Consider the following 53829-nt stretch of genomic DNA (forward strand, 5'->3'; position numbering starts at 1 on the left):
GCGGGAACACAGAACATATCCGGGTAACTGGATGGGAGGCACTGTGAGTGCAAATCATGACAGGGCGAACCTGCTGGAGGTTCGTGGCCTTACGAAGATTTTCGGCACGCTGACGGCGTGCAACCATATCGACCTCAACATCGCGAAGGGCGAGATCCACGCCCTGCTCGGCGAGAACGGCGCCGGCAAGTCGACGCTGGTGAAGATGCTGTTCGGCTCGCTGGAACCGAATTCGGGTGAAATTTTCTGGAACGGCCAAGCCGTCAGGATCACCAGCCCCGGCCTCGCCAAGAAGCTTGGCATCGGCATGGTGTTCCAGCATTTCTCGCTTTTCGAGGCGCTGACGGCGGCCGAGAACATCGCGCTTTCGCTGAACGACGGCTCGCCGATCAGCGCGATTGCCGCGAAGGCGCGGGCGCTCTCCTACAGCTACGGCCTGCCGCTCGATCCGGAATCGCTGGTCGGCGATCTTTCCGTCGGCGAGCGCCAGCGCATCGAGATCATCCGTTGCCTCTTACAGACGCCCCAACTCATCATCCTCGACGAGCCGACTTCGGTGCTGACGCCTCAGGAAGCCGACAAGCTGTTCGAAACGCTGGAGCGGCTTCGCGCTGAAGGCAAGTCGATCCTTTACATCTCGCACCGGCTGGAAGAGGTCAAACGCATCTGCGATCGCGCCACGGTGCTGCGCCACGGCAAGGTCGTCGGCCACTGCAACCCGCGCCAGGAGACGGCCGCGTCGCTAGCCCGCATGATGGTCGGCAATGAGGTCAAGGCAGTGGTGCGCGCGCCGGCCAAGGGCATCGAGACCGCGCCGGCATTGCTGGAGATCCGCGGGCTTACCCGCAAGCCGGCGACGCCGTTCGCCATTCCGCTCAAGAACATCAATCTTTCGGTACGTGCCGGCGAGGTGATCGGCATCGCCGGTGTCGCCGGCAACGGCCAGGGCGAGTTTTTCGAATCCGTCTCCGGTGAGGTGCTACAGCAGGTTCCCAGTTCCGTGCGGATCCGCGGCAAGGATGCGGGCGGCGTGTCGATCACCGGCCGGCGGCTGATGGGCGCCGCCTTCGTGCCGGAGGAACGGCTCGGTCACGGCGCGGCGCCGCGGATGAAGCTTTCGGAGAACCTTTTGCTGTCGCGCCATGCCACCGACGGCAAGTCCTTCGTCGGCTCCGGCGGCATGGTCAGGAACGCTTCCGTCTACAGCGCCGCCCAGCGCATCATTGCCGCGATGGACGTGCGCAAGAGCGCTCCCGATCCGGAGGCCGCGGCGCTGTCCGGCGGCAATCTGCAGAAGTTCATCGTCGGCCGCGAGCTCGACCGCAAGCCGAGCGTGATGGTCGTCAACCAGCCGACCTGGGGCGTCGACGCCGGTGCCGCCGCCCATATCCGCCAGGCGCTGATCGAGCTTGCCCGCAGCGGCTCGGCGGTTCTGGTCATCAGCCAGGACCTCGACGAATTGTTCGAGCTGTCGGACGCGATCGCGGTCATGCACAACGGCGAATTGTCCGCGCCGCTGCCGATCGCCGAAGCCACCTTCGAGAGGATTGGCCTGTTGATGGGCGGCGCCGAGCCCGGCCACGCCGAACACAGCATGGAGACGGCATGATGCGCCTCGAACTGGTCAAACGCCCGCAGCGCTCGGCGCTGTTTTCGGTGCTCTCGCCCTTCATCGCCTTCGCGCTGACGATGATTGCCGGCGCCATCATGTTCGCGTTGCTCGGCGTCAATCCGCTCAATGCGTTCAATGTCTACTTTGTTCAGCCGATCAGCGAGGTCTGGCAACTGCATGAACTGGCCATCAAGGCGGCGCCGCTGATCCTGATCGCCGTCGGCCTGTCGGTTTGCTACAAGGCCAACATCTGGAACATCGGCGCCGAAGGTCAGTTCATTCTGGGCGGCATCTTCGGCTCGATCATCCCGGTGCTGTTCCCCGAATTCGAAGGTCCGCTGGTGCTGCCGCTGATGCTCTTGCTCGGCATGGTCGGCGGCGCCCTTTATGCGGCCATCCCGGCGCTGCTGAAAACCCGCTTCAGCACCAACGAGATCCTGACCAGCCTGATGCTGGTCTATGTGGCGCAGCTTTTCCTCGACTGGCTGGTGCGCGGACCGTGGCGCGACCCGCAGGGCCACGGCTTCCCGCAGACCATCCAGTTCGGCGACTCGGCCGTCCTGCCGGAATTGATGCCGGATGCCGGCCGCGCCAATTGGGGCTTCGTCTTCGCGCTGGTCGCCGCTGTCACGGTCTGGCTGATGATGAGCCGCATGCTGAAAGGTTTCGAGGTCCGCGTGCTGGGCTCGAGCCCGAGGGCAGGGCGCTTCGCCGGCTTCGGCTTCAGCAAGATGGTCTTCTTTACTTTCCTGCTGTCCGGCGCATTGGCTGGCCTTGCCGGTATCTCGGAAGTCTCGGGCGCCATCGGCCAGCTACAGCCGGTGATCTCGCCCGGCTATGGCTTCACCGCCATCATCGTCGCCTTCCTCGGGCGGCTCAATCCGCTCGGCATCGTCGCGGCAGGCCTGGTGCTGGCGCTGACCTATCTCGGCGGAGAGGCGGTGCAGAGCGCGCTCGGCATCTCCGACAAGGTGGCGCGCGTGTTCCAGGGCATGCTTTTGTTCTTCGTGCTCGGCTGCGACACGCTCATTCATTATCGCATTCGTCTGATCGGCTTTGCCGCGCCACAACTCGAGGCCGCGCCCAAGCTGGAGGAGGCACGCTGATGGACATCACCGTCAACATCCTTTTGACCATCGCGACCGCGGCGACGCCGCTCTTGATTGCGGCGATCGGCGAGCTGGTGGTGGAACGCTCCGGCGTGCTCAATCTCGGCGTCGAGGGCATGATGATCATGGGCGCCGTCGGCGGCTTCGGCGCGGGCTATCTTACCGGATCTCCCTGGATCGGGCTGCTTGCCGCAATCGTCGTCGGCGCGCTGTTTTCGCTGCTCTTCGCCGTTATGACGCTTTCCCTGGCGACCAACCAGGTGGCGACCGGCCTGTCGCTTACGCTGCTCGGGCTTGGCCTCTCCGGCATGATTGGCACCAGCTTCGTCGGCCAGCCTGGCGTCAGGCTGCCGAACCTCGACATCCCCGGCCTGAGCTCGATACCGGTCGTCGGCAAGCTGATCTTCGGCCAGGACCCGTTGTTCTACGTCTCGATCGGGCTCACCGCCGCCGTGATGTGGTTTCTGTTCAGGACGCGCACTGGCCTCACGCTGCGCTCGATCGGCGACAGCCATACGTCGGCGCATGCGCTCGGCATCAAGGTCATCCGCTACCGTTACCTCGCCGTGATCTTCGGCGGCGCTTGCGCCGGGCTTGCCGGCGGCCACCTGTCGCTCGTCTACACGCCGCAATGGGTCGAGAACATGAGCGCGGGACGCGGCTGGATCGCGCTGGCGCTGGTGGTCTTTGCGTCCTGGCGTCCGTGGCGGGTGCTGGCCGGCGCTTACATCTTCGGCGCGGTGTGGATCGGCCAGCTTCATGCACAGGCTTTCGGCATTCCTGTACCGTCCCAGTTTCTTTCTTCGCTGCCCTATCTGGCAACCATCGTGGTTCTCGTTCTAATCTCGCGGAACAAGCGGCTGACGATGATGAACACGCCGGCTTCGTTGGGGCAGCCATTTGTTCCGGATCGTTGACGACAACAAAAAGACGGGAAGCTCCAAGGCTTAACTCAGAGAGGTAACACGATGAAGAAACTGCTTATTGCGCTGATGACCACGGCCGCGGCCCTGTCGCTGGCGGCAACCGCCGAGGCGGCCGACAAGCTGAAGGCATGCTGGGTTTACACGGGGCCGATCGGCGACTTCGGCTATTCCTATCAGCACGACCAGGGTCGCCTCGAGGTGGAGAAAGCGCTCGGCGACAAGGTCGAGACCGCCTATCTCGAGAACGTCTCGGAAGGCCCGGACGCCGACCGCGCCTTTGAGCGCCTGGCGCGCGAGAAATGCAAGATCATCTTCGGCACATCGTTCGGCTTCATGGACGCCGAGGTTAAGGTCGCCAAGAAGTTCCCGAAGGTGATGTTCGAGCACGCCACCGGCTACAAGACGGGCGACAATCTCGGCATTTACAACGCGCGCTTCTATGAAGGCCGCTATGTGCTCGGCCAGATCGCGGCCAAGGAATCGAAGAAGGGTCTTGCCGGCTACATCGTCTCCTTCCCGATCCCGGAAGTGGTGATGGGCATCAACTCCTTCATGCTCGGCGCGCAGTCGATCAATCCGGACTTCAAGGTGAAGATCGTGTGGGTCAATACCTGGTTCGATCCGGGCAAGGAAGCCGACGCCGCCAAGGCGCTGTTCGACCAAGGCGCCGACATCATCGTCCAGCACACCGACTCGACCGCCCCCCTGCAGGTCGCCGAGGAGCGGAAGCTGCATGGGTTCGGCCAGTCGTCGGACATGATCAAATTCGCGCCGAACGCGCAGCTGACCTCGCTCACCGACGAGTGGGGCCCGTATTACATCAGCCGCGTGCAGGCTGCCCTCGACGGCACCTGGAAGCCGGACAATGTGTGGCTTGGCATCAAGGATGGCGCCGTCAAGCTCGCGCCCTTCACCAACATGCCTGACGACGTGAAGGCAATGGCGGAGGCGACCACCAAGAAGATCGCCGATGGCTGGAACCCCTTCACCGGCCCGGTGGCGAAGCAGGACGGCTCGCCTTGGCTGAAGGACGGCGAGGTCGCCGACGACGCCACGCTGCTCGGCATGAATTTCTACGTCAAGGGCATCGACGACAAGCTGCCGCAGTAAACAGCAGCCTGGCATCAAAACAAAAAGGGCGCCCCACCGGCGCCCTTTCATTTTCAGCCAATCCCGCTTGTCAAACGGCCGAGCCGTAGAGATCGTAGGCGTCGGCGCGCTCGACCTTGACCGTGACGATCTCACCGGCGCGCAGCGGCCGACGCGACTGGATATGCACGGAGCCGTCGATCTCGGGGGCGTCATATTTGGTGCGGCCCTTGGCCGAGGTGCCATGCGCCTCGTCGATCAGCACCGGCAGCCGCTTGCCGACCTTCCTGGCCAGCTGCGTCGCCGAGATCTTCTGCTGGCGCTGCATGAAGCGGTGCCAGCGGGCTTCCTTGATCTCCTGCGGCACTTGTTCCAGGCCGAGGTCGTTGGAGCGCGCGCCCTTGACCGGCTCATATTTGAAGCAGCCGGCACGATCGATCTTCGCCTCGTCCAACCAGTCGAGCAGCATCTGGAAGTCGTCTTCCGTCTCGCCGGGGAAACCGACGATGAAGGTTGAGCGGATGGCGAGATCCGGGCAGACCTCGCGCCAACCGCGGATCCGCTCCAGCGTCTTTTCGCCATGAGCGGGACGGCGCATGTTCTTCAGCACCTGCGGCGAGGCGTGCTGGAAGGGGATGTCCAGATAGGGAAGGATCTTTCCCTCGGCCATCAGCGGAATGACGTCGGCAACATGCGGGTAGGGGTACACATAGTGCATGCGAACCCAGATGCCGAGCTTGCCGAGCTCCTCTGCAAGGTCGAGGAACTTCGCTCGCACCTCGCGGTCGCCGAACATGCTCGTCTGGTATTTGATGTCGATGCCATAGGCGCTGGTGTCCTGCGAGATGACGAGGATCTCCTTGACGCCGGCCTTGGCGAGCTTTTCGGCCTCGCGCAACACGTCGGCCGCCGGCCGCGAGACGAGATCGCCGCGCAGCGCCGGGATGATGCAGAAGGTGCAGCGATTGTTGCAGCCTTCGGAAATCTTCAGATAGGCGTAATGCCGCGGCGTCAGCTTCACGCCCTGGGGCGGCAGAAGATCGATGTAGGGATCATGGCTGGGGGGAGCCGCCTCATGCACCGCCGCCATCACGCTCTCATAGGCCTGCGGGCCGGTGATCGCCAGCACATTGGGATGCTTCTCGCGAATGACTTCCGGCTCGGCGCCGAGGCAGCCGGTGACGATGACGCGACCGTTTTCGGAAAGGGCGGAGCCGATCGCGTCGAGCGACTCGTCGCGCGCGGAGTCGAGAAAGCCGCATGTGTTGACGACAACGAGGTCGGCGCCATTATGCTTGCGGGCGATCTCGTAGCCTTCAGCGCGGAGCCGCGTGATGATGCGCTCGGAATCGACGAGCGCCTTCGGGCATCCAAGGCTGACGAAACTGACACGAGGGGCAGACATAAGCTTTTCCAGGTTTTTCGGGATCGGCGGCGCCATACCACACTAATTGCGGCATTGGTATGGGCTGGTCCTTGTTGCGGCAAAACGCAATGCGAGGCCAGATCAGTGGCCGGCCAAAGCCCGCGTCAGGTGGCGGCAGTCAGCTCACCGCGTTGTTGACATGCGGCCAGATTTCCATCGTGCCCCTGTAGACCATGTCTAGCGCGACATAGAGGATGATCAGCAGGCCGATATAGGCAATCCAACGGTAACGGTGCAGCAGCCGCGCAATGAAGCTGGCGGCAAGGCCCATCAAGCCGATCGACAGCACGAGGCCGACGATCAGCACCCAGAAATGATCACGCGCGGCGCCGGCGACGGCCAGCACGTTGTCCAGCGACATCGACACGTCTGCGACGACGATCTGCAGCGCCGCCTGGCCAAGCGTCTTGCGCGGCGCCTTGCCGGCAACCGCCTTGTCGCTGTCGAGATCGGAATTGGCGAGCGCCTCCGTCGCCTCGTGCTCGTCGGCATGGGAGGTGCGCAGCTCGCGATACATCTTCCAGCATACCCATAACAGCAGGATGCCACCGGCGAGCAACAGTCCGACGATTGCAAGCAGCTTGACGGTAACCGCCGCGAACAGGATGCGCAGCACCGTCGCTGCCACCACGCCGATCAGAATGGCCTTTTTGCGCTGCTCCGTCGGCAGGCCGGCGGCCGCCAGTCCAATGACGATGGCATTGTCGCCCGCAAGCACTAGGTCGATCGCGATGACCTGGACAAGGGCAGTCAGGCTTGCGGCGCTGAAAATATCCATCGTCTGGAGCCTTCCTGTTTTGCGAAATGTCGATCTTCGAGTGTTCTAACGCCGGAGCGATTCACCGATTGATGCGATCGCGTTCTAAGTCTTTGTTTTCACGCAATTCCGGCGGGAAAAACGGCTGCGCGCCTTTCCTGGAATTGCTCTACGTGCATGGTTCCTGCACGTCAAGAGAACTCACGAAACAAGCGGTTGCCGCTCGTCTGGTTCCATTGGGTTCAAATGAGTTTGCACTCGAAAGGCCGATTTGCGCGCAACCGACCGCGGCAGTCAATCAATCGTAAAGATTGTATTTTGCCCAGTCGGTTTCCGGGATCTCGTCACCGATCTTGTAGAGCAACTGCAGCACCTGCATGTGGTCGGGCGCAGTCTGGCACTTGAACTTCAGCCGGAACCATTGACCCTTGCTGCGAAAGGCGGCGCCGGGGCTCCTGATCGCGTCGGCGCTCATCTGGGGCGTGGCGAAGGCATAGGCCACCACACGGTCGGCCTTGAATTTGCGATCGTCGTGGCTGATCCGGTCGAGCACCTCGGCGTCGCAACGCTGTTCGAGACGAGTCTGCGGATCGAGTTTCAGCAGGCCGGCACGAAGTGCGTTGTCCATCGCCTTGGCCGGCCAGGCCAGCGCCAGAGGCGCCAGAACCATCAGGCAGAGCTTTTTCATGGGCGCGACAAGCAGCATATTCTGTCTGAGAAATCAACCAAGCGCACCCGCTTGTGACATGGGTGCCGGCTCGGCCAGGCCAGCCATGCGGCACAAGCCAATCTCGGGCTTCGGCGACTGGGCTATTGCCATTGTTCCGGGGTCCGCGATGAAACGATCTCCGCTGCCGAAGAACTGTCAAGAACCTGTCAGACTTGGGTCGTATAGAGCAGGGACTGTAGAGCCTCTTTTTCTCCTCGTCGGGCGGCAGTATTGTGCTTTCAAAGTGCTGGAGCACAATCCTGCCCGGTTTCGCAGGCTCAGCCGCCGAACAGATTTGCGTGGAATACTAAAACGAAGAACCGTCAGTGATGAGGTTTACCTGCTTATCGGATCCGTGTGACCAATGGATGGTCTATGATGTATTTTTCGACCTTCCGGCGGAATTGTCGGGCCGACTGCTGCTTGGATTAACGCAAAGGGGCGCAGAGCATTTAACTGAGCAAGCGAACATAAAAACTGTGTCGACGTGCCTGACGATGGAAACCGGCCCCGGTGGGAAGGCCGTTAGCCCGAAAGCACTTTACCAAAAATGTTTCGCTGCAGGGTAGCGCTATAGGTTCCGTGGTTTGCAAGATGATCCCATACGGAGAAACAGGCCGTGAGCGCGGCCAGAGCAAGAATCATGCGCATTGGAACTCCCCACGGCGCCCGAAAACGTCCAATGGTAAGTTCGTGTCAGATTGGAGGCCATTGCCAATATAGTGGGTGACCCTACACCGATCGCGGTATGCTACAGCAAGCGGATAGCAGGGCGAGCCACGCGGACTTTGCGCAGCCGCCGGTACTTTCCTGGTGACTTAGCGAGCGATAGCTAGCCCGATACCGATGCCAACCCCCACGGCGACCCCTAAAAAGAGCTTGCTGGCGAAGTCCAGGGCGAACGCGCGCACAGCCGTATAAATATCTGTTCGGGGCTGCCTGACAGCAGCCGCAAGGTCATCGAACATCGCTTCCATAGGTTGCCACCCGCGATTTCTTCGACCTGCAAGACTAGATCAGTTCTGGTGAGATGGGAATCCTCCGATCCATCAAAATTTAACGATCACGAAAGCTCGTTGGTAGGCACGTGTGGTAACGGTTGATTCAACCATGGCTGGTATAAAGCAAAGTCAGGTGGCGGCCCCGACAGAGGGCGGGGGTGCTGGGCCTGCCGGAGCCGCCGGCGCGGGAGTGGGCGCTACCCGCGCTGTCCCAGAATAGGACAGCGCGGGTCTACAATTAGTTAAAGCTAATAGAATTTTGCCGGCGTGCCGCCGCTTTGTGTCGGCTGTCCTCCAGCGGTGTGTCCGCCGCACGCCCGGCAACGTGCGGCTGAGGGGCGCAAGCCGCCGACCGTGAGGTCATGAGTCTGGTGCGCTCCTGAGACCGGTGTTCTCCACTGGACAAGAAACCTTGACGCCATGTGCCTGACGCCGGGCGGCCCGGCAGGCTGGCGGGGTAGGCCAGCAAACGCCGGGCCTGACCGGTGGGCTCGGGGGCGAGACACAGCACCGGCTGCCGATAAACATACGCTTGTGCTGATGTGGCCGGTACATATCAAGAAGTTGATGGCGTAGTAGCCTAAAGGGGCCTCAGCGCACGAAAGGACGCGGCAGAGCCGCCAACCTGCCGGAGCCAGCTAGTGAAGCTTGCCCCTCGGAGGCTTGGCGGTCAGCCACTTCAATTTGACGCTGTTAAGCTCTTGTTCGAGCTCCAGCGCGAGCCGGACGATGGGGTCCGGAATGGAAATCGCGTCTCTCCCGCCCTCTGCCACCTGCGTCTTCGCCGAAAGCTCCGAGACTACTTTGGATCCGGCCGATTTCGACAGCAGTCGGGACAGGTGCTCCCGCTGCAAAGCGTGAACCTCTTCCAACAGGCTCAGGAACCTCAACGCATCCACTGTCGGCAGCCTGTTGGTTCTCAAGCGGGCAATCCGCTCGTGCTGACGCGCAATGTGCCGCTCGCCATGTCGAACATGACGCTGCGCCATGCTGATGTGGTCTTCGAGAGACATGGCGCACAACGCGAAAACAGGCATCTCGTTCCTTCGGCAGGATCTTGCAGGACAATCGGATGGGCACGGGACGCACCAAGGCTCGCCGGAACCAATAAAGCACGATGGGACAGATAGCCGTCTACAGCGAAACGGTGGCCATGCAGGAGATGATATGCGGATTCGGTTGGGAATTGTGGCGGAGGGAGTGTCCGCCTAAACTCAGTTTGCTGATGTTTGTTGGCATACCCACAAGACGTTGAAACACTTGGTAACCTTCGCTTTTCCGTTTGGCGATGTCCGCTGCAATCCGCTAGAATCACCGCATTGAATTATGAACGGGATTATGAACGGATGGCGCGAGCCCTTAACAAACTTTCCGATACGGCGATCCGTGTGAAGGAGCTTTCCCCTGGTCGGTATGGCGACGGGGGCGGGCTATATCTCCACGTCTCGCCAACCGGCAATAAGTCGTGGGTGTTCCTCGGCATCAAGGACGGTAAGAGAATGGAGCGCGGGTTGGGCTCCTACCCTAAGCCGGTCTCGCTGGCGGCAGCTCGGGAGAAGGCAACAGAATGCCGGCGTCTTCTGAAGGCTGGTCTGGACCCGGCGCATGTTGAAGCGGACGATGCGGTCGAGACCTCGGGACCAACGTTTGCTGAATGCGCGACGGACCTGATTGCAGAAGTCGGGAAGGGATGGGCGAACGCTAAGCACAAGGCCCAATGGGAAATGACCCTGGGCGATACCTACTGCAAGGACATCCGCCCGAAGCGGGTGTCGGAAGTCAGCACGGCCGATATCCTCGCTATCCTCAAGCCGATCTGGCTAAACAAGCCGGAAACTGCGCAGCGGCTTCGGGGGAGGATAGAGCGTGTGCTCGACGCCGCTAAGGCGGCCGGCCATCGAACCGGCGAAAACCCGGCTATGTGGCGAGGGCACCTTCAGCACCTCCTGGCGAAGCCTGGTAAGCTGACGCGCGGCCATCACGCCGCAATGCCCTATGAGCAAGTGCCTGCCTTCGTGACATCGCTGCGCGAGACGGACGGCTTATCCGCGCTGGCCTTGGAGTATCTGATTTTGACGGCCGCTCGCTCCGGGGAAGTCCTGGGCATGGTCTGGCCGGAACTGGACCTGGACGCGAAGGTCTGGACAGTGCCGGCGGCTCGCATGAAGGCCAAGGAAGTCCACCGTGTTCCGCTGCCAGATAGGGCTATGGCGATAGTCCGGTCTCTCTATGACTCGCGCACGTCTGACACGGGGTATGTCTTCCCGGGCGAAACCGTTGCCGGCATCGAACGTGGGCTTTCTTCAATGGCGATGGCTATGACCATGCGGCGCCTCGAAGTTGGGCAGTATACAGTGCACGGCTTCCGCTCAGCCTTCAGGGATTGGGCCGGTGACCAAACGTCATTCCCCCGTGAAGTGGCCGAAGCCGCGCTCGCCCACAAAGTCGGCAATGCGGTGGAGCATGCCTATCGCCGATCCGACGCCCTGGAAAAGCGTCGCAAGCTGATGACTGCGTGGGCAAACTATCTGGCCGCTGCCAACACCGCCAAGCATCTGCGCGTCGTTTCCTCGCGTTAGGTCAAACGACTCTACGCATTATCCCCAGGAAATTGGGCTTTCCCACAAGATCTAGAGGACTGTGCATCCGGTCAGGATATGGCCGGATTGGCCCCAAATCATTGAATCGGTTTGCGAAAAAACGATTCGAAACTTGGACAAAACGCGAACGAGGCCTTGGTTGCTAACTCGAAGAACGCTATATTGTGTGCGCTGATCCGTAGTGATTTGCGCCGAACGAAAGGAGACCTATCGAGAGATGACTTTTGCGCCCAATGCGTACACGGTTGACAGCTTCTGTGAAGCGTACGGCATCCGGAGGAACCTCGCTTACGAGGAGATGAAGGCAGGCCGATTGGAGTACCGAAAGGCGGGCCGGAAAACACTTATCCGGAAAGTCGATGCCGATACCTGGCTAGACAATTTGCCCAAAGGAAAATCCGGTTCGGAAGAGGCTTGAGCGGCGGTCGCCAAACCAAAGCCGCTCAAGCCAATTCGATCCGAATATTTAACAGAACCCTCCCTCGGGAATCTGACAACGGAGCGAACATGAATCGCATACCAGACGCGACGTCTCGCGTTAATTCACAATCTCAAACACCTCCCAATAAATTCAGCATCACAGTCCGCATAGAGCCCGATGGACGAGAGAAGCGTCTGCACGGGCGCGCCGCCTGGATGCTGAAGCAACTGATCAACGCAGGAAAGCGCGGTGTCACCACGCTCGATCTGCCGACCGGTGTCAGGGTTTCACACTACATCTTTCTGCTGCGCCGATCGGGGTTCATCATTTCCTCGCCGCGTGAACACCATGGAGGGGCATTTCCCTCGACGCACTCCAGATACACGCTGGCAACCCCGGTGACCATCATCGAAGACATGGCGACCGCTGCATGAACGCTGCCGCCGACTTCCCGAAACCACCAGTTTCGCCGGACGTCCGTGGGGCGGGTTCTCGCTACGCCGAGACCATCGCCCGCCTTCACGGCGCCGGCTACAAGCTCCTGCCGCTCGGCGATGGGCCGGACGGCAAGAAGCCCTTGGTTGCCAACTGGCCCGGCGCGCGCGGCTGCTCCGTGGCCACGTGCCTTGGTCTGATGGCTAAAGCCGGGTCGCAGATGTACGGCATTCGGCTTGATGGGCTGGTCGTCGTGGATTGCGACACGGACAACGCTGCGACCCGCGACTATGTCGAACAGCACTTCGGTTTGTCGCCGGTGATGACCCGGACGTCGCGCGGCGTCCACTACTGGTTCCGAGCGGGGTTCTACGTCCCGCCGCCCGTGCGCCTGCCGGACATTTCGATCGACTTCAAGACTGGCGCCCGCTCGTTCGTGGTCGGCCCGGATTCGGTTCGGCCCGACAATGGTCAGTCGTATGAGACAGCGGGCGCGCCGCTCGGCTTCGCCGCGCGCCTGCCGATTTTCCGGGCGACGCCGCCACAATGGCAGCCTGGGTCGAAAAGGGCAGAGGTGGGCAAGCGCGACCGCCATCTTTTCCGGCGAGGGATCGAGCTGGCTTTGGTTGCTGACAGCGAGGCCGAGGTTTTTGAAGAGCTTTGCCTGCTGCGGGATCTGGAGTGCGACAACCCAGAAAGCGTCTCGAATGCCGAAATCCGGGCAAAAGCCCGGTGGGCATGGCGCAATCGGGATCGGCTCTACGTTTGGGGCGGCCGAAATTCCACCTTTGCCACCAACCGTACCGCTACCGCTGCCTTGGGGGTCCACAAAAATGGGGATAGTGCCGCGCTTTTGTACATGGTCCTCAATGGCATGCACGGCCACAGGCCAGGCAAGCTCTTCACGGTCGTTGCGCAAGGGCTGATCGATAAAGGCCACCTTCCGTTGCAGAGCAAGAGTCGGATCTACCGCGACGTTCTAGTCCTGGTAGCTGTCGGACTGTTGCAGGTGGTTCGACGTGGCCGCCGCAGCCAGAAGGAGCCCAACGTCTATCGGCTGTGTCTTCCTGATCGGAGCGAGAAGGGGGGGTGTAATGCTTACTTCATTCCCAAATATGGGACTGACAAATGCGATACGGGAGACCGTGCCCGGACTGTGGAACCGAAACCGGGCGGAGTGCCGCCCGCTCGGTCAGATTATGGCCAAAGCCCGTAACGGCAAACTGGCTGGCACTCGCCTTCTACCCAATGGTTCTGTCCTTGTTGATGACGTCGGCGTCGCGCTCGCAGCGATGAAGCGAAAGGGGGCATAGATGGGTCCGAGCATCGTTCCGTTCCCGATGGCGAAATCAGACGGCGCGGTCAAAGTGGCAGTCGCGGCCTTGGCTGTGCTCAATGGTCCGTCGGCCGACGCGTTTTGGCGGAAGCTAATCACAGGCAAGCGCCACGCGATGACCGCTCAAGGCATCTCCGAGGTCGAGGTGGACGAGACCCTTCTGGCCTTCGGCCAAGAGGTGTTCTTGGCTTTGGCGCGCCGATACCAGCCAGATGAAGGTGACGCAGCATGATGACGGTGACCGAGAAGGAAGGCGGCTTTGTCGTGATCGATGATAATTCGCCGAACGGTAGTCGAAAGCTCGCGGGTCCGTTCCCGACCCACGGCGAAGCGTGGCGCGCACTCGATCGGATGGAGGGCGAGCCGATATCGCCGGCAGAGAAGCGGGCAGACTGGATCTCGAACAAGATTCTGTCGAGCGGCCCGAAGCCGAAGATGCCGAAGTCGGTTCGCAACGAAAAGAAGCAAACCACGAAAATGAGGCGGGCTGCGGCCAAGGCTCCGAAATGGGTCCGCGATATAGCCGCGGCGAAGTTCGACCCGCAGGGCCAGCGCCAGCATCGTGAATGGCAACTCGGAACATTCGGCGCAGCGTCGCCGGTGCGCAAAATCAACCCAGCCGACTATCTGGCTTCAAAAAGGTTTCAGGATGACCACAAGAATTCAACAGAACGGCCTCGTCGCCGTAGATGACGGTTGGGTTATTCTTATCGGGGAAGGTCGCCGCTGGGACGACCGTGTCTATCCGACAGAGATAGCTGCCGAATCCGTCGCCAAGTTGTGCGCGCCTGCCGGACACGAAATACGAGCGGCGCGACGCGTCTGCCGCCTCGGTTGGTCGAAACGACCGAAATGGACAATTCTCCCGAAGGCAGACAACAAGGTGAATTCATGACCATTGCAGAACGTCAGGCGCGGGACGCCCATGACCGCGAAAATCCATGGCGGCCTATGAATACAGCTGTTCGCGGAGACGGTCTCATCTGCGAATTGCTCTTCAACGATATGGTGGGCGACTACGGGACGCCTGGTCTCCAGTTCTTTCTCGACAACGATGGCCATTGGTACCGCATCGATCCGCCGGGCGATGTGTTTTATTTCCCGTCAATTCCGATCAATTGGCGGCCTGCTTATGTTCGTCTCTCGCCTGAGCGCCGGGCCTACCTGAAACGCAAGGCGAAGGGCGATCAATGATCCATGCGAAGCCTAAGTCAGGGCAGGGCAGGTCGCTCCCATTCCATGCTTATTCTTCGTTCAACAAGCGCGGAGGCAAGACACACCCGCGCGTAGCTCGGACGCGAAACCGCATTCTCGACCTGTGGGAGGGGATGGCCAGCTATTCGACCATTGCCGAGGAGTTGGACATCTCCATCAGCACTGTGGTCGAGTGCATCGCCCGGGCGAAGCGGCTCAAGGATCCTCGTGCCGATCGGCCATACCGACACCGGAAGATCCAGATCGCAGAAAAGCGCCGCCGTGAGATCAAGCGGCTGCTCGATGACGGCTACCGACCGCGGGAGATTGCCAAGCGTCTAGGAGTTTCCAAGCGCCTCGTTCTAATCAGGATGAAGGAGGGCGAAAATGGCTAGACCAACCTCATTCACGCAAGAGATTGCCGATAGAATCTGCGAGCGACTTGCCGACGGCAAAAGCCTGCGGTCGATCTGCCTTGCCGATGACATGCCGGATAGGGTGACTGTGCATCGCTGGCTGCTCGATCCGGCTCGCGAGGGGTTCTGCAACCAGTACACGCGTGCGCGCGAGATGCAGGCCGACACCCATGTCGACGAGATGCAGGATATCGCCGATGACGGCAGCAACGACTACCTCACGAAAACCAATGCGGACGGCTCGACCACCGAACAGGTCAACAGTGAGCACATCCAGCGGTCCAGGCTTCGCATCGATACGCGCAAATGGGTGGCGGAGCGCATGAGGCCCAGGAAGTACGGGAGCAAGGTCGCGCTCACCGATGGCGACGGCGGTCCGTTGGTCGTGCAGGTGCTGAAGCTTTCGGAAGCCAATGCCGACAATCCAGCTTCCGAATAACGGCTGGCGGCCTCGCTGGTACCAGAAGAAGGCCTGGGACACATGGGAGCGCGGCTGCAAGCGCCAGCTCCTGTTCTGGCACCGCCGCGCGGGTAAGGACGAGATCAACCTGAACATGCACGCGGTCTCTGCCCATGAGCGGCCCGGAACCTACTGGCACATGCTGCCAGAGGCCGCACAGGCGCGCAAAGCGATCTGGAATGCCGTCAACCCGCACACCGGCAAGCGCCGGCTGTTCGAGGCCTTTCCTGAAGCGCTGATCGAAAACATGAACGACCATGAGATGTTCGTTCGGTTCAAGGTCGGCTCGACTTTCCAAGTGGTTGGGTCGGACAATTTTAACAGCCTGGTCGGAGCGCCGCCGGTCGGCATCACGTTTTCGGAATGGGCGCTGGCCAACCCGGCAGCGTGGGCCTACCTCTCGCCGATCCTGGCCGAAAATGGTGGATGGGCATCGTTCATCACCACGCCCCGCGGCAACAATCACGCCAAGGGCATGCTCGACGCGGTGAAGGCCAACGTCTTCGACCGGGTGACGAATCCGCGCGGCTGGTTCAGCGAAGTGCTGCCGGCGTCAGCCACTGGCGCAATCGATGAAGTGACGATCGAGGAACAGCGGACGATCTATGTGGGCCTGTTCGGTAAAGAGACAGCGGACATGCTTATCGATCAGGAATATTACTGTTCCTTCGCGGGCGCGCTGATCGGCTCCTATTGGGGGGCGGAGATAGCGCGCGCCGAGAGGCAGGGGCGTATCGGCACCGCATTCGACGTCGACCCTCGGTATCCGGTGCATACCGCATGGGATCTTGGCAAGGCCGTAAACAATCCGGTTTGGGCGTTTCAGATCATCGACGGCGTGCCGCTGATCGTGGATTTCTACGTTCCCGACAGCGAAGACCTGTCGGACTGGTGCAAGTGGCTCGACGAGCAGGGTTACCACGGCAACGACTACGTGCCGCACGATATCCTGCATCCGCAGTGGGGAACGAAGCGCACGCGCCTCGACACGTTGAAGGAGCATGGCCGCAAGCCGAAGATGGTCGGCATGGTGAGCCTGGCCGAGGGCAATAACGCCGGCCTGCAGACGATCAAGGTGGCGCGCTTCCGGAACACCGAACGCGTGGCCGACGGCGTGGAGGGCCTGAAGGCCTACCGCCGCGAGTACGACGACGAGAAGAAGACGTTCCGCGACATCCCGGTCAAGAACTGGGCTGAGCATTACGCATCGGCATTCCGCTATCTCGGCCTCGCTTGGCGACAGGCAGTGGCGGAAGTGCAGAAGCCCCAGGGCGACAAGGGCGCCTATGTCGGCCAGAAGGACGGCACAATACGTAGCCAGCAGACCGTCAAGGAGGCGGTCGACGCAATGGTAAGGCGGAGGCGAGCTCGTGCGGGTATGTAGGCAGGGACTTTGGCCGAGCAAGCATGGGTAGCTCCGGGCATGAAAAAAGCCGCCAGTGGCGGCTTTTTGCGTCGGGTATTCCGCAACGTGGCGCGGGCAATCGGAACTAGAAATGATAGTTGATGCCGATGCGAACGGTGTCGAAGTCGATGCGGTCAGTCGACGGATCCGGCGGATTGCTGGTCGCGAAGGACGGCCGGCCAAGGTCGACATGCAGATATTCGGCTTTGAACGATATCTGCTGGTTCATGGCCCATTCGACGCCGGCGCCGGCGGACCAGCCCCAGCGCGTATCGCTATAACTGCAAGTCCCAACAAAGCCGCAGGCGCCGAGATCGGCTGATCCCTTCACATGACCGACGGCAAAGCCACCGGTGGCGTAAGGAAGAAAGTTCTCGAAGGCATAGCCGACGCGGGCACGGCCGGTGCCGAACCAGTCGACCTTGGCGGTACAGCCCTCAATAAAGCACGGCGCCGAGAGAAAGCTGCTCACCACGCTTCCGTTCATGTCAGCGTAAGAGATGTCACCCTCGACGCCGAAAACGATCTGACCGCGCTGCCAGTTATAGCCTGCGGTCACACCGCCAACAAAACCGTTGGAATCGAAGTCGACCGAGTTTCCGGCGTAATGATAGGTGTCGGACTTCCAGCCGTAGCCGGCCACGCCGCCGATATAGGCACCCGACCAGTTGATGCCTTCAGCCGGAGCGACCGCCACCGCATCGGCGGCCATCGCGGACCCGGTCAACAAGGCCAGAAGGCCGGCAATTAAGATGGCAATCGAGCGCATTGAAAAACCCCAACTGAAACCCGACTCCCAACGTATCAGCGACTGCCGATCGGTGATGTATCATTTGCGCAACATAAGCGGCTTTTCAGAGCTGCCAAATCTGGGACTGCGCAAGCGACGTCGGATGCTGAATGCGCAGCCAGAAGACGGCGCCGGACCAAGCGGCTTAGAGTTTCCCAGCACGACCACAATCATCTTTCCAATCGATAGATTGGAGCAGCTATGCCGCGCGCTGGTGGTGTCTACTCAGCCCCTCCGGGTACCAAGGGCAGCCCAAACACGACGATCGAGAGCGCCAAGTACAACGCGCTAGTCGATGACCTGGTGGCGGATGCGAACGCTGCTCGGCCGGTGACGGCTGGCGGCTCCGGGTCCAGTACGGCGGTCGGTGGCGCAGATAATCTCAGCGCAGCCGGCGCGGACATGGCTTCGGCTGCCACTGTCAACCTGGCAAACAGCACAGGTACGCTCGTTAACATCACAGGGACGGTCACGATCACGGCGCTTGGAACGGTGTCGGCTGGTGCTGAGCGCGACCTGGTGTTTGCTGGTGCGCTGACACTCACGCACAACGCTACCAGCCTCATTCTGCCGGGCGGAGCCAACATCACCACGGCGGCCGGCGATGTGGCGCGCATGCGGTCGCTTGGCGGCGGCAACTGGCGCTGCATGTCATATCAACGAGCGAACGGTGCGGCCATCGCTGTCGCGCCAAACACGACCATCGTTACCCCGACGCTGACGCTCAAGCAAAGTGCAGCGCCCACGCCGACGGCAGAGGGTGATATCCAGTGGGACACTGACGAAAACGTGCTTGTCATCGGTGACGGCGCTGCGCAGCAAATATTCGTTCCGCTGCCTGCCTCTGTCGCTGCCGGCGATGTGTTCTATGCTACTGGGGCGAAGGCGCTCGCCCGACTTGCGAAAGGCACCGCTGGCCAGGTTCTGCAAATGAATGCCGGGGCCACAGCGCCGCAGTGGGTAACGCCTCCCATCACCAAGTCCTACGAAAGTGCGCCGCAGGCTGTTTCGGCGCTCGGGCTGATCACCTTGGCGCACGGGTTCGGGATCAAGCCGAAGCTGGTTCAGCTGTCGCTTATTTGCGTGACGGCTCAAGCGGGCTTTTCGCCGGGCGACGAGTTGTACCTTGGGGCTCCGTCCAGCTTCTACGGCAACGATGGTAGCGGCAGTTCGGTCGGCTGGACGATGAAGACCGACGCTACGAATATCTTCATCAAGTGCGGCAACAACGTTCTGCCTAACGTGGTCAACATCAGCTCTGGCGGGGACTCCAGTCTGACGGAAGTCAACTGGAACATGGTTGTGAGGGCTTGGGCTTAATTGAACCCGCCCACCAGCTACAGGCATTCCCAAGCGGCTTAGAGTTTCGCTGCTCGCGCGCACAGGATGGCGCCCATCGTCAACGGAGCCGTCGATGGACCGGAACTTTGCGGGTTCGCTTGCTCTCGTCCTGAAGTCGGAAGGCGGATGGTCGGACAACGCTGCCGATCCGGGCGGCGCGACGATGAAGGGCGTGACGCTTGCCAACTTCCGTCGGTTCGTCAAAGCCGATGCCACCAAGGCCGATCTGAAGAAGATCAGCGATGAGCAGGTGGCGACGGTTTATCGCCGATTCTATTGGGATGCTGTCGCTGGCGCCGAGTTGCCCGATGGCGTCGACTACGCGGTTTTCGACTTCGCCGTGAACAGCGGGCCGAGCAGGGCGGCGAAGTATCTTCAGGCGGCGTGCGGCGTCGGTGTCGTCCAGGATGGACGCATTGGGCCTGCTACGCTCGCGGCAGTGCGTGCCAAGCCGGCCGGCGTTCTCATCGACACCATCTGCAATGCCCGGCTCAAGTTCCTCGAGCGCCTGCCGACCTGGCCGACCTTCGGGAAGGGGTGGCAGCGGCGCGTCGTGGCCGTGCGCATCCAAGCGATGCTGATGACCACGCCCGCAGCCCCGCCAGCGCCCGCCCCGAGTCCCGTTGCGCCCACACCGCCGCCGGCCGCGCCGCAGCTTCCTACACCCGCTGCCAATGCCAAGGAGCGCAATCCATTCTGGGCCGCGCTCTTCGCCATCCTAAGACGGATCTTCGGAAGGACATGATGATGTGGAGCAAAATTCGCGCCTGGTTCAAGGATTCCGAGACCGTCGCCTGGGCTCGGCTTCAGATGCTCGGGGGCGCCGTGCTGACGGTGCTCAGTGCGACCGACCCGAGCCTATTCAACCAGTACATCCCTGACCGCTGGCTGCCGCTCTACATCGTAGGCTCCGGCGTTCTGACGGAAGTGCTGCGGCGCCTTCGTGCAAAGGATCTGTGACATGGTCGAGGTCTTTGCCGCGCTTCTATCGCAGATCGCCCCGTATGCCCTGGCCGCCGGCGGGGCTCTCGTTGCTGCCGTCGCATGGGGCTTTCACCAGCGCATGGCTGGTGCAAAGGCGGAACGCGCCAAGCAAGCGGCCGAAGAGGCCAAGGCTCGCGATATTGCCGAGCAGGTGCAGAACGATGTCGGCGCACTGCCTGCCGATGCTGTCAGAAAAGAGCTTGGCACATGGTCAAAGGACTGACGCTCGCGATTCTGATGGCGCTCGCAGGCTGCACTACGCCCAAGGGTGGTTTCTGCGCGGTTTCCTCGCCGATCCGCCTTTCAGCCGCAGCCGTCGCCGATTTGTCTGACGGAGAGGCTAGGGCGATCCTCGCTCACAACCGCAAAGGCGCCGCCCTGTGCGGCTGGAGGCCTTGATGCACGAACTTCTCGACTTCCTTGGAATTAAGGCGCCAGTGCTGATTGCGGGCCTCTCCGGCGGCATTCTGCGAGCATTGTCCCGCCACCGCTACAAGCTTCGGGAGATGTTCGCTTCGCCGATCTGCGGCGCATTGGCGGCGGCTTATCTGACCCTGCCAGCGGTCGCTTGGTTCAAGACCAGTGGCTTGCCACTGCCCGACACAGCAGACGACACCACAACGCTTGCTGGCGCCTTCCTCATCGGAGTGTCGGCGATGTGGATTTCGGACATCGTGTTCGAGTTGATTGTGCGGAAACTCAAGGTGGCACCGGACGAATAATTTGGATGCGTCGGCGCCGGCTCTAGAGCCCGCTAAGGCGTTTGAAAAATCTCGCCTTGGTCCTCCTCAGGCGTGCACAGCCGGCAAGTGCCAGGCGGATCTTCGTAAACCCCGCAACTCCCGCCAGTCCGAATAATGACCCTTCTCACAGCAGCGCCCTCGTCGGCAGCAAGAATTGCTATCCCCTTTAGGTCACCAATGTCCTTCCCATTGTTAGCAGTGGAAATCACCATTTTCGCAAAAGCATCCAGCGCTTTGGCGAAGGTGTCATGTGCATTGGTCAGAGCTTCACGGTTTTGGTCCATTTAACCCTCCTTGTCGCGCGACTCCTTAGATCGGCAGAACGCACCAGGGTCGTTAACCCGGCGCGTTCATATGCTCGAACATGTAGTAAAAACGGTAGTGTCCGAAATCTCCTCCGTCGTCGGTACCAGTCAGATCGACGAACTTACTGTAGGTAATAATCTGAGGATTTCCGGGACGTTGGTAAGACTGGGGTGGCCGAAACTCCGCAATCTCTTGCCACGGCACGAAAATCGATTGCGGTGTGTATGGGTCATCGCCGATGCCAAAGATCCCATCCAAGACAAGCCCAACAGCAAGGCCGATGCCTTCCTGATACCAAGTTTGGTCTGCTATCGCGTCTGCAGGCGCGCCAACGAGGCCACCCAGGAGAGCAGCGCCGCCCTGAACGATTTTTTGAGCCACCTCTTGGGAAATTTCTTCGACGTCGCCCGAGTCGTTCTCAATTAGAGTTGCCCCGATGGTGACGTTGACCAATGGACCCTCGTAGAGAAGAACAGCGCTGGAAACGACACGTGTTCCTGGCGGCCCCATGTTGAAAGTGTTGTTGCCACCGGGCACGATGACCACGTTCGGAAGCGCTGCGCGACCCGGTGCGTGACAGAAAACAGTACCGTAAACCTCGTCTTCCGATTCCTGGCGGACACCACATTCAAGTCCTGTCCACCAGACACGGCACCAATCTCCCGGTACGGTCTCAGTGATACCGCTGAGGTAGCGAATTGACCCGGATCTGAAGTCAGCCCGGAAGCCATCACCTACGCGCTTCACATGGATCGAGTCTCCGATCGGCAGCCCAACAACGGACAGATGACCACCTTCGGCCGCCCAACGAGCCTCTATACTCTGCTCGGCGTTGTACAGTTCGATGTCGAAGGTCGGGAATACAAAATTTGGAATGGGAGTACTCCCGGGCCGGTGCGCGCCTAGAACCCCCCCGTTCGCAAGCGTCTTCGCCACTTCTTCGGTGATGCCGATACGCTCGATGAGCCTCCGAAATCTCCTCTCGCCTTTGTCGTTTACTAGGATTGAGCCATTTTTCGTGGCGGTAAGTATTCCTGCCGCAAATGCCTTGCGAACAAGCTCACTTCTATCAGCTACAAGCATGGCAACACACCTCCCTCCCTGCGTGTTCGGCATAGAAAAGGCATCTTCGTCAGCAAATTTGCTGAAGAAGCATCGATACAATTCGAATCTAAGTCTCAGTAGGCCGTCAGAAATCGCGGAATTGCTGGTCAACCAAGGCAAGCCAGCTAAATGAGATGCCTAGAAATCTCTCCCAGGCAGCCGTCAGACCATATATTTAGCGCTTACTAATTGATCGTAACACAGTCGTGATCGGTTGGCAAAGGTTTGCTGGCGACCAATCAACGTCTGCGAGCGATTCTTCAAGCGGCTTAGAATTTCGCATTTGGTGTCGCCATCCTGCCCGCCATGGCAAAAGCAGACAAGCGCACCCCAGACCAGCAGAAGCAGGGCGCGGCTCTTCGGGAAGAGGGGTCGAAGTGGCTTGCGCGCGTCGAGGCCGCCGGCAAGCTCGAAAAGCAGTGGATGGACGACGCTGAAAGGGCGGTGAAGGCCTACACTGGCGAAACCAAGTCGGACGACTTGAGCACGTCTGCCACACTTGGCAACACCTACGACTTCAACATTCTCTTCGCCAACGTCGAGACCATCGTTCCGGCGATCATCAACAGCCCGCCCGCTCCCGATATTCGGCGCCGCTTCGCCGATGAGGATCCAGCGGCCAAGGATGTTGCTGAACTGATCGAGCGCGCCATTCGAACACAGGTCGACGACTCCAAGCTTCAGGTCGAACTGGAAGGCGAGGCACAAGACGGCTTCCTGGCTGGTCGCGGCATCATCCGCCTTCGCTTCAAAAGCGACATCGTAAAGGACGAAGCGACCAGCGATGAGCTTGAGCGCGCGAGCGACGCCGCAGCCGACGGTGCTGCGGAAGAACCCGACAGCGGTGAGACTGCAGGCGACGCGTATGGTGCAGCTATTCAGCCAGGCGCATCGCCGGTCGAACGCCTCGCAAATGAGTGCATTGAGTTCGAGGCCGTGAGCTGGCGGGACTACAGGCACGGCCCGGCGAAGCGCTGGAAAGGTCGGCCATGGGACGCATTCCGCTTCGTCGTGCAGCGCGAAGATGAAGATGCCGTGTTCGACGCCGGGCTGATCAGCATCCAGACGAACGATCAGGAGAAGAAGGCGCGCGGCGAAAGCGACAGCGACCTAACCGGATGGGAAATCTGGGACAAGGGCAGCCGGAAGGTCATCTTCATCGACGACAACGGCGTAGTGCTGAAGAAGGTCGACGACCCGCTTGGTCTGACGGATTTCTTCTGCATCCCGGCGCCCGTGCAGCCGATCGAACTGACCGGCCGGCTGATGCCGGTCAATCCGTTTTCGATCTACAGCAAGCTCGCCGATGAGCTTGACCTGACGACCAAGCGCATTCGCATCATCACTAACCACATGAGGGTAAAAGGCTGGTATCCCGGTGATGCCGGCGATATCGCCAACATGCTGGCAGCCGAAGATGCCGAGTTCGTGCCGATCGGCAACGCGGATATCTGGGCAGCCAATGGCGGGCTCTCAGGCGCGGTCGCCTTCTGGCCCGTCGAAAAGTTCATCGCTGTTCTGCGGGAGCTCTATGGCGCCCGTGAACAGACGAAGCAGGCCATCTACGAAATCACCGGCATTTCTGACATTGTGCGCGGCGCCTCGCAGGCGAGCGAGACGGCCACTGCGCAGAACATCAAGACGCAATGGGGCTCGCTGCGCATCCAGAAGATGCAGCGCATGATGGAGCGCTGCGCGCGCGACATCTTCGTGATGATGGCGGAGATCATCCCGGCCAAATTCTCCCACGAGACTTTGCAGCAGATGACCGGCGTTCAGATCCTCCCGACGCAGCAAGACCTGACGCCCGTCCAGCCTCCACCGCCACCGCCGCAGGACGTGCAGCTGCCGCCCAGGCGCAACAGCAATACCAGGCCGCGGTGCAGGCGGCGCAGGAAGCGGAACAGCAGCGGCAGGCCAAACTGGCCAAGCTTCAGTCGATCCAGCAGCTTCTGACGCAGCGTCTGGCCATGATGTACCGCATCGATGTCGAAAGCGATTCGACGGTCAAGGCGGACCTGACCAGGCAGAAGGCCGAAACGGCGGAGTTCATGCAGGCGGCCGGCGCCTATTGGGCCGCCGTCGGTCCGCTGATCCAGCAGGGCGAGATGTCGAAGGAAGTGGCGATTGAAATCTTCGCCGCGAACGCCCGCCTGTTCAACCTCGGCAAGTCGGTCGAGGACGTTCTGGAAAAGATGGTGACCGATGCCGAGGCGCAAGCCGGCCAGCCTCCGCCCCCGAGTGCCGAACAACAAAAAGCTCAGGCGGACGCGAAGGCGCGAGAGCAGGATCAGGCGGCAAAAGCTGCTGATGCGAAAATCAAACAGGACGCAGCTGCGCAAGACATGCAGTTCAAGCGCGAAAGCCACGATATGACGATGGCTGAGAAGCGGCTGGACCTTCAAGCGAAGCGGCAGGCCGCCCGTGCCGATCAGAACCAGATCATGCTCGCAAACGGCATACTCCCGCCGCCCGATCCCGAGCAGATCGACGGCCAAGCAGTGCTGAAAGAGATGGCAGCGCAGCGCGACCAGTTCGGCCAGCTACTGGCGGCGCTCATCCATGAGCTTTCGACGCCCAAGCAGATCGTCAGGGACGCGCAAGGCCGCGCGGTGACGGCTGTTCCGATTCAGATCCCGCAACAGAACTCAGGAGCCCCGGCAAATGGCTACAACCAGTGAAATCGACGTTGGCATGGATGCCATCGCGCAACGCATCTATGACCAGCGGCAAGTGATGCTGAAGGTGAAGCAGAACGCCACCGGTGCATCTGCCGCCCTCGCAGCGATCACCACCGACTTCGCCGCGGTCATCTCGGCCGTGCAGGCGTTCGGCACCAGCGATGCCTACGAGGCCGCGACCAAGGCGCAGTTCGCGAAGCTGACCACCGAATACAACGCGCTGAAGTCGGTCGCCGATGCGGTCGCAGGGGCCAATCTCGGCTGATGCTTGAAGGTCAGTTCACCCCCGGCGTTCAGCCGCAGTTAGAGCAGATCACGCCGAATTTTTTGCGTCGGCGCCGGATGATTCAATTCGTGTCTCAGCTCGGGCTGCTGACCGGGCTGAAAATCTGCCTCGACGCGGCTGATGGTGCGTCACTGCCGGCCGGCTCGGCTTCCTGGTTGGACACGTCGGGCAACGGCTACGACTTTTTCAGGGGCTCGACGAGCGGCAGCAGCACCGATGACCCAACCATCAACGGGACGACCAACGGGCGCTCATCCTCTGAATATTTCTCCTTCGATGGCGGTGACTTTTTCCGCTACGACACGACCAACGAAGCCTGGATGCAGAACCTGCACAAGGACAACGCCAAGTTCTCTTATTTCGGCTACAACTATTTCGCCAACGTCGCGACCGCGAGCGGCATCTTCGGCGATAACGTCAATGCTCCGGGCAATATCGGCTGCCGGCTCACGCTGACCGCCTCGGGCGTGTTGGGCTTCAACGTGTCGAAGACCGGCGCATCGTTCGCCCTCGACTTCAACAGCACCCTTAGCCCCTCCGCCAACGCCTGGCATGCCATTGGACTGTCGGTTGACGAAGCCGCGACGACTGGCTTCATGTTCCTGGACGGGACTGTGCAGACGTTCACGTCGACTTACACCACGCCCTCTGCATCCAACGCGTCGCAGACCTTTGAAATCGCTGCTCGCGGTAGCGGTGACGGCAAATGGGCTAACGGCGGCAGGATGGCCTCGTTCACGATGTGGGAGGGCGCGGTTCTCTCGCAGACCGACATGGCCAATTTGTTCGCGATCACGCGCGGGAGATACGGCATATGAGGATCCCCAGCGGCAAGATCGATCAGGTCATCTATTTCGTGGCGGTCGATAGTGTCGACCTGACCACGCGCAAGACTGGTCTGACTTCGTTCACCGTCTACCGGAGCCGCAACGGCGGCACGGCGACTGTTTACACCACGCCAACGGTCACCGAACTGTCGGCAGCCAACATGCCGGGCGTCTATTCGCTATTAATCGACGAGGACACGACCATTGCGTCAACGTCCGATGCCGAAGAGCAGGTGCTGCACATCACACAAGCGAGCATGGCTCCGGTCACCCGCGTCATTGAGCTTTTCCGCCGCGACACCACCACGGGGCGCACCGCAACCGTCGATGCAAGCGGGCGCGTTGACGTCGGCAGTATAAGCGGCACCGCACAGACAGCTCGAGATATTGGCGCGAGCGTGCTGTTGTCATCTGGCACCGGCACCGGCCAGGTAAGCCTCACAGCGGGCGTTGTGGCGGCGAACACTACCCAGATCGCAGGGGCCGCGGTGAACACGTCCAGCGCTCAGCTCGGGGTCAACGTCGTGAACGCAGGCGGCACGGCATGGAACTCGGGCGCGATCACCGCGAACACCTTTGCGGCCGGCGCCATCACCGCTGCGAAGTTCGCCGCCAACGCCCTCGATGCCGTATGGTCGACTGCGACGCGCGTGCTGACTGCCGGCACCAACATCGTGCTTGCGAAGGGAACAGGCGTCACCGGCTTCAATGATCTGGACGCGCCTGGTGTGAGAGCCGCAGTCGGCATGGCCTCGGCCAATCTCGACACGCAGCTTTCGACTTTGGCGACCAACGACACCGCAATCAGCAACAAGCTCGGCGCTCCTGCCGGCGCCTCTGTCTCGGCCGACATCGCGGCGGTCAAGAGTGACACTGCTGCGATCAGGGCCAAAACAGACAATCTGCCGGCCGCTCCCGCTGCCGTGGGCGATATCCCGACCGCGAACCAGAATGCCGACGCTCTGCTTGATCGCGCATCCGGCATCGAGCCCGGCCTGACGCCTCGGCAGGGCTGGCGGCTATGGTCTGCTGCTCTGCTCGGCAAGGCGAATGGCCTCGGCACCGGAACGGCCATCTTTCGCGACACCAACGACACGAAGGACCGCATCAACGCTTCCGTCGACCAGGACGGCAACCGACTTGCGGTCATTCTGGACGCTAGCTGATGTTCGCTGATCGCTGGTTCGGCAAGCGCTATTACGGCAACCGCTACTTCGGCCCAAAGGGCGCCGATCTCGATTCGCTATTCAAGCCAGGCGGCTACTACCGCAAGCCGGTCAAATATGTTCGTGACGGCAAGGTCGTCGATCTCAATGAGCCGCCAGCGCAGATCCTGGAGGTGGCCGAGTGGCCGGCGCTATCGCCGGAAATCATCAACGCGCTGCTCGCCGGTTTCCAAGCCCCGCCGATCGAATTTCCCGACGCGTCAGCTTTGGAGCGACGTCTTGGCCGCATAGTGATCGACAGGGAGCTGGCGGCCATGCGTGACGATGACGACGCGGTGTTGCTGCTGCTTAGCTAGTTGCGAGCAGACTATCGTCTGCCGCTTGCCTACAGCGACGCATCACAATCGAAGGCTGAAATGTAATCGGGTGATTGAGCTTGGGCAGCTATCAGCGCTTGCCTTTTACCTTGTCGTTTGCGGGCTTCGTCTCTTGTGCCTTCGCGAGCCTTGCCGCTTTCAAACGCGCAGTCTTGGCGATCCTGGCTGCGGCTTCGCCGCCGATGATCGTCCGCGCCGCTTGAGTTGTGGCATCGCCTTTGACGTCGACCTTGGACTTGGAAAAGGTCGCCATTTTCCTTCTAACCGAACAGTTCCGCGTACTCGTCGATCGCGAGAAATGCATTGTGCACCGCTTCGGGGTCAAGGCGCTCCTCCACGACCAAGTAATGGAAATCCTGTAGTACCCCCATGGTGCTTTCGGAACCGCGCATCCTCCGTCGGGCTTCCAAAGAAGCGCCGCCTGTGTTGGCATAGCCGTCTGTCCAGGATACTTCGCCTTCGCCAACGATGCGACCTACCGCCACTTGGCCTCGCATTGTGGACTCATCGTCCCAACCGCTCCAAGCTATCAACGCCTCGTGCGCCTTCATTGTATCCCTGTGCCTCCCGGTAGAGCATAGCGATTCAACGCTTGGGGTTCAAACTCGATCCTGCGGCGAAAACTCGAACTGAGACACTGTTCAAGCGGCTTAGAATTTCGCACCGACGCCTTGCACCCTGTAACCGCCCGAAAAGCAGGACAGGAAATTGGCAAGGTACGTTTTCCGCGATGGCATCTTCGTCGACCGGCAGACCGGCGTTCCGATGGAAAAGCCGTTCGCCGGTCAGATTGTCATGCCCAACGTCATTTCCGACATTCCGGACTACGCCTCGCCGATCGATGGACGAATGATCACGTCGCGCTCTGAGCGTCGCGATGATCTGAAGCGCAACAACTGTGTCGAATACGAGCCGAGCCTGTCACCGACCAAGGGCAAATTTCGCAATCCCGACTTCTGCAAGAAGCGGGGCCTTCAGGTGTCAGAGGAATTTCGATGAGCGCTGCTGTCGCAGAAAGCCTAGCCAACAACGCCCCGCCTGCTGGCGCCCTCGCAGAGGCGGCGAACAGCAATGCCGCGGCGACCGTCACAGACGACGCTGCGTTGGAAGCGATCTGGAACAAGCACGAGCGCGACAACGGTGCTGAGCGGGATCAGGGCAAGTTCGCCAGCCCCGATCCGGCTAAGAAATCTGCTGTCGAGGCCGCTGAACTGACGGCTGCTGGCGGCGATGGTGGAGAGGGACAGGCCGGCGATAGTCTGACGCCTGGCGCCGAGCAGGTTCCTCTCCCGGCCAACTGGCAAGGCATCAAGGGCGGCGTCGCCGATAACGTCAAGCGAGCCTGGGAGAAGGCCCCGGCCGAGCTCCGCAAGTTCGTCGCCGATCGCGAGCAGGAGCTTCAGCAGCGACTTTCCGACCATGGCCGGCAGGCCTCTGCCTATAAGCCGATTCAGGATGTCATCGAACGAAACGGCAAATATTTCGACCCGAACACCGGCAAGAAGGGTGCGGATGGTCGAGTGATCACGCCGGCACAGGCGATCGACTATCTTTTCAACGTCCAGCAGAGCATGGATCAGGCCCCGGTCGGAACGGTGATGAACATCATCGACCGCTATGGCATTCGCGATAAGGTCGCGGCTGTCTTCGGCCAGAGCGTCCAGCAGGGCGAGAACGAATTGCGGCAGGAAATCGCCGGGTTGAAGCAGATGCTCGCGTCTGTCCACAACTCCGCGAACATCGACGACCGCATAAACCAGCGCCTTCAGGAGCGCGACGCCACCACCGCCGCCAACGAAGAGTTGAGCCGCTTGTCAGCCGACAAGCCGCTTTACTCGGAAATCCCTGAAAAGCGCATGGTGGCTTTCATCAACGATGCATGGGACCGGCTTGGAGCCACCGCCTCGAAAGAGGCCGTGTTCAACCTGGCCTATGACATGGCAGTGAACGCCGATCCCGATCTGAGGGCCAAGGCAGCCGCCGCAAAACCGGCCGCTCCCAAGGACACCGGAAAGGTCGACGCGGCCAAGCGCGCCAACTCCGTCAACATCCCCTCAACAGCGTCGGGCAAGGCTCGGGTTCTCACCGAAGATGAAGAACTGGCCGCTGTCTACGACCGGAACCATAAAGGATAATAGCGATGGCTGGACCGTCGACTACCTTCACGGAAATGGTGTCCACCACCCTTCGCAACAGCGCGACGGAAGTGGCGGACAACGTTTCGAAGAACAATGCCTTCCTCAACCGGCTGAAGAAGAAGAACAAGATCCGCAATCTTGACGGCGGCACCGAAATTCAGGTGCAGCTCGAATATGCGGAAAACAGCACCTATCAGCGTTACGCCGGCCTCGACACGCTGAACACCAACGGCTCTGACGTGGTCACCTCCGCTAAGTACGATTGGGCGCAGGTTGCGCTGCATGTCGTGTCGAGCGGCAAGGAGCTTCGCCAGAATTCCGGCAAGTTCGCGATGATCAACCTGGTGAAAACCAAGAAGAACAACGCGCTCAAGACGGCTGCCAACAATTTCTCCGTCGACCTCTATTCCGACGGTTCGTTGGCGAACCAGATCGGCGGCCTGGCCAACATCCTGCAGACCAATGGTCAGGGCATCGTCGGCGGTATCGATGCCGCCACGTGGACCTTCTGGCGCAACAAATTCCGCGAGGCCACCGGCACCAATCTTGCCGCGTCGCCTTCCGCGGCCAACGCTGCGACCTTCAAGGCCGACATGAACGCAATGTGGCTCACCCTCAACCGCGGCGCCGACAAGCCAGACCTGATCACGTTTAGCCACGACTTCTACTCGCTGTACGAAACCGGCGAGCAGCAGCTTCAGCGGTACATGGACGCCGACATGGCTCAGTCCGGTTTCATCGGGCTGAAGTACAAGACCGCCGACGTGATTTTCGATGACAACACGAATTTCACGACCACGGCCGAGAAGGGCTACTTCCTCAACTCCGATTACCTCTACGTCGACCAGCACAAGGAGGCGCAGTGGACGCAGGACGACGAGAAGAAGCCCGTCAACCAGGATGCGGTTGTCATCCCCTTCTACTGGATGGGCAATCTCGTCTGCTCGAACCGCTCGCTTCAGGGCGTGATCTTCGACGCGGCATAAGGAGCAAGAACGATGACCTCTTTTGTTGGTATCGACGTCACCCAGACGTACACCGCCGCGCAGCTTACCGGGGCGAACTCCGGTAAGGCTCCGAAGGTCGGGGACCTTTACGAATCCTACGACAGCAAGACGTACCGCTTCGTGAAGTACAATCAAGGCGCCGGCGCAGTTGCCGCCGTCGCCGGCAACGCCGTCGGCTTCTATGCACCGGGCGGTGTGTCGACCGGCGTCACGAATGAAGTGACTTCGGACGTGTCGGACACGGCCGGCAACGGCGCGGGTATCCTCGCAGGCGCTCCGGGCAACGGCGAATATGGCTGGATCCAGGTCAAGGGTGTCGCCACCCTGACCACGACCCTGGTGTCTGGCGCTTCCGGCCAGGCGCTCGTCCTTTCGGCCACCACCGACGGCACCCTGAAGGTGGCCGCCGCTGTGACCGATACGGTTTGCGCCTACGCGATCCTCGCCGCGTCGAAGATCATCATGTGCGCCTTCCCGCACTGATCAGCAGGGGCGGGCTGCGGAAGCGTGGCCCGCCTTTTCCTCAACAGCGAAGGAGTGCCAGAGATGGTCGACAAGTCCGACAAGAACGAAGCACCTGCCGAGCCCGTCGCAGTCGATACCCAGGCCGGCATCTTCCCGAAATTCCGCCAGCTTTGGAACGGTGGCGAGCACCGCAACGCGGTCAACCTGGCCAAGGCTGAAAACCTGTCGGAGGCCGAGTGGGCAGCACTGCTCGCCGAGTTTCCCGGCATCGTCGATGTGATCAACCAGTAGGGCGCCGCTGGCGCCACAACGTTTTCAGGAGCCGAAACCTATGAGTGAAGCGCAGCCCCTTATTCGCGTGATCGGGTTCAAGACGAGCTACGAGAAACTGCCGGTCAAGGGCGACCCGGTGACGGAGAAGTGCGACACCAAGGGCTACAAGCTGGACGCCAGCAATCGACGCATCCTTGAGCTTCAGCCCGAGGATTGGGTGACGTATTCGCCGTCGCATTCCCCGCTGAACACCCGCACCACCGAACGCGTTCGCCATCTGCTCCCCGATCCCTCGCTTATGGGCGAGGACCAGGACGGCGAGAAGCTGCGTTTCATGACCGCTCGCTGGAACCAGATCGAGCCGGCTTACGAGGCTTTCAAGGCGGGCCGCGAAATCCCGCTCAACGGCACGGCGCTTGCCGCCTGGTCGGGCGTCACACCGGAGCAGGCGGAGGTTCTGCGTACCGCCGGCATCCGCACGGTCGAGGAAGTGCGCGATCTGCCCGACGGCCAGCTTGACCGCGTGCGGCTGCCGAACGTGCGTGACCTGCGTAAGCAGGCCGGCTTGTTCCTGGCCAATTCGGATGCTGCAAAGGCCGCCGAGCGTGAGGCCGCAAAGGATGCGCAGATTGCCGAGCTGGTCGAACGCCAGGCCGCAATGGAAGCCATGATCGAGGAGCTGACGAAGCCGAAGGGCAAGGGCAAGGAAGCTGCCTGATGTCCATCCTCGACGTGGTCAAAGGCGCCGCGACAGTGCTCGGCATGGACGTGCCGAGCCTGCTCTATGGCGCGACCAGTCGAGAGATGGTCGAGATGCAGGAACTCGCCAACGTCATGGCGTCCGAAATCGCGGACGCTCACGACTGGCAGAAGCTGCTGATCCAGACGACGTTCACGGGCGACAGCGTGGCCGATGCGTTCGATATGCCGTCGGACTTCCGCCGCATGCAGAAGACCTCGTCCCTGTGGTCGTCGCGCTGGCAGTGGGCAACCGAACATCTGACCAGCCCCGATCAGTGGCTTGAACTGCAGGTGACGCCGGTCGCCACCGTGAACGGCTACTGGATCATCTACGGCGACCAGTTCCACCATTGGCCGGTAATGGCGAGCGGTGAGACGGTCACGTTCTTCTACGTCTCGAACCAGATCGTTGCCGCCAGCGACACGTCGAAGAAGACCCTGTTCACCGAAGACGCGGACAGCTTCCGGCTTTCCGAGGAACTGCTGAAAAAGGCGATCATCGCCCGCTGGAAGCAGAACAAGGGGCAGGCCTACGAGCAGGACTTTGACGACTATCAGCACATGCTTTTGCGCGGGATCGACACCGACGGCGGTTCGAAGCCCGTCGTTTCCGGCCAGCCTGCTGTCAGTTGGCGCGGCCGGCGCGTCGCATGGCCTGGCACGGTCACAGGTGCAGCGTGAGGTACGAACGTTTTCCCGGTCGCCGGAAGGCTGCGCCGCCGACCTCGCGCGCCATTGCGCAGCCCTACACGTTCGGCGCGCCTGTCTCCGGATGGGTTACCAATCAGAGTCTGGTGAAGTCCAGGCCCTTCTCGGCGCAAACGCTTGAGAACTGGTTTCCGACGTCAACCGGCATCATCATGCGCGGCGGTTCGGTCAAGCGCGCCACGATCGGCAGCGACCCGGTCGAAAGCTTCATCACCTACAACGCCGGGGGCACGAGGAAGATTTGGGCCTGTGACGAAACGACCGTTCGCGACGTAACGGCGCCGGCCGATGCCGTCACGCCGCCGGCCGCATCGATCACCGGCCAGACCTCTGGCTATTACTCCTACGTCAATTTCACGACGTCGGGCGGCTCGTTCGTGGTCGCGGTCAACGGCACCGACTTCCTTCAGCTTTACAGCACGACGTTCGACTGGACAGCGGTCAACAGCCTTGCCACCTATCGCCTGAACTTCGACGCGCAGACGGTCAATTTCACCAGCGGCGGCACCGTGACGGGCGGCACCAGCGGCGCGGTCGCGACCATCGTCAAGAATGTCGATAACGGCGCGACCGGTTCGCTGATGATCCAGTCAATCACCGGCACCTTCGTTGACAACGAAATCATCACGGGCGGCGCGGGCGGCTCGGCCACGGCGAATATTCCTGGCGGCGTGGTGCAGGTATCGGCCGCCATTACCGGCGTCGCCACCTCGGCCCTGTCTCACGTCTGGCTCTATCGAAACCGCCTGTTCTTCATTCAGGGCGGCACGATGAAGGCCAGCTATCTCCCGGTCGATTCCGTGACCGGCGCGCTCGGCACAATCAACTTGTCCGGCGTCTTCCAGCGCGGCGGCTCGCTGCTCTTCGGCGCAACGTGGTCGCTCGATGCCGGCGACGGCATCGATGACAAATGCGTGTTCGTCACGACCGAGGGCGAGGCCGCGATTTATGAGGGCAGCAACCCGGCAGGCTCGACCGCTGCCGAGTGGAACCTTGTCGGCCGCTACGACCTGACCGCGCCTATGGGCAAGCGCGCCACCATGCGCGCTGGTGGCGATCTGATCGTTGCGACCAAGGAAGGCATGGTTCCGATTTCGGCCGCGATCAACAAGGATGCCGCCGCGCTATCGCTGGCCGCCATCTCGCGGAACATTGAGCCGGACTGGAAGCGCGAAGCCCTGCGGCGCATTTTCCTGCCGTGGGAAGTGATCAAGTGGCCGGATATGAATTACGCCATCGTCTCGCTTCCAATCGCGGCCGAAGGACAAGAGGCCTGGACATTCGTCGTTAATCTCGAAACCGGCGCCTGGTGCAAGTTCGTCGGATGGGCAACCCGCTGCATTGAACTGCACGACAATCGCCTGTTCTACGGCACCAACGACGGCATGGTTTTCGAAGGCGAAATCGCCGGCAACGACGATAGCCAGCCGATCTATTACACTTATGTCGGCAGCCCGGATCACATGAAGACGCTTGGCCGGCTGAAGACCGTGCACCAGGCGCGCGCCACGTTTCTGAGCTCGACGCCGTTCGATCCGAAAATCTCTTTTTCAGTCAACTACACAGTCACTCTGCCGACGGCACCTGATGCGGCCGACGGCGGCACGGTCGACCTTTGGGATAGCGGCCAGTGGGACGTTGCCCTCTGGGATCAGGCGGCGCCACAGGCGACCGTTAGCGGCGGCCAGTGGATTTCGATCGGCAAGACCGGCTACGTGATGCAGCCGCAATTGCAGGCCACCGGCTTTCTGAACCAGCGCCCAGACGTCGAATTCGTCCAGATCGACGTGACCTTTGAAAATGGCGGGGTGGTCGTATGAGCTATGACATCGCCATCGAGAGCTTCAACGAAGTCTGGCCAGAACTCGAACCGCTTTGCCGGCGTCACTATGGCGAGATGCAGGCGCGCATGGCCGCCGAGGGGATGCAGATCGGCGACTTCAAGCCGCGCCTGAACGTCTACGGCTCGGCCGGGCATCTGCTGTGCTTCGTGGTCAGGATCGAGGGCGAGGCCGTCGGCTATGCCTTCATCTGGCTCACGCAGGACATGCACAACAGCGAGCCCATCGCCATGGAGGATACCATCTACATGCGGCCGGATCACCGGAACGGCATCGGACGCCGTTTCACCAGGCACATCCTGGCCGAACTCCAAGCGCGCGGCTGCGTCAGGGCGCACGTGACCATCGCCACCGATCTACGCGTTGCCAAGATGTGCGAGCGCGTGGGCTTCAAGCGGTCGGCAATCGCAATGACGTATTTCCTTCAGGAGGCCTGACCAATGTGTGCGCCCGATCCGCCCGCCCCGCCGGATCCAAAAGAGACCTCTGCTGCGTCGACCGCGACCAATGTCGGCACGGCAATCGCGAACGCGAACCTCGGGAATGTCAACCAGGTCACGCCCGACGGCAACCTGACCTACAGCCAGACCGGGACCTACAAGTGGAACGACCCTTATACCGGCAAGTCCTACGACATCCCGACCTACACGGCGACCCAGACCCTGTCGCAGACCGGTCAGGCGATCAAGGATCAGACCGACGCGGCCAGGCTCAACCTCGGCAAGCTGGCGAATGACCAGTCGGCGTTCCTGAACGACTTCCTGTCGAAGCCGGTCGATCTTTCGAACGACGCGACCGAGGCCCGGCTGATGGACCTCGGCATGAAGCGGCTGCAGCCGGCGCTGGATGCCCGTCGCGCGTCAAATGAGGCGGACCTGATCAACCGCGGCATCCGTCCCGGATCAGACGCATACGCACAGGCGCAAAACCTCGAAAACCAGGGAGAGAACGACGCCTATAACCAGCTTCTGCTTCAGGGTCGTGGCCAGGCGGTGCAGGAAGCGCTGGCGCAGAATTCGGCACCGATCAACAACCTGACCGCGCTCTTGTCCGGTTCACAGGTGAGCCAGCCGAATTTCGTCAACGCCAACATGCCGACCATCCCGACGACCGACGTGGCTGGCCTGATCAACACCAACTACAACCAGAAGCTCCAAAACTGGCAGCAGCAAGCGCAGAGCAGCAGCGACCTTTTCGGCGGCCTGTTCGGTCTTGGCGCCAACGTGATCAAGTATTCCGACCGCCGCGTGAAGACGAACATTCGCCGTGTCGGCGAATTCGCCAATGGCCTCGCAAAGTATGCCTTCGAATACGTGTGGGGCGGTGGCGAGCAGATCGGCGTCATGGCCGACGAGGTGCGTGCGTTCCGGCCGCACGCGGTCATCAATGTCGGCGGTGTTGATGCTGTCAATTACGGGGAGGCCTTGGCATGAGCGTCCAGCCCTCGTTCATCTTCGGCGGCAATACCGGCGTGCAGACGCCGGAAGACCTGGCGCGCCTCAGGGCCATTGCCGATGCTCTTGCCCGGCCGGCCGCCCCGCGCACGATCGGCCAGGGCCTGAACGCGATTGGCGAGGCGATCGGCTACAGGCTCGCTGACAGCAAGGCAATGTCGGCGGAACGTGATTGGCGCAAGGGCGGCAACGATGTGTTCTCAGCGCTGTTCAGCGGTAGCGGAGCATCCTCGCCTGCCTCGACATCGGCTTCGGCCAGCAAGGCGGTCGTTTCGGCTCTTGGCGGCGGCTCGATGGGCAGCGCGCCAGATCTGTCTGGCAACGACATCTACAACGGCTTTATGGACACGGTGAAAAGCAAGGTCACCAACCCGTACGGTCTCGCTGCTGTCGCGGCAACTGCGAACGCCGAAAGCCGCTTCAATCCCAAGAACGCATTCGGCTCTTGGTCTGACCCGAGCGAAAGCGGTCAGGCAGGGACTGCGGGCGGTATCCTGTCGTGGCGCGGTCCGCGCTTCGAAGCCATGCGGGCATTCGCCGGCAGCAACGGCGGTGACGCAAACGCCCCGTCGCCGCAGCTTCAGGCGCAATACTTCCTTCATGAGGACCCGGGGCTGATCGATGCGCTTAACGCGGCCAAGTCGCCTGAGGAAGCGCAGCGCCTCATGAACAACGCTTGGAAGTTCGCCGGCTACAACCGGCCAGGTGGCGAGGCGGCTCGCCGCATTTCCATGGCCAACTCCTTTGCGTCGCGTTTCGCCGGCTCGGATGCGGCCCCGGTGCAAGTCGCGAGCCTCGAACCTGGCGCGGGCGTGTCGGCAGCGCTGAACAAGCGTCCGCTGCCGCAGGAGTACGCCAGCAAGGGCATAACGCAAGACCAGTGGGACAGGATGAACGCGCCGGACAGCGCGGCGGCGGTCGCTCAGCCGGTCCAGTCGCCGCGGGCCGCCGTGGCCCCGCCGGCCGTTGCTATCCCTCAGACGGCACAGGTGGCGCCCGCGCCAGTCGCTGGTGGCCCGAGCCTGCAACAGCTTCTGCAAGCATCACAGGATCCCCGCCTATCCGAGCAGCAGCGCGGCGTCGTCAACCTGATGCTCAAACAGAGGCTCGAGGAGGCGAACCCGGCAACCCAACTCGAACTCGAAAAGAACCGGCTGGAAGTCGAGAAGCTACGAAACCCGCAGATTGAACCCGGCGATAAGGCGCGCCTCGACTTCGACCGGGAGAAGTTCGCAGCCGAGCAAAGCAAGCCAATCGAGGTTGGCGGCGTCCTGGTCGACCCCAAGACGCACCAGCCCGTTTACACCGGGCAGCAGACCGATTGGGAAAAGCTGGACGAGCGGACGCTGTATAACAAGCGTACGGGCGAGACGCGAGCCGTGAGCATCGGTGGCGCGAATGCCGGTCAGTTCCGTTTCACCGGCAGTTCCGTCGAGGCTCAGGCGCTCAATGGCCTGATGGATGCCGGCCCCGAGAAGGGCGGCCTCACGGTCGAGCAGGCGCAGCAACTCGCCGCCGGCAAGACGATCACCGGCCCAAACGGCGAATTGCTCTTCCTGACGCCGCAGGGTGTGTTTGGGCAGGCTACTGCTGGCGGCCCGGCAATCCCCGTATCGCCGCCGAAGGGCGCTGTACCGGCTCCGGGACCGCAGGCCGTTCCCGCCCCGAGCCCCGCGCCCGCGCCGGCCACTCAGCCGCAGCCGAGCCCGACGCCGGCCAGCCCGCGCGCGGACAACGCCGGCATCCTGCCGTTGACCGCGCCAAAGTCGAAGCCGCCAAACGAGCAGCAGCAGCGCGACAACAAGCTGTATTCGGTCGTCGCGCCCGAGATGCAGATTGTCGAAAGGAATTTCTCGGCCCTGTCCAATCCATCGGATCAGGCCTTGTCGGCGATCCCGCACGGTTCGGACTATGGCGCGGAATACCTGAAATCGCCCGAGTATCAGCGGGCGTCGAACTCGCTTCGCACCATCATCGCGTCCTACCTCTACAGCGTGTCCGGCGCGACGGCGGCGCCGGCCGAAGTCGAGAACCAGGCGGCCATCCTGACGCCAAAGCCCGGAGAGGCGAAAGCGTCGCTAGACGACAAGCTGTCGCGCATCCGCCAGATGGTCGACGCGATCAAGACCGGCGGTTCCGGGACGGTTACCACCCCGGCCGGTACTGGCGGCGGAACCACGAGCAACGGCTTGAAGTGGAGCATTGAACCCTGATGCCTACGCTCAACATCCAAGGTCGTAAGGTGCAGGTCGACGACGCGTTTTTGTCGATGACCCCGGAACAGCAGAACGCGGCGGTCGACGAGATTGCCAAGTCGCTGCCCGGCGTCGTCGGCCCCGCAGCCGACAGCGGAGCTGCATCGCGAGCTCAAGCTGGGATCGCGCTTGCTCAGAAGATGCACGGCATGACGCCCGAGGATAAGCGCGCCGCTGCTGGCATCGACCAAACGACACTGCAGCCGGCCGGCATCCCAGCCTACGCCCCGATGGACTTGGGGGCGGGAGGAACCGCTCTGACTTCGACTATGGAAGGCGTGCCGATAGCAGGGCCGCTGCTCGACCGAGCCCAAACGACAGCGGCAGCCGGCCTCGGGTCTCTAATTTCCGGTCAGCCGTATTCGCAAGTTCATGACCAGATGCAGGAGATGGTGGACGAAAGTCGCGCTGCGCATCCCAATGCCCGCACCGCTGGCAATGTCGCGGGTGCCGTGATGGGAACGGCGCCGGCCGTCTTGGCAGCACCGGAGGTGTTCGGCGCCGGTTTGGCCACCACTCCTGGCCTGATTGCAGCCGGCAGCACTGGCGGTTTGATTGGGGCGACGGACGCCGCTGTTCGATCTGGTGGTGACCCGAACGAAATCAAGAAGGGCGGGCTGATCGGCATGGGAGGCGGTTTGGCCGGTCAGATGGTCGGCCCTCTGATCGGCCGTGGTGTCAAGGCTGCTGCCGACACTTTGAAGCTGAATTCCATCGCCAAAGCTCTCGGGCTCGACAAGAAGGCCGTCGGCGTTCTGGCTGATGCAGCGCGTCAGGACGCGATAGATCCGGTCGCGTTGTCGCTCGGCGATGACGGCATGCTGATGGATCTCGGGCCAAACCTTCGGCATACGGCGGGCGCAATCGCCGCGACCCCTGGTGAGGGCAAAGCTATCGTGCGCAATGCGATTAGCGCGCGTGACGCCGATGCGAACTGGCGCATCCGCTCGACGCTGAACGACACGCTTGGCGAAGCCCCGACGCCATCGCGCATAATCGATCGGGCAAACCGAAACCAACTGAACCTTCAGCCGCAATACCGAGAGGTATTGCGAGAGGCTTCCGACATCGATGCCGCGCCGATCGCCCGCTATCTCGATGCCGAGGCGCAAACGCTGCGTGGAGATGCAGAGCGAGGCATCCAGCGCGTACGGTCGATGCTGGACTATGTTCCGACCGGCGAAGAGATTGCGCGCGCCCGTGCACTCGGCCAGCCGGCACCTGGTGGCCTGATCCATGACGCCGGCACGTTGCTGAACGCCCGCCAAGCGGTCGACGATCTGTTGGAAACGGCGCAAGGCAGCAACCATCTGAATGCGCTTCAGACGGCTCGGCAAGCGATTGATGACGAACTGGCGGCCAAGGTGCCGAACATCAAGGAAGTGGACGCCCAGTATGCCGAGTTGGCGAGGCAGAAAGAAGCTGTGCAGAGGGGCCAGTCTGTCCTTTCCAGTGGGCGAGAAGCGCCGCGACCTGATGAGCTTACCGATGAAGTGCGGCAGGGCGCTCTGCCGCAAGGGCTACAAATCGGCCCCTCGGCCGTGCCCCTCCGTCTTCGTGAGGGCGCCCGTGCCGAGATTGAACGCATTGTCGGTACCAATGCTAACGATAGGGTCGCGCTTCAGCGTCTGATCAAGGGCGAAGGCGACTGGAACCGTGCGCGCCTGTCGACGCTGTTCGGCCAGGACAAGGCCAATGCGATCATCGACCTGCTCGACCGGGAACGGCTCTTTGCAGACACGTCGAACATCGTCACGCGCAATTCCGAGACAGCGGCGCGCATCGCCGCTCAGGATGCTATCGCGGGCGGTGGCAGTCGCGGCTTCGGTGTTCGGGAGGGATTTATTGCCGGGGGCGCCCGAGGCGCAGCGCGCGCGGCCGGAACGAAGGCAGTCGAGCGAGTGATTGACGCGCTCAACAATGGCGGAAACCAGAAAGCGATATCGGATATGGCTCGCACCCTAACGGGCGGGCCGCAGCAGAGCGCGGTGCTCGACGCGCTTTTGCGGGCCGGTAGCGGGACGAAGATACAGCCGAAGCAAGTCGAGGGCATCGCCCGAGCCCTGCTGCTGGCAGGCCCCCAAGCGACCCGCTAAGCCAGGGCGCTCCACACCAAAAGGCCGAGAAAGAAGACGCCTTCCGCACCTATGATGACGCGGGTGCGCTTCTGTAGGCTGCGGCTGTAAAACGCCATCTGGAACGCGCCCACGATGAGGATGGCGAACGCGATGCCGCAAAGGGTGCAGAAAAAGATGTGAATGAACGTCGTGCTCTTAGCCTCAAGGCCGCCCGTAGCCCAAAAATAGAGCGCTGTCGGGACAAGCGGGAGCACATACCATATATCGTGGAGAGACGGGCTTTCTTTTGGTCCGGTTACCAAGTCCCGCTTGTAGAGGCGATAGGCGACCAATATCCAAAGGAAGCTCGCCACAGCGGCGAGTGCGATCGGCGGATATAGCTGCACAGCGCTCACGGCGCGGAACATAATGCGGATCGTGACCGAGGAAAAGGGCGGCAGATCTCGCCCCAGGCAATTGCTCCTGCCCGAGACAGACCAGATCACGTACAAAAAATGTTCCGGCGTCGCGGAACATCTCGCATTCGACCAAGTTCGGATGCACGGCGGCGAAACTCCCTCCCGACTCTTGTGCAGAACGCTGCCGCGCGGAGCGCCCCCCCTCCGCAGGCCCACCCTTGGCTCACATGCCGAGGGCGGGCCGTTTTGTTAGAGCGCTAACGCAACCCTTTACGACTGTGCGATATTGAATCAAATTCGAGTTTTGCGTTGGGGTTCGCATGCGTACGCCTGCCGGCAGAGTTCGGCTGTCCTTTGTCAAACCGCTGGAGCCTGTCCAAGTCGAGACGCCACCGGTCAGCGGTGATTGGCTGCACGAGATCAAATACGACGGCTACCGAACCCAGGTCATCCTCGACTGGGCCGGAGCGCGCGCCTTCTCTCGAAATGGCCACGACTGGTCGAAGCGCTATTGGCCGATCGTCGCTGCGGCTGAGAAGCTGCCGGCCAAGGCGTTCATCATCGACGGGGAGATGATCGCGCCGGAGCCCGACGGAAGGCCGAACTTCCACCGGATGCACTCCCGCATGACATGGAACGCCGAACAACTCGCCTTCGTCGCCTTCGATCTGCTCCACCTCGACGGCCAGGATCTCCGTTCCTTGCCGCTGATCGAGCGCAAGGCGAAGCTGTGGACCCTGATCCAGCCGGCCGATGGCATCATCCAGTATTCCGATCATGTCGAGGGCAACGGCGCCGCCTTCTTCGAAGCCGTCGAGAAGATGGGCCTTGAAGGCATGGTCTCCAAACGACGCGAGAGCCCCTATCGAAGCGGGAAGGTCGATTCCTGGGTAAAGACCAAGTGTTGGGATGTCGGCGACTTCGAACTTCTCGGCATCAGACGCGAGCCGGGCAAGCCCGCTGCGGCGATCATGGCGCGCGATGGCCGATATGCCGGAACGGCTTCTGTAACGCTCCCCAAGGGCCTTAGAGAGCGACTGTGGCAGCGTGTGCAGGCAGCCAAGGCATCCAAGCCAGCGCAGCGGGTGCCGAGCGCCTTCGCCGATGATGTCGAGTGGGTTAAGCCAGGCATCACCGGCCGAGTGAAGTTCCTTCTCGGCGAGCATACGCTACGGCATGCGACACTGCAGGACTTCACCGAGGAAGGAACCTGACCTTTTGGAACAATCATTGAACCAGCGCAGTTTGGGAGCGCGGCGGGCAAACTCCCCCTCCTCCCGCCGGTCGGGGTGCTCCAAGGTCCTCGACGAAGAGCCCGCTCGCGTCCCCAATCCCCGGCGGGCTCTTTCAAGTCTATCAGCGGAACCTGAAATGCCCGTCACTCCTGGCAGGGAATGGCGGGCACTCTCTCGCTACCGGCAAGGAAGGGACTCTCAGTCGTCGGGATCTGTTCTACTTCAAGCGGCTTATTTCGCAATCGCGCCTACGGGAGGCCGGGAACATTCTACCAGCCGTCCCGGTTGAGTGTCGCGGCGTGTGTCCCCGGCCAAGGTTCACCGCGCCGCGCGGGGCATTTCCCCCGGAGCCCGCTCGCCATCCCTCAAAAGGCGAGCGGGCTTTGTTTACCGGAACGAGGAACGAGTGCCGGAACGTCTCGTCCGCACCGCCGTTGTTGCCTGTAATGACGCTGGCTGATGATATCGAGATGGTGCGCGGGCATGTCAGTCTGGGTAGACGACACATCGCTCAACAGCGTGAGCGCATTGCCGAATTGGACCGCCTCGAATTGCCGGCGGCCAAGGCGGTCTCTTTCCTTGAGCTTCTCGAAAGCATGCAGGAGCTTCACGAACTCCATCTGTCGCGGCTGCTGGCCAAGGCGGAAGATGGAAAAGCGGCTTAGGCGCGGTCGCTACTTTCGCGCATCGGGCACCCCCAGGAATCTCTGCGGCCCGGCCCGCTTAATCTAGGTGACACAGGATTATCGCGGGTCGGGCCACCCCACCGCTTGAAGGTGGGGAGCATTGATCCTGCATCCATATGGTAAGCGGTGTTCTCAGGCCACGGCCTTGAGCTCGAGCTTGTTGATGTAGACCCAAGGCAGGAGATCGTCGATCTGGCTGTTGGGGTGGCCGTTGACGATCCTGGTGAGGACATCGGCGAGATAGCCGAGCGGTTCGACACCATTGAGCTTGCAGGTTTCGATCAGCGAGGCGATGACTGCCCAGTGTTCGGCGCCGCCGTCAGAGCCTGCGAAGAGCGCGTTCTTGCGGTTGAGCGCGATCGGACGGATCGAGCGTTCGACGGTGTTGCTGTCGATCTCGATGCGGCCGTCGTCAAGGAAGCGCGAGAGGCCTTCCCAGCGTGAGAGCGTGTAGCGGATTGCCTCTGCGAGCTTGGTCTTCTGACTGATCAGGCCGAGCTTCTCACGCAGCCAGGGTTCGAGATCGGCGACGATGGCGCGGCTTTTGTCCTGACGCATCGCGCGGCGCTCGTTGGCCGATCGGCCACGGATGTCATCCTCGATCTTGTAGAGTTCGGCGATCCGTCTCAGCGCCTCGCTGGCGATCGGCGCGGGACCGGCTGCTGCCAGTTCATAAAAGCGCCGACGGACATGCGCCCAGCAGAAGGCGAGCGTGACGCCGCTTTTGTCGGCCAGCACGCGATAGCCGCCATAGCCGTCGACCTGCAAGATTCCGGTGAAGCCTGCGAGATGAGCGATCGGACGCTCGGCCTTTCGGTCCGGCGCATAGACATAGGCGACGCCCGGCGGGTCGCTCCCCTCCCATGGTCGGTCATCGCGGGCATAGGCCCAGAGTTGACCTGTCTTAGTCTTGCCGCGGCCGGGATTGAGCACCGGCGCGGTCGTCTCGTCGGCGAAGAGTTTTGGCGAGGACTTCAGCTTGCCAAGCAGCCGCTCATGCACCGGACGCAGGTGCCAGGCGGCGCGGCCGACCCAGTCGGCGAGCGTAGAGCGATCGAGATTGATACCCTGCCGGGCGTAGATCTGCGCCTGACGATAGAGCGGAAGGTGATCGGCATATTTTGAGACCAGCACCTGGGCGACCGTTGCCTCGGTCGGAAGACCACCCTCGATCAGCCGGGCCGGCGCGGGAGCCTGAACCACGACGTCCTCGCAGGCGCGGCAGGCATATTTGGGCCGCCGCACGACGATTACACGCAGCTGCGCCGGAACGATGTCGAGCCGCTCGCTCACGTCCTCGCCGATCCGATGCAAGCCATTGCGGCAGCATGGGCAGGCATGGTCCTCGATGTCGACGATCATTTCCACCCGCGGCAGATGGGATGGCAACGCGCCGCGGTTCGTCCGGCGCTTCCTGGCGCGCTCCAGGCGCTCTGCGGGAGATGCTTGTTCGTTCTCTTCCTCGTCGGCGGCCTCGATCTGCTCGGCCTCTTCGAGCCCCAGCAGCAATTGATCCTCGGGGAGCGTCTCGGCACGCCGGCCGAAGCGGTGACGCTGCAATTCCTTGATGATCTGAATCAGACGGGCATTCTCGACGTCGCGCGCCAGGACCATCGCCTTCAGCGCGTCCGGATCGTCGGGAAGCTGGTCAGCCGTCATCGCCATGAGCGGATCAGACCATATTCGCCGACAGCCCGCGACAGCGGAATCCAGGCTGATTCACTTCGTCGCGGGTCAGCCCGCCTGGGCTGGAACGCGGGTCCGGCGCGCCTCGTGGACTCGCCGCCAGTCGAGACCTTCGAGTAGCGCCGAGAGCTGCGCGGCCGTCAGCCGCATCATGCCGTCATGCACTTTCGGCCAGCGGAACTCCCCATCCTCCAAACGCTTGGCATAGAGGCAAACCCCGGTGCCATCCCAGAAGATCAGCTTGATCCGGTCAGCCCGCTTCGCCCGGAAGACGTAGACGGCCCCGCTGAACGGATCGGCCCCCATTGTCTCTCGCACCAGCGCCGCCAATCCCTCCGCACCCTTGCGGAAGTCGACGGGCTTCGTCGCCACCATGACCTTGACCGCACCCGTCGGCCCGATCACGACGTCGCCTTCAGCGCGCGGATCACTGCGGCCACCGTCTTGGTATCGGCGCCCCGGCCGACGCGCATCGCGACGCCGTCGATCTCAAGCTCGATCATGCCGGCATCTCGGGTGGCTTGCCGTTTCCGCTGCTTCGGTGAACGGCTGGCTACAGGTTCCGCCGCCGCCACAACCGCCGGCACAAAGGCAGGAGAATCTTGCTGCACCGAAGCGACCTGTTTGCGCGCTTCGCGGCGCCAGGCGAAGACCTGCTGCGGCCTGAGACCATAACGGCGGGCGACCTCGGAAATGATCGCATTCGGCTCCAGCGTCTCTGCGATGATCCGCGCCTTGTCATCCACCGACCAGTGACGCCGACCGCCGGCACCGTTGATCACCTCGAAACGCCGAAGCTGCCGCTCCGGGTCAAGCGTAAGGTCAAGTCCAGACACAAGCCGATCTCCGATCCCAATACAGGATCGGCAACCTCACAGATCGCGACCACTCCCGAAAGGTGGTCAGGAAACACCGCTTACTCCATATGAGCGGACTCGCAACTAACAGATTTGCGACTGAAGTCTCTAACGATCCCGCGCATAAGTCCTGTTGTTTAGCAGCCGTCTAAAAGGGCGGAACTTGGCGACACGAGAGCGGTTATAGAGATTGGGCGGCACGGCTTTGTCCTCCGTTTCTGCCTGCCGTCTGAAAGGCCGCGACGGAGCCCGCTCGTGAGGGCCGAGCGGGCTCTTGCCGTTCTAGTCCCGTTTCGCTGGCTATGCCGGGCTAATGACCCCGGGCGGATCCCCAATTGTGTTTTGACTATTTGGCTTGTCGGGCGCGTAAAATATCAGGTTCGCCCCGATCGGGCGGACTAACTCAGGGAGGATGTTATGAAGATGGATCGACGTAATGCTCTCGCCCTTGCTGCCACCTCGATGGCCGCCCCGCTATTGGCCGCAAAGTTCACGCCGGTAGCGGCCAAGACCTATGGTCCGACTGAGGGCAAAGAGATTTTTCCTGGCGTACGGCTAGTCGAGCGGGGGACACGAGACTCCCATATCAAGGGGTATAAGAAAATCGTTATGGAAGACGTGATTTATCAGCCGAAAGGAACCAGCCCGCTGGGGGATGTGATGGCCGACGACATGGTCTGCACGGTCACTGAAGGCGAACTGGAAGTGACCGCCGGCGATATGAAGTTCACGGCCAAGGAAGGCGACGTTTGGAGCTGCGGCAAGGGCAGTACGAAAGAGGCTGCTACGAACAATGGAACAGTGGTCGCGGTGATGCGCGTCATTAACCTGAAGGTCGCATAAGTCAGACGCGGCGCGGAAATAGCGCTTGCCAGACCAAAGGCGGCGTTTGACATGTCCATGACAACGGAGCGGCCCGGTAGCTCTGGGACTGTGTGTGTAGCGTCCACCGGGCCTTAGCCGGCAGGGGTAAGTGCCGGCGAGCCAATATATGCGCATCTTCTAATAAATGGAAATTCAGCCAAAAGGCCGAGCACGACTTGAAAACTATTCGCCAGACACCAGCCCGAAAGACCTTCACCGCAAGAGAACGTAGCCGGCCAGGCCGCTTTGTCTTTAGCCTGCTTGGAACAGATTCTTCCGCGACAGGTTCGGCGCGCCATGGAACGAAGCGATACAAGGCGCTTGCTGAACGAGATCCGCCGACAGGACGGCGCAACCTCGAACTGATCTGCGAAACCGCGCAGATCATCGCCGAAAGCGCTCGGCTGATTGAGCAATCTCGAAAGCTCTTGTCACCGGTCGGACAAGATCAGCACTAGGGCGCGGCCACTCGCCGGAACAAACGTGCACGGGCGCGGTTGGGGCAGATGGTCGTCTACAACGAAACAACGAATCCGGCGCTTACTGGTGCGCGCGGTCTATGCCCCCGCTGTCAGCAAGGGCATCTGTTTTCCGGGTTCCTGACGCTTGCGCCGCAATGCGAAGTCTGTGGCCTCGACTACTCGTTTGCGGATCCGGCCGATGGGCCCGCCTTCTTTTCGATGTCCATTGTTGCGTTCCCCGCGCTAGCTTTCGCTTTGTGGCTCCAACTCGGCTTCAACCCGCCATATTGGCTTCATGTCGTGACCACGCTGCCGCTCACAGTTGGCGCGTGCGTCCTGCTGCTTCGGCCGCTCAAGGGTTGGCTCGTCTGTTCTCAGTATTTTCACAAGGCCCAAGAGGGTTCGATCGATCGCGAATTTCATGCCCAACAGGCCGAGCGTCGGCGTGGAGCAGAGGACCTGTAGCGCTCTATTTGCGCTTGGCGGCGGGTTTCGCCGGCTTCGCCACAGGTTTCCGCCCCAGCCCGCTCGCCTTTGCCAATGCTGATCGCTGCTCCGCGTAGTTCGGCGCCACCATCGGGTAGTCCGGCTTCAGACCCCATTTGGCGCGATATTCGTCCGGAGTCAGGCCATGGTCGGTCGACAGGTGGCGCTTCAGCGACTTAAACCTCTTCCCGTCCTCAAGGCAGACGATGTGATCGGGAGATACGGAACGCTTCGGATTGACCGCAGGCTCCTGTTCGGGTTGCGCGGCGGTACCCTGGCCAATGCCAGATAGCGACGTATGGATAGAAGCGATGAGGTCGGGCAGCCCTGAGACGGGAAGGGCGTTTTTGGCTACGTAGGCCGATACTATGTCTGCGGTTAGGCTGACTAGATCGACGTTTTGGGATTCGTTCTGTTCGCCCAAGATTTTCACTCCTAATATCCGAATCTAAAGCCCACCCCTCGCAGGTCGTGTACTGCAACTCTGACAACACGCCAACGCATCTACTTCTGCCGGAGTTGAACGCCTGGGCGACCGTGGTTGAGGAACTCAACCCCGCGGGCCTCAAGCACCCGCTGCACACCCTGGACGTTCTGCGCTCGGCCGGCGATTGGTCCGGCACCGGCGGCTTCCATGCTCCTAATTGTATTGACGTTTACGCCAGCAAGGTCGGCTACGTCCTTTTGCTCAATCCCGATCAGTGCGCGGGCGGCTTTGAGTTGATTTCCGGTTGTGAGCATTCTATGCCTCTCAGATTGCGATTTCTAGTTACCATACCCAGAAAGCCGTTGACAACCTCTAATCCCCGTTTTAGGTTATTAGACATAGTAAATCAGTTCTGATCACCAGAAACGGGAGAAGTTCAAATGCCGAACAAACTTGTTCGGGCAGCCGTCGGAGGCGTGTCCGATTATCCCCACAATCCCCAGCCGAATGGCTTTGTACGTAACCTGCTGATGCGCTGGTCTTCGCGTGCGAAATACGCCCCCGCCACTGAAAAGTTTGTACAGGAGAGTTTCATGAACCAGCATGTCGATCGCCGCGCCCTTCTGGCGTCTTCAGCGGCTGCCACTGCGGCCTTGGCCGTAGTGGTTAGCGCCGAAGAGGCGCATGCAGGCGAAACGCCGACTTCCGGTGCCCTGACCGCACGGATCGGCGAGCATCCTGATGCTGAACTGTTCCGGCTCGAAAGCGAAATGGAGGTCGCCTCTGCTCGCTTGAAGAAAATTGAGCGTTCCCAGAGCAGGAAGAGCAAGAAAGCTGAAAAGGCAGCCGGTCCTCGGCCGCTTCATCCTCACGACTGGAAGGCGCCAGCAATGCCGGACGACCTCTCGGAAATACATCAATCGGCGCTGCAGAAGGCTACCGTAGCAGATCTTAAGCATGACCAATGGCGCCCGGCACCGGTCGCGGCTTGGCAAGAGCAAGTGGATCGGGAGCGGGATTTGGTAAAGGCCGAATGGGATCGATTTTGCGAGAGGCTCGCAGAGCAGAACCGTCTACTTGGCTATAACGTAGAGGAAGCGGAGTTCAATGCTGCCTGTGATCACGAGTGGCAGATCGGAATGAGCATTTTCGCAGTACCCGCACATACCATCGACGGCATGATGGTGAAGCTTAGGGCGAGCGACACGCTGAGGCTGGAAGATTTTGCCAATGCAAACGAGGCGTACGCTTCCATTGCGGCGGACATTCGTCGTCTAGCCGGCGAGGGGGCAAAGATTTCCTCGCCACTTCCCGATGGACGATGATTCCCGCGGAGTATGGGAACGATTCCACCTCCCGCTACCGAGGGCCATGATGACGGCGGCGGGACTCAACCTCATGAAATACTCCGACTTGTGACCATCTGATCGAATAAGGCCCGGCTGTTTAGGTGGCCGGGCCTATTCAGTGGAGATCTACTCGCCCTCCAGAATCGTTCTTCACCGGGCCCCACATGCCGCCCGTGAAACTGTCGCTATCGGCGATCTGCAGGATGTTCGGCGGATCGTCGCGGTATCTCTCGCCAAACCAGCCTTCATATTCGATTTGAATCGGAAATTCCGCTTGAGCCTTCCAAAAGCTCTTTTTCGGTATTCTGTGTGTTAGCCCAAAAGAGCACGTTGTCTGGGCACCGTTTTGTAGGAGGCGGATCACCATTGAAGGCTCGAAGCAGGCAAGCCAATAGCCTCGCGTCTCTGCATCGGCACCGGCACCGAGGGCGGCTTCTAGCGCTGCCTGGTCGCGCACCACCAATCTGATGTTCCTCGCTGGAATCGAGCCTGAATTCAGCACGACGAGGTTATAGGCGATGCCGTCATTCCCGCCATGATGGGTCTGAACCATCGCCGTTACGATTGGTCGGAACTGGCGCCGCCAAAAGAAAACGGACATCCCAAGCGCTATTATCGAAACAATCAGCGCCACAATAGACACGGCCAGTTCGGCGGTCATGTCGTGCTCCTAGTCGCTCCACTGGATCTTGCTGCCGCGCAGGTGCTGTGTGTCGGCTGCGAACTGGAGTTGCGCCAAGACGGCGCTGCGCTCGGCAAGAATCTGGAACGCCTGGTGATATGATCGACCGCGCTTGAGCAGCTCGCCAGCATAATTCCCCAGCGGCTGAGGCATCTTCCGAAGTTCCGGGGATATTTGCTGGAGCCCCAGTGCGATCATTCGAGACCCCTGCGTCGAGAACATGCTGCTACGCTTTATGGTATGCAACGCGGCCTTTGATTCGCAATGTTATGCCGCGGTCGCTGGGGCCGCTTCGCTTCCGCGCAGCAGGCTTTGTTTGTCTGCATCAACTGAACGAGTTATGAATCAGGTTATGAATTGAAGACTGGACTCTACAAAAGCGAAGCGTTTTCAATTGCTTGCGCAAAAAACTGGCGGAGGGAGTGGGATTCGAACCCACGGTGAGCTTGCGCCCACGCCGGTTTTCAAGACCGGTGCCTTAAACCGCTCGGCCATCCCTCCAACTAACTGCTTTTGCTCAACTTTTTCGTTCTAGCTGGTTCGCTAACACGGCCGGTTGCTACGCAAATTGCAACTATTTGGCTTTCCGTTCGCTGCTTATAGCTGCCTGCAACGCGGCGTCAACTTGCTCCGCAGCGTCGGCCTGCATTCCAGGCATGACGTGCGAATAAAGGTCCAGCGTAATGCCGATGGTCGAATGTCCCAAGCGCTCGCTGGCGACCTTCGGATGAACACCAGATGACAGCATCTGCGTGGCATGGGTATGCCGTAGATCGTGGAACCGGATGCGGGGCAAGGCGGTGTTGCCGAGGACGCGAACCCACTCATGCGTAAGCGAGCGCGGCTGTATCGGCGATCCGTCGACTTGGGCGACCACGAAACTGTCGGCGTCGGGGCGGATGCCAAGACGAAGCAGTTCCTCTGCCTGCCGCGCGCGGTGCGCCTTCAGCTCGGCGACGGTGCTGGCTGACAGAGCGACGGTCCTAGCCCTGCCGCTCTTCGGTTCTTTGTATCGGACGCCGTCGTCGGTCTGCTCGGCGCTCTGCTCGATCGAGAGCCGGCGGAGATTGTCGCCAAGCTCGACATGGCGCCAACGCAAGGCAAGGATTTCGCCACGGCGAAGGCCGCACGTCACCGCCAGCAAAACCGGAATGTACATGCGCGTCGGCCGGAGCGTTTCCAATAGGGCGGCCGTCTGCTCGACGGTGTAGGCAAGCATCTTCTTGCGCTCGACCTTCGGCGGCGTCGTGGCGGTAGCCGGGTTCTTTGTCAGCCGCTCCCACGTCACCGCCTGTCCTAACGCTCTGATGAGGACTCGCCGGTAGTGATGGACGGTGCGCGGAGACAAGGGCGGAAGGGCCTTTGGCGGCTCGCCGTCCTTCTGCTTGCGGTGGTCGACGCGCGGCGTCGTCAGAGCCGTGGTGAATGCGGCGTCGATGCGGTCGGTCTTTAGCTTGGAAAGGATCACGCTGCCGATCAGTGGTGCCAATCCCTTGCGGCATATCTCGGCGTATCTCTCATGCGTCTTTGGAGCGACCGACGGCTTGATGAACGTCAGCCACTCGTCCAGAAATTCGGCCACGGTCTGCTTCGTGGGCTCTGTGTACGTGCCGGCATCTAGTTCGGCGATCAGGCGAGCGGCTTCCTTTTGCGCCTCTCGCTTCGTGCCGGTGAAGGAATGCCACTTGCGCTTCTTCTTGCCGGTCTTGGGATCGACCTCGCCGACATCGAGGACGATGGCGAAATGGCCGGGGCTGCGTTCACGAATGTGGCCTTTCATGGCGATGCCTCTCAGAAGGGAATCTCGTCATCCAGTTCGCTGGGCTTGGGTTTCGGCTTGGTAGGGATGGGCCACTCCGGCGCGGCAAGTTTCGCGTTCCGCAGCGCCTCCTGCATCGCCTTGCCCGCGGCGAAATAGTCTGCCTGCTTGCTGTCATCATGGATCTGGATGAACTCGTCGATCCGTGACCAAAGCACGTCCACATAGTAGTTGAGGAAGCGGCTCCGATCGTGCGAGGCCCAGAAGAAGGGCCAATGCTCCTTTGCGAAAGCAAGTCGCCTGTCCTCCTCATAAGTAGGGAAAAACTCCGGGCGTTCGGCCATACGGAGGGCGCGACATCCATCGCTAACATCCCAGAACTGCTGCCAACTATCGGGCTGGTCCGGGTATCGTGGATCGGCAACCGTTTCCTGGGACGCCGCGGCAACGATGGCCCTCTCGACAACAGTTGTGATCGATTGGCCTTTCAGGCGCGAAAGATATTCCAGGATGAACCGGGTCTTCGGATCGAGGCGAATTGTAAGCGTTCCGGTCTTCCCACCACGCTTCGCGTCTTCCGCCATGCCAAATTCTCCTTTGTAATGCCATAGCGCTACACGGAAATAGATTGAAGCGCAATCTTGTCCGGTCGAAACCCGCAGAAAACCGGGGATAACTCTAATTTCCGGCACTGTCTGGCCTTGTGGTCTGTCCTTGCGGAACGTACTATATGTGCAGTGCTTATTCGTATTCCAAACCGGAACAAACAGGGGCGTAGAAATGACGCTTGAAGACGCATTGAGCCGACCAACTATTTCAGTGACCGATGCCGGAGCAGTGTTTTACGGCCTCAGCCGCAATGGCTCTTATGACGCTGCCAAGAGGGGTGACTTCGAAACCATTCGGCTTGGCGGGAGGATAGTTGTGCCGGTGGCACCAATCGCCGCGAAGCTCGGGTTGAGGATGAACCTCAGTGGTCAGAAGGGCATCGCTGCATGAAGTACAGCATAGTCTTGAAGGTTGAGCCCGATGGGGCGACGATGCGGCTGGACGGCCGAGTCGCATGGGCGATGAAGCAACTCGTCAACGCCGGCAAAGGCGGCTGTACGCCTATCACGCATCCCGGGCCGCGCTGGTCCGACTATGTATTCAAGGCCCGTGCCCTGGGCTTCGTCATCGAGACGGTCCACGAAGCGCACGCCGGCCAATTTCCGGGCCATCATGCCCGGTATGTCCTGCACACCGACGTCACCATCCTCGAAGACATGGCTGTCGCCGCATGACGGAGCCGAAAGCGGTAACGGATAGCGGCGACGTCCAAGCCGCCGCGCAATGGCTCGCCACTGGCGGCGCTGACAGGACTAAGGCGGCGGTGCCGCAACTCCGTCAGCGGTTTGGTCTGACAGCGGCCGAGGCGGTCGCTGCGATCAGGGAAAGCAACCTCATTCAGGCGAGGGCGCATTGAGCGGCGTCTTCGCGGAATGGCAACCAGTCTACGCTGAACACGGCATTGCTACCTTTCCGGTGTCGATCGTCGGTAAGGACAAGAAGCCAGCCGTGAAGGGCTATCTGAAGCTCGGCTCAAAGGTGAGCGGGCAACTGGCGATCAAGTTTCCTGGGCACGATGCCATCGGCCTTGCGTGCAAGCGTAACAAGATAACCGTCCTTGATGTCGACACGACTGACGAACGCGTCCTGGCCGATGGCCTCGCCAAGCATGGCCCGACGCCTTTCATTGTCAGAAGCGGGTCGGGCAACTTTCAGGCTTGGTATAGGCGCAACGGTGAAGGCAGGCGCATCCGTCCCGATCCGGCTGTTCCGGTCGACATCCTTGGTGACGGATACGTGGTGGCACCGCCGTCGCGCGGCTCGCGCGGCATCTACGAGATCATCGCCGGCAAGCTGGACGACCTGGGCGGCCTGCCGGTCATGCGGTCCTTGCAGGTGGCTGCGCCCATACCCCTGACCAACGACAACGCGCCGGGAGTGGATCTGTCCACCACGGTGGACATTTCGCCGCCGGCCCGCGTGTCCCAAACCCGAGAAGGCAACCGCAACGACACGCTGTGGCGGCAGTCCATGATATTCGCCCGCCACTGCGGAAACATCGAAGAGCTGATGGGAGCAGCCATGCAATACAACCGAGAAGAACTGCGCCCGGCGCTCCCGGCCGAAGAGGTCTTGAAGATAGTGGCTTCCGCCTGGGGCTACGAGGTCGAGGGCAAGAACTGGTTCGGCTACGGGCCTCGGGTGGTGTTTGCGGCTGATGAAGTCGACAACCTCATGGACGACAGCCCGGACGCCTTCATCCTGCTCACCAAGATCCGGCGTCACCACTGGGGCCGCGACTTCGTCATCGCTAATGCCATGGCGGAACAAATGCCCGGCGGCGGCTGGCGGCGGCATCGGTTCGCTGCTGCGCGCCAATACCTGATCGACAAGGGCGAAGTCGAGGAAGTCAGGCCGGCAAGCCGTCAA

Annotated in this window: 64 protein-coding genes and 1 tRNA gene (1 of these 65 only partly in view); 46 read left to right on the plus strand and 19 right to left on the minus strand. The window is 61.3% G+C overall.

What is annotated here, in order from left to right:
- Window positions 1-31 precede the first annotated feature (31 nt).
- From EJ078_RS29550 to EJ078_RS29565, 4 genes are read left to right on the plus strand one after another with little or no spacing between them, the layout of a single operon-like run.
- Window positions 32-1609 (plus strand): ABC transporter ATP-binding protein, encoded by a 1578-nt coding sequence (locus EJ078_RS29550; RefSeq protein WP_164746890.1) that lies wholly within the window; start codon window positions 32-34, stop codon window positions 1607-1609.
- Entirely contained in the window at window positions 1606-2718 is a 1113-nt protein-coding gene (locus tag EJ078_RS29555; RefSeq protein WP_127403539.1) for an ABC transporter permease, read from the plus strand. Before EJ078_RS29550 ends, EJ078_RS29555 begins: the two co-directional genes overlap by 4 nt.
- Window positions 2718-3638: an ABC transporter permease gene (locus EJ078_RS29560; protein WP_127403538.1), complete on the plus strand. Its 921-nt coding sequence runs from the start codon at window positions 2718-2720 to the stop codon at window positions 3636-3638. Before EJ078_RS29555 ends, EJ078_RS29560 begins: the two co-directional genes overlap by 1 nt.
- Window positions 3639-3689: 51 nt before the next feature.
- Window positions 3690-4757 (plus strand): BMP family ABC transporter substrate-binding protein, encoded by a 1068-nt coding sequence (locus EJ078_RS29565; RefSeq protein ID WP_066989795.1) that lies wholly within the window; start codon window positions 3690-3692, stop codon window positions 4755-4757.
- Between the two features lie 70 nt (window positions 4758-4827).
- On the opposite strand, the gene rimO is transcribed toward EJ078_RS29565, so the two are convergent.
- From rimO to EJ078_RS29585, 4 genes are all read right to left on the minus strand, one after another.
- A complete protein-coding gene (rimO, locus tag EJ078_RS29570; protein WP_127217448.1) occupies window positions 4828-6141 on the minus strand; it encodes a 30S ribosomal protein S12 methylthiotransferase RimO in 1314 nt (437 codons plus the stop codon).
- A 139-nt stretch (window positions 6142-6280) separates the two neighbouring features.
- Window positions 6281-6940, minus strand: coding sequence for a TerC family protein (locus EJ078_RS29575; RefSeq protein ID WP_067320072.1), 660 nt, complete (start codon window positions 6938-6940; stop codon window positions 6281-6283).
- 277 nt (window positions 6941-7217) lie between these two features.
- Window positions 7218-7625 (minus strand): DUF930 domain-containing protein, encoded by a 408-nt coding sequence (locus EJ078_RS29580; RefSeq protein ID WP_066989790.1) that lies wholly within the window; start codon window positions 7623-7625, stop codon window positions 7218-7220.
- Between the two features lie 1642 nt (window positions 7626-9267).
- Window positions 9268-9666, minus strand: a complete 399-nt coding sequence (locus EJ078_RS29585) for a hypothetical protein (RefSeq protein WP_127216839.1) — start codon at window positions 9664-9666, stop codon at window positions 9268-9270.
- 282 nt (window positions 9667-9948) lie between these two features.
- On the opposite strand from EJ078_RS29585, the gene EJ078_RS29590 reads away from it, so the two are divergent.
- The 9 genes from EJ078_RS29590 (at window position 9949) to EJ078_RS29630 (ending at window position 16875) form a co-directional block, all read left to right on the plus strand.
- A complete protein-coding gene (locus tag EJ078_RS29590; protein ID WP_348627284.1) occupies window positions 9949-11208 on the plus strand; it encodes an integrase arm-type DNA-binding domain-containing protein in 1260 nt (419 codons plus the stop codon).
- A 528-nt stretch (window positions 11209-11736) separates the two neighbouring features.
- Window positions 11737-12084 (plus strand): hypothetical protein, encoded by a 348-nt coding sequence (locus EJ078_RS29595; protein WP_127325318.1) that lies wholly within the window; start codon window positions 11737-11739, stop codon window positions 12082-12084.
- Window positions 12081-13301: a bifunctional DNA primase/polymerase gene (locus tag EJ078_RS29600; RefSeq protein ID WP_208720976.1), complete on the plus strand. Its 1221-nt coding sequence runs from the start codon at window positions 12081-12083 to the stop codon at window positions 13299-13301. Before EJ078_RS29595 ends, EJ078_RS29600 begins: the two co-directional genes overlap by 4 nt.
- A 97-nt stretch (window positions 13302-13398) precedes the next feature.
- Window positions 13399-13653: a DUF6074 family protein gene (locus tag EJ078_RS29605; RefSeq protein ID WP_208720977.1), complete on the plus strand. Its 255-nt coding sequence runs from the start codon at window positions 13399-13401 to the stop codon at window positions 13651-13653.
- Window positions 13650-14114, plus strand: coding sequence for a hypothetical protein (locus EJ078_RS29610; protein ID WP_208720978.1), 465 nt, complete (start codon window positions 13650-13652; stop codon window positions 14112-14114). Before EJ078_RS29605 ends, EJ078_RS29610 begins: the two co-directional genes overlap by 4 nt.
- A gap of 159 nt (window positions 14115-14273) precedes the next feature.
- On the plus strand, window positions 14274-14615 hold the full coding sequence (locus tag EJ078_RS29615; RefSeq protein WP_245459013.1) for a hypothetical protein: 342 nt from the start codon (window positions 14274-14276) through the stop codon (window positions 14613-14615).
- Complete coding sequence (locus EJ078_RS29620; RefSeq protein ID WP_208720979.1) at window positions 14612-15010, plus strand: helix-turn-helix domain-containing protein; 399 nt, start codon at window positions 14612-14614, stop codon at window positions 15008-15010. Before EJ078_RS29615 ends, EJ078_RS29620 begins: the two co-directional genes overlap by 4 nt.
- Window positions 15003-15470 carry a terminase small subunit protein gene (locus tag EJ078_RS29625; RefSeq protein WP_208720980.1) on the plus strand — a complete coding sequence of 156 codons (468 nt, stop codon included), beginning with the start codon at window positions 15003-15005 and terminating at the stop codon, window positions 15468-15470. Before EJ078_RS29620 ends, EJ078_RS29625 begins: the two co-directional genes overlap by 8 nt.
- Entirely contained in the window at window positions 15445-16875 is a 1431-nt protein-coding gene (locus EJ078_RS29630; protein WP_208720981.1) for a hypothetical protein, read from the plus strand. The genes EJ078_RS29625 and EJ078_RS29630 overlap by 26 nt, the downstream gene beginning before the upstream one ends.
- 106 nt (window positions 16876-16981) lie before the next feature.
- On the opposite strand, the gene EJ078_RS29635 is transcribed toward EJ078_RS29630, so the two are convergent.
- Window positions 16982-17665 carry an outer membrane protein gene (locus tag EJ078_RS29635; RefSeq protein ID WP_208720982.1) on the minus strand — a complete coding sequence of 228 codons (684 nt, stop codon included), beginning with the start codon at window positions 17663-17665 and terminating at the stop codon, window positions 16982-16984.
- Window positions 17666-17887: 222 nt separating this feature from the next.
- On the opposite strand from EJ078_RS29635, the gene EJ078_RS29640 reads away from it, so the two are divergent.
- From EJ078_RS29640 to EJ078_RS29660, 5 genes are all read left to right on the plus strand, one after another.
- Complete coding sequence (locus tag EJ078_RS29640) at window positions 17888-19006, plus strand: hypothetical protein (RefSeq protein ID WP_208720983.1); 1119 nt, start codon at window positions 17888-17890, stop codon at window positions 19004-19006.
- Between the two features lie 94 nt (window positions 19007-19100).
- Window positions 19101-19772 carry a glycosyl hydrolase 108 family protein gene (locus EJ078_RS29645; RefSeq protein ID WP_208720984.1) on the plus strand — a complete coding sequence of 224 codons (672 nt, stop codon included), beginning with the start codon at window positions 19101-19103 and terminating at the stop codon, window positions 19770-19772.
- A complete protein-coding gene (locus EJ078_RS29650; RefSeq protein WP_245459016.1) occupies window positions 19769-19987 on the plus strand; it encodes a hypothetical protein in 219 nt (72 codons plus the stop codon). The genes EJ078_RS29645 and EJ078_RS29650 overlap by 4 nt, the downstream gene beginning before the upstream one ends.
- Before the next feature lies 1 nt (window position 19988).
- Window positions 19989-20234 carry an ABC transporter permease gene (locus EJ078_RS29655; protein ID WP_245459019.1) on the plus strand — a complete coding sequence of 82 codons (246 nt, stop codon included), beginning with the start codon at window positions 19989-19991 and terminating at the stop codon, window positions 20232-20234.
- 175 nt (window positions 20235-20409) lie between these two features.
- The gene (locus EJ078_RS29660) at window positions 20410-20733 is read left to right on the plus strand and encodes a hypothetical protein (RefSeq protein WP_208720985.1); all 324 of its coding nucleotides are present in this window, start codon (window positions 20410-20412) and stop codon (window positions 20731-20733) included.
- 32 nt (window positions 20734-20765) lie between these two features.
- Here the strand turns inward: EJ078_RS29660 and EJ078_RS29665 are convergent, their stop codons facing one another.
- Together EJ078_RS29665 and EJ078_RS29670 are read right to left on the minus strand one after the other, a co-directional pair.
- A complete protein-coding gene (locus tag EJ078_RS29665; RefSeq protein WP_208720986.1) occupies window positions 20766-21038 on the minus strand; it encodes a hypothetical protein in 273 nt (90 codons plus the stop codon).
- 52 nt (window positions 21039-21090) lie between these two features.
- The gene (locus tag EJ078_RS29670; RefSeq protein WP_208720987.1) at window positions 21091-22143 is read right to left on the minus strand and encodes a hypothetical protein; all 1053 of its coding nucleotides are present in this window, start codon (window positions 22141-22143) and stop codon (window positions 21091-21093) included.
- A 327-nt stretch (window positions 22144-22470) separates the two neighbouring features.
- Here EJ078_RS29670 and EJ078_RS29675 point away from each other — a divergent pair, with 327 nt between their 5' ends.
- The 6 genes from EJ078_RS29675 to EJ078_RS29700 all read left to right on the plus strand — a co-directional run bounded on the left by EJ078_RS29675 (window position 22471) and on the right by EJ078_RS29700 (window position 27480).
- Window positions 22471-24120 (plus strand): hypothetical protein, encoded by a 1650-nt coding sequence (locus EJ078_RS29675; protein WP_208720988.1) that lies wholly within the window; start codon window positions 22471-22473, stop codon window positions 24118-24120.
- Window positions 24121-24215: 95 nt separating this feature from the next.
- The gene (locus tag EJ078_RS29680) at window positions 24216-24845 is read left to right on the plus strand and encodes a hypothetical protein (protein WP_208720989.1); all 630 of its coding nucleotides are present in this window, start codon (window positions 24216-24218) and stop codon (window positions 24843-24845) included.
- Window positions 24829-25110, plus strand: coding sequence for a hypothetical protein (locus tag EJ078_RS29685; RefSeq protein ID WP_127216409.1), 282 nt, complete (start codon window positions 24829-24831; stop codon window positions 25108-25110). Before EJ078_RS29680 ends, EJ078_RS29685 begins: the two co-directional genes overlap by 17 nt.
- Window positions 25110-25949: a hypothetical protein gene (locus tag EJ078_RS29690; RefSeq protein ID WP_208720990.1), complete on the plus strand. Its 840-nt coding sequence runs from the start codon at window positions 25110-25112 to the stop codon at window positions 25947-25949. Before EJ078_RS29685 ends, EJ078_RS29690 begins: the two co-directional genes overlap by 1 nt.
- Window positions 25946-27124, plus strand: a complete 1179-nt coding sequence (locus EJ078_RS29695; RefSeq protein WP_208720991.1) for a hypothetical protein — start codon at window positions 25946-25948, stop codon at window positions 27122-27124. Before EJ078_RS29690 ends, EJ078_RS29695 begins: the two co-directional genes overlap by 4 nt.
- Window positions 27124-27480, plus strand: a complete 357-nt coding sequence (locus EJ078_RS29700) for a hypothetical protein (protein ID WP_208720992.1) — start codon at window positions 27124-27126, stop codon at window positions 27478-27480. The genes EJ078_RS29695 and EJ078_RS29700 overlap by 1 nt, the downstream gene beginning before the upstream one ends.
- A gap of 91 nt (window positions 27481-27571) precedes the next feature.
- Here EJ078_RS29700 and EJ078_RS29705 read toward each other — a convergent pair whose 3' ends face one another.
- Both EJ078_RS29705 and EJ078_RS29710 read right to left on the minus strand, forming a co-directional pair.
- Window positions 27572-27754 (minus strand): hypothetical protein, encoded by a 183-nt coding sequence (locus tag EJ078_RS29705; protein WP_127325390.1) that lies wholly within the window; start codon window positions 27752-27754, stop codon window positions 27572-27574.
- Between the two features lie 7 nt (window positions 27755-27761).
- Window positions 27762-28052 carry a hypothetical protein gene (locus EJ078_RS29710; protein ID WP_208720993.1) on the minus strand — a complete coding sequence of 97 codons (291 nt, stop codon included), beginning with the start codon at window positions 28050-28052 and terminating at the stop codon, window positions 27762-27764.
- A 157-nt stretch (window positions 28053-28209) separates the two neighbouring features.
- Here EJ078_RS29710 and EJ078_RS29715 point away from each other — a divergent pair, with 157 nt between their 5' ends.
- The 12 genes from EJ078_RS29715 (at window position 28210) to EJ078_RS29770 (ending at window position 40479) form a co-directional block, all read left to right on the plus strand.
- On the plus strand, window positions 28210-28500 hold the full coding sequence (locus EJ078_RS29715) for a hypothetical protein (RefSeq protein WP_126093992.1): 291 nt from the start codon (window positions 28210-28212) through the stop codon (window positions 28498-28500).
- Between the two features lie 104 nt (window positions 28501-28604).
- Window positions 28605-29636 (plus strand): hypothetical protein, encoded by a 1032-nt coding sequence (locus EJ078_RS29720; RefSeq protein WP_208720994.1) that lies wholly within the window; start codon window positions 28605-28607, stop codon window positions 29634-29636.
- A 5-nt stretch (window positions 29637-29641) separates the two neighbouring features.
- The gene (locus EJ078_RS29725; protein ID WP_208720995.1) at window positions 29642-30625 is read left to right on the plus strand and encodes a phage major capsid protein; all 984 of its coding nucleotides are present in this window, start codon (window positions 29642-29644) and stop codon (window positions 30623-30625) included.
- A 12-nt stretch (window positions 30626-30637) separates the two neighbouring features.
- Window positions 30638-31129: a hypothetical protein gene (locus EJ078_RS29730; RefSeq protein WP_208720996.1), complete on the plus strand. Its 492-nt coding sequence runs from the start codon at window positions 30638-30640 to the stop codon at window positions 31127-31129.
- 63 nt (window positions 31130-31192) lie between these two features.
- Complete coding sequence (locus EJ078_RS29735; RefSeq protein ID WP_208720997.1) at window positions 31193-31402, plus strand: hypothetical protein; 210 nt, start codon at window positions 31193-31195, stop codon at window positions 31400-31402.
- Window positions 31403-31442: 40 nt separating this feature from the next.
- Window positions 31443-32102 (plus strand): hypothetical protein, encoded by a 660-nt coding sequence (locus tag EJ078_RS29740; protein WP_208720998.1) that lies wholly within the window; start codon window positions 31443-31445, stop codon window positions 32100-32102.
- Window positions 32102-32806, plus strand: a complete 705-nt coding sequence (locus EJ078_RS29745) for a hypothetical protein (protein ID WP_208720999.1) — start codon at window positions 32102-32104, stop codon at window positions 32804-32806. Before EJ078_RS29740 ends, EJ078_RS29745 begins: the two co-directional genes overlap by 1 nt.
- A gap of 113 nt (window positions 32807-32919) precedes the next feature.
- The gene (locus EJ078_RS29750; protein ID WP_208721000.1) at window positions 32920-34653 is read left to right on the plus strand and encodes a hypothetical protein; all 1734 of its coding nucleotides are present in this window, start codon (window positions 32920-32922) and stop codon (window positions 34651-34653) included.
- On the plus strand, window positions 34650-35111 hold the full coding sequence (locus EJ078_RS29755; protein ID WP_208721001.1) for a GNAT family N-acetyltransferase: 462 nt from the start codon (window positions 34650-34652) through the stop codon (window positions 35109-35111). The genes EJ078_RS29750 and EJ078_RS29755 overlap by 4 nt, the downstream gene beginning before the upstream one ends.
- 3 nt (window positions 35112-35114) lie before the next feature.
- Window positions 35115-36107 (plus strand): tail fiber domain-containing protein, encoded by a 993-nt coding sequence (locus EJ078_RS29760; RefSeq protein ID WP_208721002.1) that lies wholly within the window; start codon window positions 35115-35117, stop codon window positions 36105-36107.
- Window positions 36108-36421: 314 nt separating this feature from the next.
- Complete coding sequence (locus EJ078_RS29765; protein ID WP_208721003.1) at window positions 36422-38341, plus strand: phage tail tip lysozyme; 1920 nt, start codon at window positions 36422-36424, stop codon at window positions 38339-38341.
- Window positions 38341-40479 carry a hypothetical protein gene (locus EJ078_RS29770; protein ID WP_208721004.1) on the plus strand — a complete coding sequence of 713 codons (2139 nt, stop codon included), beginning with the start codon at window positions 38341-38343 and terminating at the stop codon, window positions 40477-40479. The genes EJ078_RS29765 and EJ078_RS29770 overlap by 1 nt, the downstream gene beginning before the upstream one ends.
- Here the strand turns inward: EJ078_RS29770 and EJ078_RS29775 are convergent.
- The gene (locus tag EJ078_RS29775) at window positions 40476-40952 is read right to left on the minus strand and encodes a hypothetical protein (protein ID WP_208721005.1); all 477 of its coding nucleotides are present in this window, start codon (window positions 40950-40952) and stop codon (window positions 40476-40478) included. The genes EJ078_RS29770 and EJ078_RS29775 overlap by 4 nt on opposite strands.
- 227 nt (window positions 40953-41179) lie before the next feature.
- On the opposite strand from EJ078_RS29775, the gene EJ078_RS29780 reads away from it, so the two are divergent.
- Both EJ078_RS29780 and EJ078_RS29785 read left to right on the plus strand, forming a co-directional pair.
- Window positions 41180-42073 carry an RNA ligase family protein gene (locus EJ078_RS29780; protein WP_208721006.1) on the plus strand — a complete coding sequence of 298 codons (894 nt, stop codon included), beginning with the start codon at window positions 41180-41182 and terminating at the stop codon, window positions 42071-42073.
- Between the two features lie 467 nt (window positions 42074-42540).
- On the plus strand, window positions 42541-42759 hold the full coding sequence (locus tag EJ078_RS29785) for a hypothetical protein (RefSeq protein WP_208721007.1): 219 nt from the start codon (window positions 42541-42543) through the stop codon (window positions 42757-42759).
- Window positions 42760-42912: 153 nt separating this feature from the next.
- Here EJ078_RS29785 and EJ078_RS29790 read toward each other — a convergent pair whose 3' ends face one another.
- From EJ078_RS29790 to EJ078_RS29800, 3 genes are all read right to left on the minus strand, one after another.
- Window positions 42913-44445 (minus strand): IS66 family transposase, encoded by a 1533-nt coding sequence (locus tag EJ078_RS29790; RefSeq protein WP_024505579.1) that lies wholly within the window; start codon window positions 44443-44445, stop codon window positions 42913-42915.
- A 69-nt stretch (window positions 44446-44514) separates the two neighbouring features.
- Window positions 44515-44871: an IS66 family insertion sequence element accessory protein TnpB gene (gene tnpB / locus EJ078_RS29795; RefSeq protein WP_024505580.1), complete on the minus strand. Its 357-nt coding sequence runs from the start codon at window positions 44869-44871 to the stop codon at window positions 44515-44517.
- Window positions 44868-45302: a transposase gene (locus tag EJ078_RS29800; protein ID WP_024505581.1), complete on the minus strand. Its 435-nt coding sequence runs from the start codon at window positions 45300-45302 to the stop codon at window positions 44868-44870. The genes tnpB and EJ078_RS29800 overlap by 4 nt, the downstream gene beginning before the upstream one ends.
- A gap of 438 nt (window positions 45303-45740) precedes the next feature.
- Between EJ078_RS29800 and EJ078_RS29805 the strand changes: the two genes are divergently transcribed.
- From EJ078_RS29805 to EJ078_RS29815, 3 genes are all read left to right on the plus strand, one after another.
- Window positions 45741-46166, plus strand: a complete 426-nt coding sequence (locus EJ078_RS29805; RefSeq protein WP_208721008.1) for a hypothetical protein — start codon at window positions 45741-45743, stop codon at window positions 46164-46166.
- A 197-nt stretch (window positions 46167-46363) separates the two neighbouring features.
- Entirely contained in the window at window positions 46364-46645 is a 282-nt protein-coding gene (locus EJ078_RS29810; protein WP_208721009.1) for a hypothetical protein, read from the plus strand.
- A gap of 48 nt (window positions 46646-46693) precedes the next feature.
- Window positions 46694-47113 (plus strand): DUF983 domain-containing protein, encoded by a 420-nt coding sequence (locus tag EJ078_RS29815; RefSeq protein ID WP_208721010.1) that lies wholly within the window; start codon window positions 46694-46696, stop codon window positions 47111-47113.
- A gap of 4 nt (window positions 47114-47117) precedes the next feature.
- On the opposite strand, the gene EJ078_RS29820 is transcribed toward EJ078_RS29815, so the two are convergent.
- On the minus strand, window positions 47118-47558 hold the full coding sequence (locus EJ078_RS29820; protein WP_208721011.1) for a MucR family transcriptional regulator: 441 nt from the start codon (window positions 47556-47558) through the stop codon (window positions 47118-47120).
- Window positions 47559-48001: 443 nt separating this feature from the next.
- On the opposite strand from EJ078_RS29820, the gene EJ078_RS29825 reads away from it, so the two are divergent.
- Window positions 48002-48886 (plus strand): hypothetical protein, encoded by an 885-nt coding sequence (locus EJ078_RS29825; RefSeq protein ID WP_208721012.1) that lies wholly within the window; start codon window positions 48002-48004, stop codon window positions 48884-48886.
- Window positions 48887-49025: 139 nt separating this feature from the next.
- Here the strand turns inward: EJ078_RS29825 and EJ078_RS29830 are convergent, their stop codons facing one another.
- The 5 genes from EJ078_RS29830 to EJ078_RS29850 form a co-directional block, all read right to left on the minus strand.
- The gene (locus tag EJ078_RS29830) at window positions 49026-49571 is read right to left on the minus strand and encodes a hypothetical protein (protein WP_127325400.1); all 546 of its coding nucleotides are present in this window, start codon (window positions 49569-49571) and stop codon (window positions 49026-49028) included.
- 9 nt (window positions 49572-49580) lie between these two features.
- Window positions 49581-49790 carry a hypothetical protein gene (locus EJ078_RS29835; RefSeq protein WP_208721013.1) on the minus strand — a complete coding sequence of 70 codons (210 nt, stop codon included), beginning with the start codon at window positions 49788-49790 and terminating at the stop codon, window positions 49581-49583.
- Between the two features lie 213 nt (window positions 49791-50003).
- A tRNA-Ser gene (locus EJ078_RS29840) sits at window positions 50004-50093 on the minus strand.
- Window positions 50094-50166: 73 nt separating this feature from the next.
- Window positions 50167-51372 carry a tyrosine-type recombinase/integrase gene (locus EJ078_RS29845; RefSeq protein ID WP_127216840.1) on the minus strand — a complete coding sequence of 402 codons (1206 nt, stop codon included), beginning with the start codon at window positions 51370-51372 and terminating at the stop codon, window positions 50167-50169.
- A gap of 11 nt (window positions 51373-51383) precedes the next feature.
- Window positions 51384-51935, minus strand: coding sequence for a hypothetical protein (locus EJ078_RS29850; protein WP_127404143.1), 552 nt, complete (start codon window positions 51933-51935; stop codon window positions 51384-51386).
- A gap of 196 nt (window positions 51936-52131) precedes the next feature.
- Here EJ078_RS29850 and EJ078_RS29855 point away from each other — a divergent pair, with 196 nt between their 5' ends.
- The 4 genes in view from EJ078_RS29855 to EJ078_RS29870 are tightly spaced (each overlapping or abutting the next) and all read left to right on the plus strand, a layout consistent with a single transcriptional unit that may run on beyond the window.
- On the plus strand, window positions 52132-52350 hold the full coding sequence (locus tag EJ078_RS29855) for a DNA-binding protein (protein WP_127216842.1): 219 nt from the start codon (window positions 52132-52134) through the stop codon (window positions 52348-52350).
- Window positions 52347-52634 carry a hypothetical protein gene (locus EJ078_RS29860; RefSeq protein ID WP_127216843.1) on the plus strand — a complete coding sequence of 96 codons (288 nt, stop codon included), beginning with the start codon at window positions 52347-52349 and terminating at the stop codon, window positions 52632-52634. The genes EJ078_RS29855 and EJ078_RS29860 overlap by 4 nt, the downstream gene beginning before the upstream one ends.
- A complete protein-coding gene (locus EJ078_RS29865) occupies window positions 52631-52816 on the plus strand; it encodes a hypothetical protein (protein ID WP_127216844.1) in 186 nt (61 codons plus the stop codon). The genes EJ078_RS29860 and EJ078_RS29865 overlap by 4 nt, the downstream gene beginning before the upstream one ends.
- On the plus strand, window positions 52813-53829 hold the 5' portion of the coding sequence (locus EJ078_RS29870; protein ID WP_127404144.1) for a bifunctional DNA primase/polymerase. 42 nt of this gene lie beyond the right edge of the window; only the first 1017 of its 1059 coding nucleotides appear in the window; it begins with the start codon at window positions 52813-52815; its stop codon lies beyond the right edge, outside the window. The genes EJ078_RS29865 and EJ078_RS29870 overlap by 4 nt, the downstream gene beginning before the upstream one ends.

The organism is Mesorhizobium sp. M1A.F.Ca.IN.022.06.1.1 (genome assembly GCF_003952605.1).
Classification (GTDB): Bacteria; Pseudomonadota; Alphaproteobacteria; order Rhizobiales; family Rhizobiaceae; genus Mesorhizobium.

Coding starts and splice junctions, on each gene's coding strand:
- EJ078_RS29850 (WP_127404143.1), bottom strand. CDS start 51,935: ATGGCGGAAGACGCGAAGCGTGGTGGGAAGACCGGAACGCTTACAATT.
- EJ078_RS29770 (WP_208721004.1), top strand. CDS start 38,341: ATGCCTACGCTCAACATCCAAGGTCGTAAGGTGCAGGTCGACGACGCG.
- EJ078_RS29580 (WP_066989790.1), bottom strand. CDS start 7,625: ATGCTGCTTGTCGCGCCCATGAAAAAGCTCTGCCTGATGGTTCTGGCG.
- EJ078_RS29645 (WP_208720984.1), top strand. CDS start 19,101: ATGGACCGGAACTTTGCGGGTTCGCTTGCTCTCGTCCTGAAGTCGGAA.
- EJ078_RS29700 (WP_208720992.1), top strand. CDS start 27,124: ATGTTCGCTGATCGCTGGTTCGGCAAGCGCTATTACGGCAACCGCTAC.
- EJ078_RS29725 (WP_208720995.1), top strand. CDS start 29,642: ATGGCTGGACCGTCGACTACCTTCACGGAAATGGTGTCCACCACCCTT.
- EJ078_RS29665 (WP_208720986.1), bottom strand. CDS start 21,038: ATGGACCAAAACCGTGAAGCTCTGACCAATGCACATGACACCTTCGCC.
- EJ078_RS29685 (WP_127216409.1), top strand. CDS start 24,829: ATGGCTACAACCAGTGAAATCGACGTTGGCATGGATGCCATCGCGCAA.
- EJ078_RS29680 (WP_208720989.1), top strand. CDS start 24,216: ATGCAGGCGGCCGGCGCCTATTGGGCCGCCGTCGGTCCGCTGATCCAG.
- EJ078_RS29585 (WP_127216839.1), bottom strand. CDS start 9,666: ATGCCTGTTTTCGCGTTGTGCGCCATGTCTCTCGAAGACCACATCAGC.
- EJ078_RS29600 (WP_208720976.1), top strand. CDS start 12,081: ATGAACGCTGCCGCCGACTTCCCGAAACCACCAGTTTCGCCGGACGTC.
- EJ078_RS29740 (WP_208720998.1), top strand. CDS start 31,443: ATGAGTGAAGCGCAGCCCCTTATTCGCGTGATCGGGTTCAAGACGAGC.
- EJ078_RS29635 (WP_208720982.1), bottom strand. CDS start 17,665: ATGCGCTCGATTGCCATCTTAATTGCCGGCCTTCTGGCCTTGTTGACC.
- EJ078_RS29805 (WP_208721008.1), top strand. CDS start 45,741: ATGAAGATGGATCGACGTAATGCTCTCGCCCTTGCTGCCACCTCGATG.
- EJ078_RS29650 (WP_245459016.1), top strand. CDS start 19,769: ATGATGATGTGGAGCAAAATTCGCGCCTGGTTCAAGGATTCCGAGACC.
- EJ078_RS29755 (WP_208721001.1), top strand. CDS start 34,650: ATGAGCTATGACATCGCCATCGAGAGCTTCAACGAAGTCTGGCCAGAA.
- EJ078_RS29675 (WP_208720988.1), top strand. CDS start 22,471: ATGGCAAAAGCAGACAAGCGCACCCCAGACCAGCAGAAGCAGGGCGCG.
- EJ078_RS29815 (WP_208721010.1), top strand. CDS start 46,694: ATGGTCGTCTACAACGAAACAACGAATCCGGCGCTTACTGGTGCGCGC.
- EJ078_RS29765 (WP_208721003.1), top strand. CDS start 36,422: ATGGGCAGCGCGCCAGATCTGTCTGGCAACGACATCTACAACGGCTTT.
- EJ078_RS29660 (WP_208720985.1), top strand. CDS start 20,410: ATGCACGAACTTCTCGACTTCCTTGGAATTAAGGCGCCAGTGCTGATT.
- EJ078_RS29695 (WP_208720991.1), top strand. CDS start 25,946: ATGAGGATCCCCAGCGGCAAGATCGATCAGGTCATCTATTTCGTGGCG.
- rimO (WP_127217448.1), bottom strand. CDS start 6,141: ATGTCTGCCCCTCGTGTCAGTTTCGTCAGCCTTGGATGCCCGAAGGCG.
- EJ078_RS29670 (WP_208720987.1), bottom strand. CDS start 22,143: ATGCTTGTAGCTGATAGAAGTGAGCTTGTTCGCAAGGCATTTGCGGCA.
- EJ078_RS29630 (WP_208720981.1), top strand. CDS start 15,445: ATGCCGACAATCCAGCTTCCGAATAACGGCTGGCGGCCTCGCTGGTAC.
- EJ078_RS29745 (WP_208720999.1), top strand. CDS start 32,102: ATGTCCATCCTCGACGTGGTCAAAGGCGCCGCGACAGTGCTCGGCATG.
- EJ078_RS29855 (WP_127216842.1), top strand. CDS start 52,132: ATGACGCTTGAAGACGCATTGAGCCGACCAACTATTTCAGTGACCGAT.
- EJ078_RS29780 (WP_208721006.1), top strand. CDS start 41,180: ATGCGTACGCCTGCCGGCAGAGTTCGGCTGTCCTTTGTCAAACCGCTG.
- EJ078_RS29620 (WP_208720979.1), top strand. CDS start 14,612: ATGATCCATGCGAAGCCTAAGTCAGGGCAGGGCAGGTCGCTCCCATTC.
- EJ078_RS29835 (WP_208721013.1), bottom strand. CDS start 49,790: ATGATCGCACTGGGGCTCCAGCAAATATCCCCGGAACTTCGGAAGATG.
- EJ078_RS29710 (WP_208720993.1), bottom strand. CDS start 28,052: ATGAAGGCGCACGAGGCGTTGATAGCTTGGAGCGGTTGGGACGATGAG.
- EJ078_RS29560 (WP_127403538.1), top strand. CDS start 2,718: ATGGACATCACCGTCAACATCCTTTTGACCATCGCGACCGCGGCGACG.
- EJ078_RS29595 (WP_127325318.1), top strand. CDS start 11,737: ATGAATCGCATACCAGACGCGACGTCTCGCGTTAATTCACAATCTCAA.
- EJ078_RS29575 (WP_067320072.1), bottom strand. CDS start 6,940: ATGGATATTTTCAGCGCCGCAAGCCTGACTGCCCTTGTCCAGGTCATC.
- EJ078_RS29555 (WP_127403539.1), top strand. CDS start 1,606: ATGATGCGCCTCGAACTGGTCAAACGCCCGCAGCGCTCGGCGCTGTTT.
- EJ078_RS29860 (WP_127216843.1), top strand. CDS start 52,347: ATGAAGTACAGCATAGTCTTGAAGGTTGAGCCCGATGGGGCGACGATG.
- EJ078_RS29730 (WP_208720996.1), top strand. CDS start 30,638: ATGACCTCTTTTGTTGGTATCGACGTCACCCAGACGTACACCGCCGCG.
- EJ078_RS29610 (WP_208720978.1), top strand. CDS start 13,650: ATGATGACGGTGACCGAGAAGGAAGGCGGCTTTGTCGTGATCGATGAT.
- EJ078_RS29690 (WP_208720990.1), top strand. CDS start 25,110: ATGCTTGAAGGTCAGTTCACCCCCGGCGTTCAGCCGCAGTTAGAGCAG.
- EJ078_RS29550 (WP_164746890.1), top strand. CDS start 32: ATGGGAGGCACTGTGAGTGCAAATCATGACAGGGCGAACCTGCTGGAG.
- EJ078_RS29605 (WP_208720977.1), top strand. CDS start 13,399: ATGGGTCCGAGCATCGTTCCGTTCCCGATGGCGAAATCAGACGGCGCG.
- EJ078_RS29790 (WP_024505579.1), bottom strand. CDS start 44,445: ATGGCGATGACGGCTGACCAGCTTCCCGACGATCCGGACGCGCTGAAG.
- EJ078_RS29705 (WP_127325390.1), bottom strand. CDS start 27,754: ATGGCGACCTTTTCCAAGTCCAAGGTCGACGTCAAAGGCGATGCCACA.
- EJ078_RS29845 (WP_127216840.1), bottom strand. CDS start 51,372: ATGAAAGGCCACATTCGTGAACGCAGCCCCGGCCATTTCGCCATCGTC.
- EJ078_RS29615 (WP_245459013.1), top strand. CDS start 14,274: ATGGACAATTCTCCCGAAGGCAGACAACAAGGTGAATTCATGACCATT.
- EJ078_RS29825 (WP_208721012.1), top strand. CDS start 48,002: ATGCCGAACAAACTTGTTCGGGCAGCCGTCGGAGGCGTGTCCGATTAT.
- EJ078_RS29655 (WP_245459019.1), top strand. CDS start 19,989: ATGGTCGAGGTCTTTGCCGCGCTTCTATCGCAGATCGCCCCGTATGCC.
- EJ078_RS29565 (WP_066989795.1), top strand. CDS start 3,690: ATGAAGAAACTGCTTATTGCGCTGATGACCACGGCCGCGGCCCTGTCG.
- EJ078_RS29785 (WP_208721007.1), top strand. CDS start 42,541: ATGACGCTGGCTGATGATATCGAGATGGTGCGCGGGCATGTCAGTCTG.
- EJ078_RS29865 (WP_127216844.1), top strand. CDS start 52,631: ATGACGGAGCCGAAAGCGGTAACGGATAGCGGCGACGTCCAAGCCGCC.
- EJ078_RS29640 (WP_208720983.1), top strand. CDS start 17,888: ATGCCGCGCGCTGGTGGTGTCTACTCAGCCCCTCCGGGTACCAAGGGC.
- EJ078_RS29830 (WP_127325400.1), bottom strand. CDS start 49,571: ATGACCGCCGAACTGGCCGTGTCTATTGTGGCGCTGATTGTTTCGATA.
- EJ078_RS29625 (WP_208720980.1), top strand. CDS start 15,003: ATGGCTAGACCAACCTCATTCACGCAAGAGATTGCCGATAGAATCTGC.
- EJ078_RS29760 (WP_208721002.1), top strand. CDS start 35,115: ATGTGTGCGCCCGATCCGCCCGCCCCGCCGGATCCAAAAGAGACCTCT.
- EJ078_RS29735 (WP_208720997.1), top strand. CDS start 31,193: ATGGTCGACAAGTCCGACAAGAACGAAGCACCTGCCGAGCCCGTCGCA.